Origin of the sequence: Burkholderia sp. BCC0097, from assembly GCF_902832985.1 — a bacterium.
Lineage (GTDB): Bacteria > Pseudomonadota > Gammaproteobacteria > Burkholderiales > Burkholderiaceae > Burkholderia > Burkholderia orbicola.
Map to the genome: position 1 here is coordinate 114,256 of NZ_CADFDM010000010.1, position 56,789 is coordinate 171,044.

The window sequence follows — 56,789 nt, forward strand, 5'->3', positions numbered from 1 at the left end:
GTCGTTCGGGCCGTAGACGAGGTCGCGGGCCGCTTCTGCGGCGTCGGCGCCATGGGAGGCGGAGGGGGCGGAGGAGGCGGGTTGCATGGCGAGCGGGCCGGACAAGGTGGAAAGTGCGGCATTTTAGCCGAAGGGGCTGCCGGCGCGGCCCGGCTGGGCCGCGATAGAGGGATTCGGCGGCGCGCGGAAAAGGCGTCCGATCGGCGCCCGGCGATCAGCGGGTCGACCGGGTGGCGATCGCGGTCCTGTCGGGCAACCGCTTCACGAATGGCGAAATGCTGCCTATCGACGGCGGCGGCCGGCTGGTTTGAGCCGCGCGACGTCAACCAGCAGTCCGTCGGCGGCGCGTGTTTACTTGCCGCGCGCCGCTGTGCGTGGCGGCCGGGAATCCGGATACGCGCGCTGGCACACGGCGATGACCGTATCGCGCAGGCGGCGATGCACGGGGTCGCCGTGCATGCGCGGATGCCACAGCGCGGACACGAGAATCGCCGGCAGGTGGACCGGGATCTCGAAACTGCGCAGCCCGAGGGCGTCGGTGAGCCCCGGCGAGTACGCGTTGCCGAGGCTCGAGCGCGGCACCAGCGCGATCAGGTCGGTGCTGGCCGCGACACGCATCGCGTCGGGGTAGCCCGGCACGACGACGTGCACGGCGGGGCCGTCGCCCGCGTTGACGGTCGAATCGTCGGCCAGCCCGCCGAAATCGCCGAGCTGAACCGCCATGACGTGGCGGCAGGCTGCATAGCGCGCGGGCGTGATCCGCGCCGATGCGAACAGCGGATGCCCGGCGCGCGCCACCGCGACGTGCCAGTCGTGAAAGAGCATGCGCGTGTGCAGCTCGGGCGCGTCGTCGCCGCGCTTGCCGATTTCGAGGTCGACCGTGCCGTCGCGCAACGCTTGCGGGTCGCGGTCGAGTTTCGGGACGAAGCGGACGCGCACGTGCGGCGCGGCGTCGGCCAGAGCGGCGACGACCGGGCCCGCCAGCATTTCCATGAACGACGCGGCCGCCCGGATCGTGAACGTGGCCGTGAGCGTCGCGAGGTCGACGTCGGCCGTCGCCGGCCGGAGCACGGCGCGGGCGTCGCTCGCGACGGCATGCACGCGGTCACGCAGCGCGGCGGCATGCGGCGTCGGCACGAGCTTGCGCCCCGCGCGCACCAGCAGTTGATCGCCGGTGGCGACGCGCAGCCGCGTGAGCGTGCGGCTCATCGCGGACGTGCTCAGGCCCAGCCGGCGCGCGGCGCCGGTCACGCTGGCTTCCGACAGCAGCACGTCGAGCGCGGTGACGAGGTTCAGGTCGATGTCTTCCATGCGGACAGGATACGCTTTTGTGTGAATGACATGGCGTCGAATGCAACTATCGATTGCATATGATGCGTCTGGCGCCTGCCATGGCGCCCGCCTATAGTGGTCGCATGACGAAACACGGCAAAGGCGAGAAACCATGCAATCGACTGAATCGAATCGACGAAACGCCCCCTCCATCCTCCTCGTCGCGGCGTCGCGCGGCCTCGGGCTGGCGATGGCGGAGGCATTCCTGAACAAGGGCTGGCTCGTGACGGGCACGGTGCGCGAAGGGTCGGGACGCACGAAGCTGCACGACCTGGCCGACCGGTTCGACGGCCGGCTCGAAATCGGCACGCTGGACATCTGCGAGCCCGCGCAACTGGCCGCGCTGCGCGAGCGCCTGTCGGGCCGTCGCTTCGACATGCTGTTCGTGAATGCGGGCACGACCAACGATCCGAACGAAACGATCGGCGAAGTGACGAACGATGAATTCGTGCGCGTGATGATCACGAATGCGCTGGCGCCGATGCGCGCGATCGAGACGCTGCAGGATCTCGTGCCCGACGACGGGCTGATCGGCGCAATGTCGTCGGGGCAGGGCAGCGTCGCGAACAACGTGACCGGAATGCGCGAGGTGTATCGCGGCAGCAAGGCCGCGCTGAACCAGTTCATGCGCAGCTTCGCGGCACGTCAGGCCGATACGCGCCGCGCGCTGGCGCTGATGGCGCCCGGCTGGGTCCGCACGGAACTCGGCGGGCCCGATGCGCGCCTGACCATCGACGAGAGCGTGCCGAGCCTCGTCGACGTGCTGCTGGCGAAGCGCGCGCGGCCCGGCCTCGAATACCTCGACTATCTGGGGCGCACGGTGCCCTGGTAAGCAGGGTGATGGCGCAAGTGTGCGGCGGCCGGCCGGACTCCGGCTCGCCGTGAGCGTGCTGTGGGATTCGGCCTGCCGTTCGCGGCGCTGCGAAGGCCGTACCGATTCAATACAATGCGACGACGCGTCAGCGATACGGCGCCGCCTCATCGCGTTTGAAACCATCCGATTCATCGCGGATGGGGGGCGCTCCCGTCGCGACGGGCTTGTGTCGAACCTGGAGCGCCGCATGAACGAACCCTATCTGCAAGTCATCGCGCATTACTTCGCGAAGCCCGGCAACGGCGACCGCGTGGTCGAACTGCTGGCCGAACTCGCGCCGGCCACGCGCACCGAACCAAAAAACCTCGACTACGCGTACTTCCGGTCGCCGGAGAATCCCGACCACATCGTGATCCTCGAACGTTACAGCGATGCCGACGGTCTCGACGCGCATCGGGAAACGCCGCATTTCCAGCGGATTGGTGTCGGCGCGATCATGCCGTTGCTCGATCGTCGCGACGTGATCCGCTACATGGTGCAGCCGGACACCGGCACGGCGACGCCACCGGGAGGCACCCGATGAACCCGTTTCAATTCCGCACCGTTCCGACGCAGATCGTCGAATTCGGCGCCGCGCGCCGGCTCGGCGCGCTGTTGCGCGAACGCTTTCCGGCGCTCGTGCGGCTGTGCGTCGTCACCGATGCGTTCCTGCATCGCAGCGGCGTGCTCGCGCCCGCGCTGGCGAGCCTCGCCGCGCACGGCTGGCAGGTCACCGTGATCGACGACGTGATCGCCGATCCGCCCGAGCACGTGGTGCTGGACGCGACCGAGCGGGCCGTCGCGGCCGATGCCGAGATCGTGCTCGGCCTCGGCGGCGGCTCGTCGATGGACGTCGCGAAGCTGATCGCGGTGCTCGCGCCGGGGCAACAGGCGCTGGCCGACATGTACGGCGTCGACAAGGTCGCGAGCGCGCGGCTGCCGCTCGTGCAGATGCCGACCACGGCCGGCACGGGCTCCGAGGTCACGGCCGTGTCGATCGTCACGGTCGGCGAGGCGCGCAAGATGGGCGTCGTGTCGCCGCACCTGTTCGCGGACGTCGCGATCCTCGACGCGGAACTCACGCTCGGCCTGCCGCGCGCGGCGACGGCCGCCACCGGCATCGACGCGATGGTGCATGCGATCGAGGCGTACACGTCCGCGCGGCTGAAGAATCCGGTCTCCGACATGCTGGCCACGCACGCGCTGACGCTGCTGTCGCGCAACCTGCTGGCCGCCTGCGACGACGGCCGGAACCGGCACGCGCGCGAAGCGATGCTGGTCGGCGCGATGTTCGCGGGGCAGGCGTTCGCGAATGCGCCGGTCGCGGCCGTGCACGCGCTGGCCTATCCGGTCGGCGGGATCTTTCATGTACCGCACGGGTTGTCGAATGCACTCGTGCTGCCACACGTGCTGCGCTTCAACGCGGCGGCCGCCGCGCCGCTGTATGCGGAACTGGCGGCCATCGTCGCGCCGTCCGCCACGGGCAGCGACGAAGCGAAAACGCATGCGCTGATTGCCGAAATCGACCGGCTGATCGTCGCGACGGGCATTCCGCGCACGCTGCGCGAGGTGGATATCGGCGAGGCCGACCTGCCGAGGATGGCGTCGGACGCGATGCTGCAAACGCGCCTGCTCGTGAACAATCCGCGCGAGGTGACCGAGGCCGACGCGCTGGAGATCTACCGGCAGGCGTGGTGACGCGGCGGGCGCGATGCCGCCCGCCGGCCGGGTTCCGTCATTTCAGGTCGCGATCCTTGCAGGTCGGCTCGAGTTCGCCGTCGAAGTACTGATACAGGTGCACGAGCAACTTGTTGGCGCCGACCTTGCGGCCGAGGTAATGCGTGCCTTCCGCCGACGTGCAGGTCGAGAATGCGAGTGGCAAGCCGCCGTCGAGCACGGCTTCCGGGTGTGCGCCCTGACGCACGAAATGCGCGGTGCCGACGACGCCGAAGCCGCGCGTGTCCGCCGGTATCGACTTCGGCAGCGACAGTGCGTACGCGGCGATCGTGCGGTCGTCGTGCAGGCTGTCGAGAATCTGGTTGCCGGGCTTGCCGGCGGGGCCGGTGACTGTCGCGCAGCAGCGCGCGACGCCTTTGTCGTCGTCGGGCAGCACTTGCAGCGACGTGCCTGCCGCGAGATGCGTATTCGGCGTGTAGTAGACGCCGTCGGCGACCACGCCGACCTGCTGCGCATGCGCGGCGACGGAGACGGCGAGCGCCGGGGCGATCAGGAGCGGACGAGGCGGTCGGATGAGCATGATGGCGGCGATGATACACGTGGCGCGCAAGCGCGGCGCGGGCCGGGCACGGATCGCGATCAGACCCGCGATGCGTCCGCGCCGGCCGCGACCACATAGGCCGACGCCTGCTTCGTGCCGTCCGGCTTCGTTTGCAGGTACACGCCCTGGATTTCCGGCTCGAAGCCCGGCAGCGCGTTGATCCCCGCTTCGAGCGCGCGGAAGTAGTCGAGCGCCGGGCCGCCCCACGCTTCGCCGGGCACCACGCAGAAGATGCCGGGCGGATAGGGCAGCGCGCCTTCGGTCGCGATCCGGCCTTCGATGTGCTCGAGCGCGACGAGCTCGACGTTGTTGCGGATCAGCTCGGCATTCGCGGCCTGCGGCAGCATCGCCTGCTTCGGGAACTGCGCACGCCGGAACATCTGTTTCTGCAGGTGCTTCATGTCGTGGCTGCGGTAGAAGTCGTGCATGCGCTGGCACAGCTGCCGCAGGCGCATCGTGCCGTACAGCTCCGGATACGCTTCGCACAGCGACGGAATCGCTTCGCGCAGCGGCGTGTCCTGGTCGAGATGGCGCTCGAACTGCGCGAGGTGCGCGACCAGATGCTGCAGCTTGCCGAAGCTTTCCGACGGCGTGAGCAGGAACAGGATCGTATACAGGTCGGCCTTCTCCGGCACGACGCCGTGCTCGCGCAGGTAGCGCGCGAGGATCGGCGCTGGCGCGCCGAACGGCGCGTATTCGTGCGTGTCGCGATCGATGCCGGGCGTGGTCAGCAGCAGCTTGCACGGATCGACGAAATACTGGTCGTCCGCATAGCCTTCGAAGCCGTGCCACGTGTCGGCGGGATGGAAGCGGAAGAAGCGCAGGTCGTCGACGATCTGCTCGGTCGGATAGTCGGCCCACGGGCGGCCGTCGATCTCTTGCGGGACGAACGGACGGATCTGCCGGCAGGTTTTCAGCAGCAGCTTGCGCGCATCGACGCCGTGTGCCACGCAGTCGCGCCACAGGCGCCGGCCGGCCGGGCCGGCATGCATCTGCGCGTTGACGTCGAGCGCCGCGAACATCGGGTAGAACGGGCTCGTCGACGCGTGGATCATGTACGCGTTGTTGAAGCGCCGGTGATCGCAGAAGCGCTTCTGTCCTTCGATATGGCTGTCCTTCTTGTGGATCTGCGACGTCTGCGAGAAGCCGGCCTGCTGCTTGTGCACCGACTGCGTGACGAAGATGCCGGGATCGTCGGGGCCGAGCGTGAGCATCAGCGGCGAGCAATCCTGCATCATCGGGATGAACTGCTCGTAGCCGACCCACGCCGAATCGAACAGGATGTAGTCGCACAGATGCCCGATCCGGTCGACGATTTCGCGTGCGTTGTAGATCGTGCCGTCGTAGGTGCCGAGCTGGATCACCGCGAGCCGGAACGGGCGCGGCAGGTCGGCGCGCTCGGGCGCGACGTCGCGGATCGCGTCGCGAATGCGCGCTTCGCCGAGCGCCGCGCTGTCGACGCCGCCGATGAGGCCCCACGCGTTGCGCGCGGTCTCGAGGTAGACCGGCCGCGCGCCGGACAGCACGAGCGCGCCGAGGTGCACCGACTTGTGGTTGTTGCGGTCGAACAGCACGAGATCGTCGGGCGCGAGCAGCGCGCTCGTGACGACCTTGTTCGACGTCGACGTGCCGTTCAGCACGAACCAGGTTTTATCCGCGTTGTAGATCCTTGCGGCGTTGCGCTGCGCTTCCAGCGCGGGCCCTTCGTGGATCAGCAGGTCGCCGAGCCGGACGTCCGCGTTGCAGAGGTCCGCGCGAAACAGCGTTTCGCCGAAGAAGTCGAAGAACATCCGGCCGAGCGGATGGTTCGAGAAGAACTGGCCGCCCTGGTGGCCCGGGCAGTCGAATTCGACGTAGCCGCGCTGCACGTAGTCGCGCATGACCTTGAAGAACGGCGGCAGCAGGTTCTCGCTGTAGATGTCGGCGGCGGCGGAAATCTGCCGGCCGTAGTAATGGCGGCCGCCGTGCCGGAGCTGGATCACGCCGCTCGCGCGCGGCAGGACCGACGGCGGCACTTCCTGGTCGGGCTCGACCGCGACGAAGAACGGAATCGCGAAACCGGTTCGCTCGACGGTTTTCAGTACCTTTTCCGCGGAATCGATGCCGACGACGATTGCCGCGATATTCGTGAAATCGGTCTGAAATACGTCGACCTGTTCGTGCGTGGTGAGAAAGGCGCCGATCAGCGCCGGCTCGACTGCGATTTTCAACAGGCTCACGCGAACTCTCCGGTAAATGACCTGAAACGGGAGCCGCATTCGTGCCGGGACGCAATCGTGAACCGATACGCGCTACAGCCGATTGAAAACGGTCCCGCCAATGCTGAATGCCGATTGCGCGTTGCACCAGAAAGCCTTGCGCGGCGCGGCACGACCGCGATCGGGCAATGCCCGGCGGAGCCGATCGTAGCAACAAAAGCACGCGGATTCAATCGATCGGAATCGGCAATGCCATTGCGGCATGAGCATGATCAAGTCATCGGGAATTGGCCTGCTGCGGCGCACATAAAAATGATCCAATGATGAAAATCCGATTCGAAAGGGCCGATTGTTTCACCGAATCGTCGGCTTCTCATCGAAAGGCATCCATGGCATAGTCGGCTCCGAACTGGATGGCGAATCAAGCCGGAATTGCACGCGTCTCATGCCGCTGCCCGTGACTGCTTCCCGCGTGCTCGTGAGACGAACGATACCAATCGAAGAGCAACGCAACAGCGAGGGCAATATCATGAATACTTCTGTCGGCGGCATTCGTCGTCTCGGCATGCGTGCGCTACTGGTCGACGACGAGATCGCGCAGGAAACCGCGACCGGGCGCGCGGTCCGCACGCTGAGCGCGGAGCTTGCGCAACGCGGGGTCGACGTGCTGACGGCCACGTCCGCGGACGATGCCATCGTGCTGATCCGCTCCGATCCGTCGATCCAGTGCGTGCTGCTCGACTGGGATCTCGGCGTGGACGGCCACGGGCCGTCCGAGGCCGTGGTCGACGCGATCCGGCATCGCAATGCCAACGTGCCGATCTTCCTGCTGGCCGACCGCAGCGTCGCGTCGACGGTGCCGGCCGCGGTGATGGGCAAGGTCGACGATTTCGTGTGGCTGCTCGAGGATACGGCCGACTTCATCGGCGGGCGCATCCACGCGGCGATCGAGCGCTATCGCTCGACCGTTCTGCCGCCGATGTTCGGCGCGCTCGCGAAGTTCTCGCGCGTCTACGAATACTCGTGGCATACGCCCGGCCACACGGGCGGCACCGGCTTCCTGAAATCGCCGGTCGGCCGCGCGTTCTTCGAATACTTCGGCGAATCGCTGTTCCGCTCGGACCTGTCGATCTCGGTGGGCGAACTCGGCTCGCTGCTCGACCACTCGGGCCCGATCGGCGAAAGCGAGCGCTACGCGGCGCGCGTGTTCGGTGCGCATCGCACGTATCACGTGACGAACGGCTCGTCGACGTCGAACCGCATCATCCTGATGGCGAGCGTGAGCCGCGACCAGATCGCACTGTGCGACCGCAACTGCCACAAGTCGGCCGAGCACGCGATGACGATGTCGGGCGCGATCCCGACTTACCTCGTGCCGACGCGCAACCGCTACGGGATCATCGGGCCGATCGCATCGGAGCGCCTCACGCAGGCAGCGATCCGCGAGGCGATCGCGTCGAACCCGCTCGCGGCCGGGCTGGCCGATCGCCAGCCGAAACACGCGATCGTCACGAACTCGACGTACGACGGCCTTTGCTACAACGTGACGCGCGTCGAGGAACTGCTCGGCGCGAGCGTCGACCGGCTGCACTTCGACGAAGCGTGGTACGGCTACGCGCGTTTCAATCCGATCTACCGCGACCGCCATGCGATGCACGGCGACCCGCGCGACCACCACAAGGATCGGCCGACGGTGTTCGCGACGCAGTCGACGCACAAGCTGCTGACCGCGCTGTCGCAGGCGTCGTACATCCACGTGCGCGACGGCCGCAGCCCGATTCCGCACGGCCAGTTCAACGAAACGTTCATGATGCACGCGTCGACCTCGCCGAACTACGCGATCATCGCGTCGAACGACGTCGCGGCCGCGATGATGGACGGCCCCGGCGGCGCCGCGCTGACGCGCGAGTCGATCGAGGAAGCCGTCGCGTTCCGGCAGATGATCGCGCGGATGAACGGCGAATTCGGCGCGAAGGGCGACTGGTTCTTCGAATGCTGGCAGCCCGACACCGTGCTCGAGACGCGCACGGGCCGCACGCTGGCGTTCCACGAAGCGCCGCCCGAACTGCTCGCGAGCGATCCGGCGTGCTGGGTGCTGCGCCCCGGCGCGCAATGGCACGGCTTCGGCAATATCGAGGACGGCTATTGCATGCTCGACCCGATCAAGGTGTCGATCGTCACGCCGGGCGTGGCGCCGGCCGGGGGCCTGATGCCGGTCGGCATCCCGGCGAGCGTCGTCACCGCGTATCTCGATGCGCGCGGGATCGTCGTCGAGAAGACGACCGATTTCACGATCCTGTTCCTGTTCTCGATCGGTATCACGAAGGGCAAGTGGGGCTCGCTCGTCAGCGCGCTGTGCGATTTCAAGCGCGACTACGACGCGAACCTGCCGCTCGACATGGCGATTCCGTCGCTCGCGAAGGAGCATGGCGCGCGCTATGCCGGCATGGGGCTGAAGGATCTGGCCGACACGATGTTCGCGGCGATGGAGCAGCTCGGCACGACGCGCCTGATGTCGGAGGCGTTCTCGATCCTGCCGAAGCCGGAGATGAGCCCGGTGCGCGCGTACGAGCACCTCGTGCAGGGCCGCGTCGAGCAGGTCGCGCTCGACGAGCTGGCCGGGCGCACGGTGGCCACCGGCGTCGTGCCGTATCCGCCGGGTATTCCGCTGTTGATGCCGGGCGAGAACGCTGGGCCGGCCGGCGGCCCGGTGCTCGGCTACCTGAAGGCGCTCGAAGCGTACGACCGGCGTTTTCCGGGCTTCGCGCACGACACGCACGGCGTGGAGGTCGAGGACGGCACGTACCGCGTGTACTGCCTGACGGCCTGACGCCCGACCGGGCGAACGAACGAGCGACCGGCCGCGCGGCGGCCTCACATCGAAGGATCGAACACCATGGACAACGCAGCGCACCTGGCCGACGCGGCCCCGGCGACCGCACAGAAGCACCGGATGAACGTCTGGCAGCTCACCGTTCTCACCGCGGTCAACATGATGGGCTCCGGCATCATCCTGCTGCCGTCGAAGCTCGCGCAGGTCGGCACGATCTCGCTGCTGTCGTGGATCGTCACGGCCGGCGGCTCGCTCGCACTGGCCTATGCGTTCGCGCGCTGCGGGATGCTGAGCCGCAAGCCGGGCGGGATGGGCGGCTATGCGGAATACGCGTTCGGCAAGGCCGGCAACTACATGGCGAACTACACGTACGGGCTGTCGCTCGTGATCGCCAACGTCGCGATCGGCGTCACGGCGGTCGGCTACGGCACCGTGCTGTTCGACGCGACGCTGTCGCCGCTGCAGACGGGCCTGTGGACGATCTTCCTGCTCGTGCTGACGACGGTCGCGAACTTCGGCGGCTCGCGCATTACCGGCCGGATCGGCGCGGTGACGGTGTGGGGCGTGATCATCCCGGTCGTCGTCGTGTCGCTGATCGGCTGGTTCTGGTTCAGCGGTGCAACCTGGGGCGCCGCGTGGAATTCGAACCACATGCCTTTCGGGCCCGCCGTCGGCAGCTCGATCGCGGTGACGCTGTGGGCGTTCCTCGGGCTCGAATCGGCGTGCGCGAACTCGGACGCCGTGGAGAATCCGGAGCGCAACGTGCCGATCGCCGTACTCGGCGGCACGATCGCGTCGGCGATCTTCTACATCGTGTCGACCAACGTGATCGCGGGGATCGTGCCCAATGCGATTCTCGCGAAGTCCAACGCGCCGTTCGGCATCGCGTTCGCGACGATGTTCACGCCGACCGTCGGCACGATCGTCACCGCGCTGATGGTGATCGCATGCATCGGCTCGCTGCTCGGCTGGCAGTTCACGGTCGCGCAGGTGTTCAAGAGTTCGGCGGACGTCGGCTACTTCCTGCCGGTGTTCGCACGCGCGACGCGCACCGGCACGCCGATCGTCGGCATGGTGATCCTGCTGGTCGCGCAGGTCGCGCTGGCGCTGATGACGATCAGCCCCGAGCTGAGCAGCCAGTTCCAGAAGATCGTCGATCTCGCGGTCGTCACGAACCTGGTGCCTTACGTGATGTCGATGGCCGCGCTGATCACGATCCAGAAGGTCGCGAAGGTGCCGCCGGGCAAGGCGCTCGTGACGAACGTGATCGCGATGGTCGCGACCGCATACAGCTTCTACGCGCTGTTCAGCTCGGGCGAGCAGGCGCTGATGCTCGGCGGCCTGTGCGTGTTCCTCGGCTGGACGCTGTTCGGCTTCGTCAGCGCGCGCTTCTACCAGATGGAAGTCGACGCGCACGTGAAGGAGCCGGGGAAGTCGCTTCAGGCGTGATGCCTAGCGCTGACCTTGCGTCAGCAGCGGCGGGAGTTCGCTTTTCAGCAGATCGACGACGGCCCGCACGCGCGGCGGCAGCGGCCGCTGCGCGTGCACCAGCACGTTGAGCGCGAAGTCGGGGACGTCGTAGTGCGGCAGCAGGCGCACGAGCCGGCCGTGCGCGAGCGCGTCGGCGCAAGCCGGGTGCTGGACCACGCCGACGCCGCCGCCCGCCGCGATCGTGTCGAACATCGGGCGCCAGTGGCTCGCGGTCATGACCGTGCGGATGCGCGCGTATTCGACTGCACCATCGTCGCGCCGCAGCGGCACCTGTTCGTTCGCGAACACGCCTTTCACGCGGATGAACGGATGGTTCGCGAGATCGGCCTTCGTATCGATCGGGCCGTGCCGCTCGAGATACGACGGCGCGGCGACGAGCACGCGGCCGACCGCGCCGAGCGCGTACGCGACGAAGCCGCCGTCGCCGAGCTGGCCGACCCGGATCGAAATGTCGACGCCCTCGGTGACCGGATCGACGATCTCGTCATTCAGCACCAGGTCGATGTGCAGCTTCGGATACGCGGTGCGGATCCGCATCAGCACTGCCGGCAGCACGACCTCGCCGAAACACTGCGGCGCCGCGAGCCGGATCGTGCCGTCGAGCGCATTTTCCGCCTTCGACACCGATGCCACGGCCAGTTCCGCCGCTTCGAGCAGCGCCTTGCTGCGTTCGTAGAAGATGCGGCCTTCCTCCGTACATGCGAGGGTGCGCGCACTGCGCATCAGCAGCCGCGTGCCGAGATGCTTTTCGAGCTTCTCGATGCGCTCGCTGACGGCCGGTTGGCCCATGTCGAGATCCCGCGCCGCGCCGGACATCGTGCCGCGCTCCACGACCCTCACGTAGATGCGCATCGTCGCCAACAAATCCATGAAGTCGCGCCTCGTGTCTTCCGGTTCGATTTTTACCGATCGACGGATGGTACCAAAGCGGCGGAGGGGCGATGGTGCGTGTCGGACCGATACTGACTATCGGCCGGTGCGCGCATGGTGCCGCCGAAGCCGCGTGCGTTCGTCCGAGCGGTGAGCGAAAATCGGCCTTCTTCCGCGCGACCGACAGGAGACCCGACATGACGCAACGCAATGAAACCCGACGCACGCCCTGCGTCGCATGGCAGATCGTGCAGACGTGGCAGGCGGCCGAATGGTGCCGGCTCGACGAGTCGCAAACGGGCGTCGCGCTGTCGGGGGTGGTAGCGGGCGCGATCGACGGCACGCCGTTTCGCATCGACTACGCGATCGCATGCGGGGCCGACTGGCTCACGCGCTCGGCGCGCGTGACGCAGTGGACCGGCACGGCGCCGCCACGGCAATGGGACATCGCGTGCACTGCAGGGCAGTGGACGATCGACGGCGCCGATGCGCCGATGCTCGCGGGTGCGACCGACATCGATCTCGGCTTCAGTCCGTCGACCAATACGCTGCCGATCCGGCGGCTGGCGCTCGCCGTCGGCGATTCGGCCGCGATCCGCACCGCGTGGGTGCGTTTTCCCGACTTCGGCATCGTGCGCGGCGAGCAGCGCTATACGCGCACGGCGCCGCACGTGTATCGCTACGAGAGCGGCACGTATGCGGCCGACATCGGAATCGACGAGGCGGGCCTCGTCACCGACTACGACGAATGGCGGCGCATCGGCGCATCGGTTGCGTCGTGACGTGTGGCGTATCAGCGTGCGCTGGCGACCGACAGCTTGCCCGGAATCAGCTTCAGCGTGCTGAACGCGTCGGCGATGCTCTGCTGGTACGTGAGCGTCGCGTCGGTGATCGGCTGCGCGCCGTAGCCGGCGCGCTTGAGCGCGACTTCGAGCGTCGGCGCGTCGAGGCCGACGAGCGGCGACAGTTGCGCGGCCACCTCGGGCACGTGATCGCGCGCCCAGCGATCGACCGCGTCGACTTCGTCGAGCAGCGCGCGCAGCACCTGCGGGTGGGCGGCCGCGTACTTGCGGGCGGCGAGGTAGTACTGCGTGTTGCGCACGAGCCCTTCGCCATTCGCGACCACGCGCGCGCCGAGCTGCCGTTCGGCGGCGGCCAGATACGGATCCCAGATCACCCACGCGTCGACGCTGCGCTGCACGAACGCGGCGCGCGCGTCGGCCGGCGTCAGGGAGATCGGCTGGATGTCGGCATACGTGAGGCCCGCATGCTCGAGCGCCTTCACCAGCAGGTAGTGGACGTTCGAGCCCTTGTTGAACGCGACCTTCTTGCCGCGCAGTTGCGCGACGGTGCGGATCGGCGAATCGGGCAACACGACGATCGCCTCGCCCTGCGGCGCGGGCGGCTCGTTGCCGATGTAGACGAAATCGACGCCGGCGGCCTGCGCGAAGATCGGCGGGGTTTCGCCGACCGTGCCGACGTCGATCGCGCCGGCGTTCAGTCCTTCGAGCAGTTGCGGGCCGGCCGGGAATTCGAGCCATTGCACGGTGACGCCCTGGCTCGCCAGACGCTTCTCGAGCGTGCCGCGCGCCTTGAGCACGACGAAGTTGCCGTATTTCTGGAAGCCGATGCGCAGCCGCGTGCCGCCGTCGTCGGCTGCCCGGGCGGGTACGGCCGCGAGCGGTCCGAGCGCGAGCCCGGCCAGCCCGGCGGCCGCGCCGTGCAGCCACCGGCGGCGGCGCGGGTTCGCCGGGGTCGTTTCAAGGTCTGCGTGCGGTGTGTCGTTCATAAGGGCGTGTTCACGCTAATAACGGGTTTGCGCTGGCCCCCAGAAGGGCCGATCGCGAGGATTGCGACGAAGCGAATACTCGACGTATTCGCGAGGAGCATGACGCGGCGATCGGCCCTTCTGGGGGCCAGCCCCGCGAATGAATTTTTCCAAACAGGGGAACGTGCCTTTCCGCCCACATTGCGGCGTCGTGCGTCGCTTGTTTGGCACGGCCAAACGGCGCTCCTTACTCCTTGCACTGCGGGCGGAAAGGCACGTTCGCAAACCCGTTATTAGCGTGAACACGCCCTAAGGCGTCCTGCTGGCGGGTTCACGGGTCGCGCGCGAAGGCGGCGCGGGCGCAGGGCCGGGCCGGATGCGGGCGACGCACGCAACGGGCCGGCCCGCGCAGGAGTCGAGACGATACGGGCCGGCGGGACGACAGCCAACCAATGAATCCGCATATGCAAATCAGCGGCCGGACGATACGTGAACGGTGACGCGGCAGGGCGCCGCCGCGCTCACGCGGTGACGAGCAGGCTTTCCTCGATCGAATCGACGCGGTCCGGATAGAACGCGAGGTGCCCGCGAATCGATTCGACGGCCGGATTCGGATGCTCGTACGTCCACACCGCGTTGGTCGAGCGTTCGCCGCCGGCCGGAATCGAGTAGTACGCGCAATCGCCCTTGTACGGGCAGTAGGTCGCGTGATCGGTGCGCTCGAGCAGCGACATGTCGGCGTCCTCGCGCGGAATGTACAGCACGGCCGGGTAGCTCGCCTCGCGCAGCACCAGCGCGTGGCGCGTATCGGCGACGACCTTGCCGGCGACCTTCACGACCACCCGCGACGAATGCGGTTCGATCAGGATCGGATGATCGGGGCCCGGCGACTTGACGGGACGAGAGGGCGTATCGGGGTTGATCGACATCGGGTTCCTCCGGAAAGGGCGGCGCGCACGGACGCGCCGTGCCGGCATGCGCACGCCGAGCGGATGCCCGCGCGCCGATGCCGGCGTCAGCCAACCGATACGATGCACCCATTCCGGAGAACCTGCAGAGGGCCGGAAGACCGTACGGCGCGCGCATGGTTTCGATGCACGCGTTTGGGGCGTACCGCGGCAGCAGTGTTTGGCCTGTCCGCGCCGCTCACACGGACATTCTCATGCAGCGGCAGCGGGATGCATCGGCGACGATAAGCAACGCGGAATTAATTGGTAAGCGATCGGCGGGCGGCGCGCGAAGATCGACGGTCGTGATTCGCATGACACCTCTTTCTTGCCTCCGTCACCATGAAAAACCCTTTCGTTTCGTCAGCCGCGCGCCGGATGCGCGGCGTACCGCGTGCGCGCGCCGCGCTCCGCTGCATCGCCGCGTCGTTGCTGCTGGCCGGCGCCGCGACGCACGCGTTTGCGGCGCCCACGGGCAAGACGCTCGTGTACTGCACCGAAGGCAGCCCGGCCGGCTTCGATCCCGGCCAGCACACGACGAGCACCGATTTCGATGCGAGCACGTACCCGGTCTACAACGGGCTCGTGCAGTTCAAGCGCGGCACGCTCGATCTCGAACCGGCGCTCGCGACGAGCTGGGACGTCTCGCCCGACCAGCGCGCGATCACATTCCACCTGCGGCGCGGCGTGAAATTCCAGACGACCGCATGGTTCAAGCCGACGCGGCCGTTCCAGGCCGACGACGTCGTGTTCACGTTCCGCCGGATGCTCGACCCGGACGATCCGTTTCGCAAGGCTTACCCGGTCAGCTTCCCGTATTTCAGCGATCTCGGCTTCGACCACAACATCGAACGCATCGAGAAGGTCGACGATTACACGGTGCGCTTCGTGCTGAAGTCGCCCGACGTCGTGTTCGTGCGCAATCTCGCGATGGCGTTCGCGTCGGTGCTGTCGGCCGAATATGCGGGGCAGCTCGCCGCGCGTCATCGCGAGTCGGACATCAACCAGTTCCCGGTCGGCACGGGGCCGTTCGTGCTGCGTACGTACCAGAAGGACGCGCTGATCCGCTACGACGCGAATCCCGACTACTGGAAGCCGGACGACGTGAAGCTCTCGCGCCTCGTGTTCGCGATCACGCCCGATCCGGCCGCACGATTGCAGAAGCTCGTAGCCGGCGAGTGCCAGGTGTCGGCGTTTCCGCGGCCGGCGGATCTCGAGACGGTGCGGCGCGACCCGAAGCTGACGCTGTTTTCGGGGACGGGCTTCAACGTCGGCTTCGTCGCGTACAACACGCAGCATCCGCCGCTGGATCGCGTCGACGTGCGGCGCGCGCTCGACATCGCGATCGACAAGGCGGCGATCATCAAGACCGTGTTCAACGGCGACGCGACGATCGCGACGAACCCGATGCCGCCCGCGCAATGGTCGTACAACCCGCGCCTGAAGGACGCGCCGCGCGATCCGGCCGCCGCGAAGGCGCTGCTCGCGCAAGCCGGCTTCCCCAACGGCTTCGACCTGACGCTGTGGGCGATGCCCGTGCAGCGCCCGTACAACCCGAACGCGCAACTGATGGCGCAACTGATCCAGCAGGACTGGGCGAAGATCGGCGTGCGCGCGAAGATCGTCAGCTACGAATGGGGCGAGTACAACCGCCGCGCGAAGCATGACGGCCAGCACGACGCGATCCTGTACGGCTGGTCGGGCGACAACGGCGACCCGGACAACTGGCTCGGCACGCTGCTCGGCTGCGAGGCGGTGCACGGCAGCAACCTCGCGAAGTGGTGCAACAAGGATTTCGAGCAACTCGTGACCGCCGCGCGTTCGAACGGGGACGTCGCGAAGCGCACGGCGCTGTACGAGCAGGCGCAGGCGGTGTTCAAGGATCAGGTGCCGTTCACGCCGATCGCGACGTCGATCGTGTCGCTGCCGATCTCCAGGCGCGTCCACGGGCTGACGTTCTCGCCGCTCGGCGGGCACCGGTTCGACGGCGTGTGGCTCGATTGAAGGAGAAAAAGCCGGCGCGTGTTCGTACGCGCCGGCGGTCGCCGCGTCAGTCAGTTGAGCGCGACGGCGGCCGCGGCTTCGACCGGCGTGCCTTCGAGCGCGACCGAAGCGCGGCCGTCGGGGCCGACCGGCACGTCGCCGATGAGCGTCGTGCGATACAGCTGGCGATCGAAGTCGAGATCGAAGATGTCGACGGGCGCGAGATGCGCGGTCGCGCGGTTGTCCCAGAACGCGATGCTGCGCGGTTCCCACTTGAAGCGGATCGTGAATTCCGGCCGCGTCACATGCTCCCACAGCAGTTCGAGCAATGCCTGGCTCTCGCGCGGCGTCAGCCCGACGATCGATTTCAGGAAGCTCGGGCTCACGTACAGCGCGCGTTCGCCGGTCTCCGGATGCACGCGTACGAGCGGATGCTCGGTCACGAGCGGGCGGCGCTCGACCGCGTCGTCGAATGCGCCGGTCGCGCGCGCGCCGGGCGGCGGCGTGAAGCGATGGATGCCGCGCAGGGTATCGACGAAGCCGCGCAGCGGCGCGGACAGCGTTTCGTACGCGCGCACGAGGTTGGTCCAGTGCGTGTCGCCGCCGTACGGCGGGATCGTCACGCCACGCAGGATCGAGGCCCACGGCGGATTCACTGCGGCCGTCACGTCGGTGTGCCAGCCGGTCCACGGCCGGCGCACCGGTTCGCCTTCGAAGCGCGTCGCCTTGCGATGCTTCGCGATCGAATAGACGGCCGGATGGCCATCGACGTGCCCGAACACCGGGTGGCCGACCGTCGGCTCGCCGAACTGCGCGGAGAACGCGACATGCTGCTCGTGCGTGAGGAATTGTTCGCGGAAGAAGACGACGCGCCATTTCAGCAGCGCGGCGCGGATCGCGGCGATCTGCGGCGTGGTCAACGGTTGCGTGAGATCGACGCCACGGATTTCCGCACCGATATGGGCGGACAGCGGGATCACGTCGACCGGCTGGGCGGCGGGTTCGAGTAGGGCGCTCATACGACGCTCCTGGCGGAAGTGAACGAGGGAGACGGACGACATCGTGGCGCGTGCAGGTGTCGATCCGGTGGTGCGAGGTTCATGGCGGGGCGCCTCCAGTGCGGCGCGCGGCAGCGTGCGGAAAGGAGCGCCGCCGCGTGACGTGGATACGTGGACGTTATTGCAGCGTGGCGCCCGGCCCCTTGAGCAGGACGCTCTGGCGGCCGTCGATGCCGACCGGTACGTCGCCGTGAACGGTCGCGCGGCGCACGACGCGGCGCGCATCGCCGTAGTCGTTGATCGCGTAGTGCTGGGTCGCGCGGTTGTCCCAGATCGCGACGTCGCCTTCCTGCCAGTTCCAGCGCACGGTGTTCTCGAGGCGCGTCACGTGCTCGTGGAACACCTGCAGCAGATGCGCGGAATCCTGCGACGACAGCCCCTTGAGCTTCTGCACGAAGTGCCCGAGCACGAGCGTGCGCTCGCCGGTTTCCGGATGCACGCGCACGACCGGGTGCTCGGTTTCGTAGACGGTCGACGTGAACACTTCGCGGTAGCGCTTCAGTTGCGTATCGTCGGCATGCACGTGCGTCGACGCATAGTCGTAGGCGTTCGTATGCAGCGCCCACAGCGTGTCGGCGAGCGCGCGCAGCGGGTCGGGCAGATTCGCGTACGCGGCGGCCGTGTTGGCCCACACGGTATCGCCGCCGAACGGCGGGATCACGACCGCGCGCAGGATCGAGATCTTCGGGTACGCGTCGACGAAGGTCACGTCGGTGTGCCACGAATTGGCGCGTGCGCCGTGCGCGGAATCGAGTTCGAGCAGGGCGGCGCTGCCGTCGACGGACGGCACGGTCGGGTGCGCGACCGTGTCGCCGAAGCGGCGCGCGAAGGCTTCCTGCGCGGTGTCGTCGAGATGGTGCTGGCCGCGGAAGAACAACACCTTGTGGCGCAGCAGCGCGGCGTGGACCGCGTCGAACGTCGCGTCGTCGAGCGTGGCCGACAGCCGCACGCCGGAAATTTCGGCGCCGATCCGGCCGGCGACCTGGCGAAGCTGAAGCGGGACGGCGGCCGTGCGCGGCGCGGCGTGCGAAGCAGGCGAAGGCGAGTGAGCGGCGTGCTGGACTTCGGACATCGGGAGTCTCCTGGGAGTCGGGTCGGTCGAGTCTCCATTCAAGCAGGCGCCGCGCGGAAGCGGAACCGATGAATCGTCACAACCTTAGCGTGCGCGCTGCGATGATCGATATGTGTCGTGATGCTGAGCGATCCGGCGCGTCATGCGCTCACCACGCGAGCCGCCATTCGCCGATCCGGTGCGGGCGCGCCGCGTCGATGCGCTTGCCGCCCGCATCGTCGTCGCGCGGCGGCTCGTCGTCGTCGAAATCGGCGAGCACGGTGTCGCGCAAGCGTGCGAATGCCGCCGAATCGCGCCGGCGCGGGCGTGGCAGCGCGACGTCGACGATGCGCGCGATGCGGCCCGGACGCGGCGCCATCGTGACGACGCGGTCGCCGAGATAGACGGCTTCGTCGACGTCGTGCGTGACCAGGATCATCGTGATGCGCTCCTGTTCCCAGATGCGCAGCAGTTCGTTCTGCATCTTCGCGCGGGTTTGCGCGTCGAGCGCGCCGAACGGTTCGTCGAGCAGCAGCACGCGCGGCCGGTTCACGAGGCCGCGCGCGATCGCGACGCGCTGCGCCATCCCGCCCGACAACTGGTTCGGAAACGCGTGCTCGAAACCGTTCAGCCCGACGAGCGCGATGTGCTCCGCGATCGCGCGCCGTTTCGCGGCGGCGTCCAGCGGCGCGTTGCGCAGCGCGGCGCCGATGTTTTGCTCGACGGTCAGCCACGGGAACAGCCGGTGATCCTGGAACACGATGCCGCGCTGCAGCGACGTGTCGCGCACGCGCTCGCCGCCGGCGTGGATTTCGCCGGTGTAATCGGTGTCGAGCCCGGCGACGAGCCGCAGCAGCGTCGACTTGCCGCAGCCGCTGGCGCCGACGATCGTGACGAATTCGCCGGCGCGCACGTGCAGCGACACGTCGTCGAGCACGGCGAGCGCCGCGCCGCGTTGCGCGTAGTGCTTGCTGACGTGGAGGATGTCGAGCGAATCGGAGGCGAGAGTCGTCATGGCGGTCAGGAGAAGGGGGCGAGACAGAAGGAAAGGGGAAGGAACGGACGCTCAGCGCGTCAGGTCGCCGCGCCGGGCCAGCACCTTGCGCTCGATCGCCCGCGCGGTCGCGTTCAGTGCCCAGCCTGTCACGCCGACGACGATGATCCCGAACAGCACGAGATCCATCCGGAACTGCTCGCTGCCGTCGATCAGCGTGTTGCCGATCCCGCTGCCGGCGACGAGCAGGTATTCTGCGCCGAGCGTCGCGAGCCACGAATAGATCAGGCCGAGATACAGGCCGGTGAAGATCGACGGCAGCGCGGCCGGCAGGATCACGTAGCGGATGAGCTGGAGCCGCGAGTAGCGCAGCGCGCGGGCGACGTCGACATACGTGCGCGGCACCGCGTGAATGCCGTCGCAGGTATGGGCGGCGACCGGCAGCAGCGCGGCGAGCGACAGGAACACGACCTTCGCGACGTCGCCGAGGCCGAACCACACGGAAATCAGCGGAATCCACGCGAACAGCGAGATCTGCTTGAACGTGTCGAAGCTCGGGCCGACCATCCGCGCGGCGACGCGCGACAGCCCGAGCACGGCGCCGAGCAGCAGCCCGCCCGTCGCGCCGATCGCGAACCCGCACGCTTCGCGTGCCAGCGATGCCGACAATGCCCGGCCGAGCGCGCCGCTCGTGACCTGCGCCCACGCGGTGTGCAGCACGTCGGCGGGGCTGACGAACAGCCCGCTTTTCACGAGGTGCGCGGAAGCGAGGGCCCACCAGCACGCAAGCGCGGCGAGCGGCAACACGAAGCCGCGCCAGTTCGGTGCATGCAGGCGGCGGTCGGCGGTGGCGGGCGGTGTGGCTGACGATATGGCGGCGTGCGACACGGGCGACTCTCCTTCGATGGGACGGGCAGGCCGGTTCAGCCGCGAAACGCGGACGGCACGCCGCGGCGCAGGCGCGCTTCGAGTGCGTCGAGCGCCCGGTTGATCAGCAGGCCGACCGCGCCGACCACGACCACGGCCGCCATCACGAGATCGAGCTGGAACAGTTGCCGCCCGTACACGATCAGGTAGCCGAGCCCTTCGGACGACGCGACGAGTTCGACCACGACGAGCGCGAGCCACGACTTCGTGAACGCGAGCCGCACACCGGTCGCGAGCGTCGGGATCGCGGCCGGCAGCACGACGTGGACGATGCGTTGCCGGCGCGTGTAGCCGAATCCGCGCGCGACCTCGTCGAGGGCGGGCGGCGTCTGGCGGAACCCCTGCAACGTGCTCAGCGTGACCGGGACGAGCGCCGCATGCGCGATCAGCAGGTACTTGAGCGGCTCGCCGACCCCGACGAGCAGCAGCAGGAGCGGCAGCCAGCCGAGCACCGGAATCTGCACGAGCGCGTTGAAGCTCGGCAGCACATAAGCTTCCAGCGTGCGCGACAGCCCGAGCGCGACGCCGATCGACACACCGAGCAGCGTGCCGGCCGCGAAGCCGACGAGCACGCGCTGCAGGCTGATCAGCGTGTGACGCACCAGATCGCCGCTCGACGCGAGCTCGGCCAGCGTGTCGACCACGCGTTCCGGCGGCGGCAGGATCTGTGGCGCGATCCAGCCGCGCGCGCTACCGACGCTCCACAGCGCGAACAGCAGCGCGGGCAGCACCCACGGCGCGAGCTGCCACGCGAGCCGTTTCAGCACGGCCGCGCGGCGCGGCGGCACAGCGAGCGTGTGCGATTCGGACGACGGGACGGAAAACGCGGTGTCGCTCATCGGGGCGGGTCCGGTCAGGTGTCAGGTGAGGGGCTTGCCGGCGGCGTCATGACGCGGCCAGTAGTTTTCGAGCTTCAACGTGCGCAATGCGTTGTCGAGATACTTCGGCTCGAACCAGCCGTCCACGTCGACCGGCTGGCGGATCAGCTTGAGGTTCAGCGCATCTTGGGCGACGGCCTTGTAGCGCGCGACGACGAACGGGTCGATCAGCGGGGACAGGCGCTCCTTCAGGCGCTGGTTCGCATAGTCGGCCTGCCACGACGAATACGGCACGCCGCTCTTCGCCCACAGCTTGAACAGCGCATCGCGGTTCGCCTCGTCGGACGACCATTGCGCGCCCTTCACGAACGCGGTGACGACGCGCTGCACGATGTCCGGGTGCGCGCGGTCGAAATCGTCGAGCACGAGCAGGTGGGTCTGGCGCGTCAGTTGCGGGCCGTCGTTCTGCGATTCGTAAATGATCTTCGCGAGGCCCGCGTCGCGCAGCTTGTACAGCGCGTAATCGCCCACCGACGCGTCGATGCCTTTCGATGCGAGCGCGGCGAGCGAACTGGCGGCGTCGAGGTTGATCACGCGCAGGTCGCGTTCGCCGAGGCCGTTCTTCGCGAGCGCGTTGTCGGCGACGAGCTGCAGGTTGGTGCCGCGGAAGATCGACACGCGGCGGTCCTTCAGGTCCTTGATCGAGCGGATCGTCGAGTCGGGCGGCACCGCGATCTTGATGCCCGAGCGCACGCTCGCGGCGAGCAGCAGGCGGGTCTTGATCCCGTTCGAGCGCGCGAGCACGGCGGGCAGGTCGCCCTGGTACGCGAAGTCGAGTGCCTTGTTGGCGATCGCCTCGTTGACGGCCGGGCCCGCACCCTTGAAGAACAGCCATTCCACCTTGATGCCGTCGGCGGCGAATTCCTTTTCGACGAGCTGCTGCAACTGCACGGTGGCGGCGCTCGATCCGCCGAACGTCGGAGGATCGCCGGCGCCTTGCTGGGCGACGCCGATGCGGATGGTGGCGGGCTTGTCGGCGTGCGCGGCGGCGGCCGGCAGAGCAAAAAGGGACGCGATCAGCAGCGATCGCAGCAGGCGCAATGGGAGCATGAATCGATGGATCCGGAACGTTGGAGAACGAGGCCGGGCCGCAGCCCGTCGGGTCATTCTCGATGACGCCCCGGGGCCGGACAAGCAACGATTTGAACTATGCTTATCGCCGCGCGGGGGATCGCGGGAGGGCGCGGGCGCGCCGCAGGAGCACGAGCAGCGCGGTCGCCGTGACGGCAGGCCCGATCTGCGGCAGCATCAGCCACGGATTCAGGAACTCGTACAGCGGCAGCGCCCACATGACGGCGACGATGCACTGCTCGCCGCGTCGCCAGCCGTACTGCGCGCCGATGGCGATCATGCATGCGATCGGGATGCACAGCCACGACAGTTCGTAGTGCCAGACATATGGATTGGCGGCCAGCGTCGCGACGACCAGTACCGCACCGCGCAACCGCGCGTCCCGGCTGCGACGCCAGACGAAGCACGCCGCCGCGAGCGCGATCGCCGCGATGACGGCCTGGCCGGCGTACGCGAGGGCGGGCGCCAGGCCGGCAAGCCGAAACGCCGCGAACGGTGTCGGCGACGCGAACCAGAACGGCACGCCATGCTCGATGATCAGCGAACGCAGCGCGCCGGTATTTTGCAGGAACAGGCGCAGCGGTTCCATGCCGCCCGCCGCGACCCCGAGTGCGGTGATCGCGGTTGCCCATGCCGCGGCCCACGCGAACGCGCGCCACGCGCGCGCGGCGATCAGCACGAACGGGAACAGCATGGCCAATTGCGGCTTGACCGACAGGAGTCCGATACAGAGGCCGGCCAGTAGCGGCCGCCGGTCGACGAAGTACACCGCGAGCGCCGCGCACGCCGCGGTCAGCATCGCGTTCTGTCCGTACATCGCGGTGACGAGCACGCCCGGGCAGGCGAGCAGCGCGAGCCAGCCGATGCGCGTCGCGCCGGGCACCGCACCGAAGCCCGACACGCGCCACACCGCGAGGCCGAGCAGCACGATGCCGAGCACGACGAACAGCGGATAGCTGATCGCGTAGGGCAGCAGCGCGAGCGGTGTCACCGCGAGCAGATACGACGGCGGGTACAGCCACGGCAGGAACGCATGGCGGCCAGCCAGCGGGAACAGCGTGGCGAGCTCGCGCGAGAACGCGGGGATGTCGTAGGCCAGCCACGGCGAGCCGTGGAGCATCAGATGGGACGCGGACCAGAACACCATGTACCCCGAGCCGGGGCGAAACGTGCCGGGGGCGGTCGAGTGAAAGCCGACCCAGAGCAGGATCGCGCCCAGCAGCACACCGATCACCAGCATGACCGCGCTGTAAAGCGCGATGCGTCCGGGGGTGAGCCAGGGGGTGACGGGGCGTTCGTCACGCCGTATCGACGAGCCGGAAATATCCATGCGGCGCTACTTGACCGACAGATTGCGCGACGCCTGCGCGCCTGCCACGATCGTCTGCCGTCGTCGGGCCATCGCGATGCGCCGGACCGGAAACTGCAGCAGTTTCGAGCCGTCCGCAGGCGCGGCGTGCCGCGCGGGCTGCTGGCCGGCCTGCGTATCGGCCCGGTAGCGGCGCCGCACGAGGTAGACCGGGCGCTGCTTCGATTCGTGATAGATGCGGCCGAGGTATTCGCCGATCACGCCGATGCCGATCAACTGGATGCCGCCGACGAACAGCATGACGGAGATCAGCGACGCGTAGCCGTGCACCGGGTTGCCGAACAGCAGCGTGCGCATCACGATGTACGCGCCGTAGACGAACGACAGCGCGGCGAACGCGAGGCCGATGTAGGTCCACACGCGCAACGGCACCGTGCTGAAGCTCGTGATGCCCTCGAGCGCGAAGTTCCAGCGCCGCCATCCGGAGAATTTCGAGCGGCCGCCGCTGCGCGCCGCGCGCGTGTATTCGATGATCTCGGTACGGTAGCCGACCCACGCGAACAGGCCTTTCATGAAGCGGCGCCGTTCGGGCAGTGCCCGCAAGGCATCGACGACCTGGCGATCCATCAGCCGGAAATCGCCGACGTTCTCCGGCATCTCGACCTCGGAGAGCTGGTTGTGCACGCGGTAGTAGAGCGCGGCGGCCACGCGCTGCATCATCGGATCGCACCGGCGGTCGGTACGCTTCGCGGCGACCACCTCGGCGCCCGCGTGCCAGCGTTCGAGCATCGCGGGGATCAGGGCGGGCGGGTCCTGCAGGTCGGCGTCGATCAGGATCACGGCCGCGCCGGCCGCTTCGTCGATGCCGGCCGTGAGCGCGGCTTCCTTGCCGAAGCGCCGCGTGAGATCGACGATGCGCACCCGTGTATCGGCGACCGCGACGTCGATCAGCTTGTCGAGCGTGCCGTCGCGGCTGCCGTCGTTCACGCAAACGATTTCGAAGCGCGCGGTGCCGATCGCTTCCAGTATCGGAACGGTGGTCGCGAAGAACGCGTCGATCGCTTCTGCCTCGTCGTGAAACGGCACGACGAGCGATACCAACGGCTTCAGGGTGTGCCTGGACATACGTCCCCCCGTGAGATCCGGTCTGCGCCGCATTGTCTGGTCCTGTCGTCGCCGGGTGTTCGGAAACGGGTCCGGATCGGCGTGTGTATTGTGTTTGTGATGGCCTCGGCGGCGTGCCGCGAACCGCGGCGGCGCGCCTTCAGATCATTCTACGCATGAATGACGCGCGGGTGACAGCGTGCGCGGGTTTGTTCGGGGGGCGGGTTTCCGCGATGCGGCGGCTTGCTGGGGCGCTGCGGCGCCGGTTACATGTGCATCCGGGGCCGACGCTGCTGGTCGCCGCGATGTGCCCGCTCGTCGCGTCGACCTTTGGCGACGACGTGCCGGATCTCGATATGACGCGGCCGCGCTGAACGTGCTCCGCGGCCCGCGTGGCCTCGCTCAGGCCGACACGTCCCGGATGGCGATCGACGCGACGTCGACGCGGCGCGGCAGGATCGCATCCGCGGCCGCGCGATCGGCGACACGCTGCAGCACGTCGATGTCGGCGCCGCTGAGGCTGCGCTGCGCGAGCGCGGCCCGGCGCGCGATGTCGGTGGCCGCGTCGGGCGGCAGGCGCGTGAGCGACGCATAGATGCTCGCGTAGTCGGCCGGGTGCGCGAGCGCCCATTGACCGGCGCGGGCGAGCCGCGCGAGCACGTCCGCGAGCGCCGCGCGCTTGCCGCGATCGTCGAGCGTTTCGACCGGCGACGTCAGGAACGCAAGCCCCGAATTGATGCCGCTGCCATCGCGGACGATGCGCGCGCCGCGTCGCACCGCATGCCCGTAGTACGGATCGAACGTGGCCCAGGTGCCGATCCGCTTCGCCTCGAATGCGGCGAACGCGTCGACCGGCAGCACGAAGCGCACGTCGACATCGCGCGGTGCGAGCCCGTGTTCGCGCAGCGCGCCGTACAACTGATACTGCGAGATGCTGCCGCGCGCCGACGACACGACGACGGTTTGCCCTTTCAGGTCGGCCACCGTGCGGACCGGCGAGTCCGGCTGCACGACGATGCCGAGCGACGCCGGCGAGCCGACGCGCGTCGCGACGATCCGCAACGACGGATCGCCGAGTGCGGCCGTCAGCACGGGCAGGTCGCCGGCCGGTGCGAGATCGATCGCGCCCGCGCGCTGCGCTTCGAACAGCGGCGCGGCGCCCTGGAAGTTGGCCCAGCGGAACCGGTACGGCGCGCCGTCGAGCACGCGCGCCGCTTCGGCCAGCGCCCGCAGGCCGCCGGCCTGGTCGCCGAGGACGAGCGTCACGCCCGACAGGTCGGTACCGGCCGCGCGGGCGGGCAATGCGAGGCCGCCGGCGAGCGGCGCGGCGGCGAGCGCGGCAAGGCGCTGCAGCGCGCGGCGGCGCGCGGGGGCGGAAGAGTGGGTCATCGGCGGCGTGTCCTCGGTGATCCGCGCGGGTCGCGCGGCTGCCGGGCAGATTACGGAATCGGTTTCCGGCCGACAAACATCGAATCGTGAAATGCATATTCGTGCGCCGGCCGCCGGCCGCCGGAGTGGCCGGTGTCGGCCCGACGCCCGGGTCTGGCGTGTCGCTGCCGGTGCTGCTCGTCGTCAAGCGGCACGCGTGACACGGCTCGTCGCATCAACCCTTGTTCAATCCGTCAGCCTTTCAGCGCATCGCGATCGATTTGCGCGTCGTGCAGGTCGCGCGTGGCGTCGCGCAGTTTCGCCTGCTTGTCGGCGAGCTTGCGTTGCGCGTTGTTCAGCTTCCTTGCATCGCCGAGCGTTTCGGCTTCGTGGACGCGCGCCTGTGCGCGGCGGACTTCGTCTTCCGCGTGGCGCAGGTCGCGCGCCTTGTCGGTCAGCCTGCGTTCGGCGCGCGCGAGCTGGCCGGCATCCGTGCAGTTCGCCTGGATTCGCTCGAGCGCGGCCTCCTGGCGCATCGCCTGTTGCGTGTTGCCGAACCGTTTCGCATTGTCGATCTGCGTGTGCAGCGCGCGGATGCGCGTTGCGCAGTCCTGAGTGTCGGCGAATGCGCCGGTACTCGCGAAAAGCGCGACCGGGATGGCCAGCGCGATGAATGTGTGCTTCATGGGATTTCCTCGATTCGATCAAGCAGTCACGGGCGTTCGCGATACGACGTCCGGCGGCACGGGTTCGAGGCGTCATTCTGACGAGTCGGTGCGACGCGGGTAAATAGGACCGGTCTGACATGCAGCGGACGAGAGGACCATTCCGGCCCGGGTGCGGCGCCGGTCAGTGCGACTTGGCCGCGCCGCGATGGATGCGTGCCGCCTGCGCGACGCGCGCCGGATGCGAAGCATGACGATGCGAGGCCGGTCCGCGGCGCGTGCGCCGGGTGGACTCGGGCGACTCGGTGCCTGCCGGCGCGGTGTCCGTTGCGTCCGCATCGACCCCGGAAGCGGCAACGGCAGCGACCGCCGCGACCGCCGGCAGCATCGCCTCGGCGTCGAGCCATGCGCGCGTCGCCTCGGCGATCAGCCCGCGCAACCACCGACCGCCTTCCGCGCACGATCCCGATTCGTTCCACGTCATCCGGTACGCGATGCCCGGCGGCTCGACCGGCAGCGCGACTGCGGCGAGCGGCAGCAGCTTCGCATAGTGCCGCGCGAGCTGGTACGTGGTGGTGAGGATCAGGTCGGTGCGCACCAGCGCATGCGCGGCGAGTTCGAAGTGCGGCAGCGTGACGACGATGCGCCGTTGCAGGCCCACGCGTTCGAGTTGCCGGTCGATCGCGCCGGACGCTTCGAGCCACGACGGCGTCGGGCACAGCTGCGGCGCCGCCGCGAACCCGGCGGCCGTCATCGCGCCGCGCCGCGCGAGCGGGTGCGTCGCGCGCATCAGGCATACGACGCGATCGTCGAACAGGTCGTCCTGCCGGAAGCGCGACCGGCGCACGGGCCGGTTGTCGATCACGACATCGAGCTCGCCGTCGGCCAGCGCGCGCTCGTCGTCGAACCCGTCGCCGAGCGGATGGAACACCAGTTGCGCGTGCGGCGCACGCTCGCGAAACAGCGCGACGAGCTTCGGCACGAACAGGACATTCAGATAGTCGGGGCAGCCGATCCGGTAGGTGCGCACCGACGTGCGCGCGTCGAACGTCGGCTGCTGGATGCGGATGAAGTCGATCACGCGCAGCGCGTTGCGCAGCGGCTCGATCAGCCGCGCGCCGAACTCGGTCGGCACCATCCCGTAGCGGCTGCGCACCAGCAGCGGATCGCCGAGCAGCGTGCGCAGGCGCTTGAGCGCGGCGCTCGTCGCCGGCTGCGACATGTTCAGGCGCACGGCCGCACGCGACACGGTACGCTCGGTCAGCAGCACGAGCAGGATGCGCATCAGCCGTGCATCGAGCACGTCGAGCGCGCCCGTGGCGTCGGATGCGTCGCGGGGCAGGGCGGTCGGATCTAGCGGGGCCCGCATGGCGATACGCGTCCCGACGATACGAGGCGGCCACGCGATGCGGCAGCCGGCCGGCGGCCCGTCATTTTGCGAACGGCCAGCCGACGATCCGCTTCGGGCGCGGCGGCGCGTACGTGCGGACCTTCGACGTCTTCAGCTTCAGGCGCACCAGCGATTCGGCGAGCGCGACCGCGGCCGATACGCCGTCGACCACCGGCACGCCCGTGCATTCCTCGATCTGCCGGTCGAGGCCGGCCATCCCGCCGCAGCCGAGGCAGATCACTTCCGCGTGATCGTCCTTCACCGCGCGCTGCGCCTGGCCGACGATCGATTCGATCGCGCGGGCCGGATTCTCCTCGAGTTCCAGCACCGCGAGGCCGCTCGCGCGCACCGACGCGCAGCGCGCATCGAGCCCGGCGAGCTTCAGGCGATCCTCGATCAGCGGCACCGTGCGGTCGAGCGTCGTGACGACCGAGTAGCGATGGCCGAGCAGCATCGCGACGCTCGCGGCCGCTTCGGTGATGTCGACGACGGGCGCCGTCAGCAGTTCCTGCAGCCCTTCGCGGCCATGCTCGCCATAGCCGGCCTGGATCACCGCATCGTACGGTTCGTCGTAGCTCAACACGCGATCCATCACGGCGATCGCGGCGAGGTAGCTCTCGAAGTTGCCCTCGACCGACTCCGCGCCGAAGCGCGGCGTGAGCCCGACGATCTCCGTGCCCGGCGATGCGGCTGCCTGCGCCTGCGCGGCGATCGCGTCGGTGATCGACGCGGTCGTGTTGACGTTGACTACCAGGATCCTCATCGGTGACTCCGTGTGCGTGTGTGTCAGTGTCGCGCGCAGGCGACCGCGATGTGCTCGCCCGAGCGCGCTTCGTAGATCCGTTTGCGATCGGCCAGCAGCCAGTACACGCTGCCCGCGATCGCCGCGCCGAGCAGCCACGAGAACGGCGTCATCGCGCTGAACGCCGGCACGACGGCGAGCGTGATCGAGATCAGCGCGGATGGCACGAGTGCCGCGAGCGCCTTGCGGTTCACGCCGCGCGTGTAGAAGTAGGCGCCGCTCGGCGCTTCGGTGTAGAGATCGGGCACGTTCACGCGCTGCTTGCGCACGAGCCAGTAGTCGACCGTGATGATCCCGTACAGCGGGCCGAGCAGCGCACCGAGGCCGGACAGGAAATAGACGATCACGATCGGGCTGTTGTACAGGTTCCACGGCAGGATCAGCACGGCGATCGTCGCGCTGATCAGGCCCGCGCGGCGGAACGACAGGCGATGCGGCGCGAGGCTCGTCAGCACGAAGGCCGGCGCGACGAAGTTCGCCATGATGTTCACGGCCACCGTCACGATCAGGAAGGCGAGGCAGCCGAGCACGAGGAACAGCTTGTTCGGCACCGTCGCGATGATTTCCGTCGGGCTGTGGATGATGTGGCCGTTCAGCTTGAACTGCGCGCCGGCCAGCACGAAGCTGATCGTCGCGAACACGAGGATGTTGACCGGCAGGCCCCAGAAGTTGCCGACGCGCACGGTTTTCGCGCTCGGCGACGAACGGGCGAAATCGCAGAAGTTGAGCACCAGCGTGCCGTAGATCGCGAGCCACAGCGCGCCGCCCGCGAAGATTTCCGTCCACATCTTCAGGCCGGTCATCGGCTTGCCGATCGACATCGCGAGGTGGCCGCCGGTGCGGCTGAACATCCATGCGGCGAGCGACAGCGTCGTGACGAGGATCACCGGGCCGGCGAGCCCCTCGTACTTGCGGACCATTTCCATCCCGTACGTGAGGATGCCGATCTGCACCAGCCAGATCGCGACGAACGTGATCCAGCCGAGCGTCGACAGCCCGAAGATCGCATTCTGGTCGAACGCGGCGAGGCCCGGCCAGATCGCGGTGAGCAGCACGCGCAGCACGACGGATGCGAGATAGGTCTGGATGCCGAACCATGCGATCGCGATCACCGCGCGGATCATCGCGGGCAGCATCGCGCCGTAGATGCCGAAGCTCATCCGGCTGATCACCGGGAACGGCACGCCGGTTTTCTGGCCCATGTAGCCGGTGAGGTTCATGAAGCCGTACACGAGCACCGCGCCGATCGCGAGCGACGCGAGCATCTGCCAGCCCGACAGGCCGAGCGCGAACAGCCCGATCGCGAACGAGTAGTTCGCGATGTTGTGCACGTCGTTGGTCCATAGCGCAAAGATGCTGTAGCGGCCCCAGGTCCGGCCTTCGGCCTGGGTCGGCGCGAGATCGGGGTTGTGCAGCCGCGGGCTCAGCGCGGGATCGTGCGCGGCCGGGTCGGTTCGATGCGATGCGTCGTCCGCGCCGAGCCCGAGGCCCGCGCGGTGAATGGCTTCCAGTTGCACGCCGTTGTCTCCTTCCATGTGCGGGGCGCGAAACCGGCCGCGTGTCGTACGCGGCGCGGGCCGGGCCCCGGTGGACGTTATGTCTCGGATTTGTTCGCGAGTATGGGCGGCGGCTACCACGATGGGAAATTAAATATTCGGCTGGGCGTCATTTGAAAAATGAATGAATCGCGTCGGGCCGCGGCGGCGGGAGAACGGCATGCAAATTGCGAGTCGACGGGTTCCATCCACATCGACATCAGCGGAGGTGTCATGCAGCGATATTCCATTCGTCACGTATCGCGAGCCGTCTTCGCCGGCATCCTGATCGCGGGCCTGGCGGCAGGCGCGGGTTGCCAGAAGAAGGGCGACAACGGCGCGGCCAGTTCAGATTCGAGCGCAGCGAGCGGCATGTCGGCCGCGCCTTCGACCGCGCCGTCGGGCACGCCGAGCAGTGGGGCGGACGCCGGCGCGAGCCTGCCGGGCGCGGCCTCCGCGCCGAGCGGCGCGAGTGGCGGCTGACCGACGGCGGATAGCCGGGGCGGACGGTGCGTCAGCGCGCCGTTCGCCGCTGAGGTGCGGTGCCCACGCGCGCCGGACGGCGTGCGCGCGTGGGCGTGCGCATGAAAGATTTGCAAGGACCGTTGTAGCGATTTCCGGCCGGCGGCGACGGCGTGACGCCGGCGTCCGCCGGCCGGGCAAGGAGGTGCGATGCAGAACGCGGAATCGAACCCTACCCCGGAAAAGCAGCGGGAACAGATCGAGAAGAGCCCGGTGAAGACGCCGGCGGCTGGCGACATGCCCGACGCGGCGACCCAGGCCGCGCAAGTGGCGCGGCGTCCGCTGACGCCGGAGGCGGTCGCGGGGAAAATGCCGACCGGCCTGCCGGAGATCGACGTCGACGCGCATGCGGTCGACAGCGGCGATCCGGTACGCCGGGCCGCCGGCCGGATCGTCACGCTCGACAACGCGAACATGGCGATGACCGACAACACGGTCGACGTCGACGGCAAGGGCATGGAGGCGCGCACCGGCGCGTCGGAGCTGCAGGACAACGTGATCTATTCGAACGCGTCGCTCGACGAAGCGGTCGATACGCCCGACGAAGGGCTCGGCGGGATCGAGAGCCGGCCGTCCGGCAACATGCCGCAGATCGCGACGCGGCCGGGCTGGCGGGTGCGTCATGTCGGTGACGTCGATGTCGAGCACGGTGACAGCGCCCGTGCCGAGCACGTGATCTGCCTCGAACGGTCCGACGACTGATAGCGGCCACTGATACCGGCATTCGAGGTATTCGACACGCGGCGGCCGGCGCACATCGCACCGGCCGCCGCGATCGTTTCGGGCCCTTGCCGCGTTACTGCGGCCCCAGCTCCTGCGCGGACGTATCGGCGTCGTTGCCCTGCGCGACCAGCACGTGGATGTCGTTCGGCGTCACGTCGCCGACGCCGCCCGACGGAATCGTCAGGAGCAGCCAGTCCGCGTTGTTGCCGATGCTGACCGGCGCGGTCTTGAGAATCGGCGACTTGCTGCCGGCCGTCGTGACGACCACCTGGTACGTGCCGCCGTTCAGGTAGACCGAATCCTGCGTCGTCGCCGGTACGGCGTTCTGGTACGCGGCGCCCGCCATCGTCGGGCTGACCGTCGTGATGTCGGTGCCCGGCGGCACGACGTACACGTCGACGTTCTGCGCATTCGGCGATGCGTTGAAGCTGCGCACGCGCGCCTTGTCCGACAGCAGGCCCTTGTCGTACGGATCGTCGATGACGGAGATCAGCGACGTCGTGCTCGGCAGCGCGATCGTCGTGTAGTGGTGACCGTTCGAGGCGCTGAACGCCTGGGACGCGATGGTCGCGGTCGTGCCCGACACGTCGTAGCTCGCGGTCTGCGTGCCCGAATCGACATCGTGATAGCGCGTCACGCCCTTGTAGGCGACGCCCGACTGGTCGACCTTCCCGTTCAGGTAGTAGTCGAGGTTCGGGCCGGCCGGCACCGCGTTGATGAAGCGTGCCTGCGGCTTCGAGATGCCGAGTACGGTGCCGGCGTCGTCGCCGCCGCCGCACGCCGCGAGTACGGAAATGACCGAGCACAGGGCCACTATCGTTCGTATTGATTTCATGTTGTCCTCTCGTTCAGGGAACCTGCTTGCGATGCAGAACCGCCGCGTGACGGATCGCGCGGGGCGCAGCGCCGGTTGGAAGGCAGATGGCTGTCCGCCGGATGGCGGGCGCGAGGATGTCGCAAGCGGTGTGCCTGTGCGAGGAAAAAACGGCGAACGGCGGCGGGGAAGCGCGCACGCGCCGGCGTGGCGGCGTGCGCGGGGTGATGCGAGGAGCCGGGGAACAGACCGCGCGCTCGGCGCGGTTGTAAAAAAGCAGCGTCGCGCGCGCGGCGCGATACGTCAGCGGTTCACGAGCCGGGCCGGATACGCGAGCGCGAGTGCGCAGCCGACCAGCATGCACGCGGCGAAACCATACAGACCCGCGCTTTGCGAATGGAACGTATCGCGCAGCCAGCCGATGAAATAGGTGCTGCCGAACCCGCCGAGGTTCGCGATCGAGCATGCGAACGCGATGCCGCCGGCGGCGGCCGAGCCCTTCAGGAACGTGGACGGCAGCGCCCACACGACCGGCATCGCGGCGGCCGCGCCGGCGTTGATCAGCGAGAACAGCAGCAACGTGCCGAGCGTGCCGTGCGACGACGAAGCCGCGATCGCCAGCGCGACGGCCGACACCATGAACGGCACGACGATATGCCAGCGGCGTTCGCGTGCGCGGTCGGAGCTGGCGCCGCAGTACAGCGTCGCGAGCACGGCGGCGGCGTTCGGGATCACCATCAGCCAGCCGATCTGATATGCGTCCTTCACGCCGGTGTCGCGCAGGATCGTCGGCAGCCAGAAGCTCACCGCATACAGGCCGAGCAGCACGCACAGGTCGATCAGGCCGAGCGCCCACACCTTCGGATCGGAGAACGCCTTGCCGAGCGCGTGGCTCTTGTTGCCGGACGGATCGGCGTCGAGATTCGCGCGCAGCACCCGCTTCTCGTCGGCGTTCAGCCAGCGCGTGGATTCGATGCCGTTCGGCAGCCAGCGCAGCACCGCGAAGCCGAGCAGCACCGACGGCAGCGCTTCGAGCAGGAACAGCCACTGCCAGCCGCCGAGCCCGTGCGCGCCGTCGAACGCACGCATGATCCAGCCGGAAATCGGGCTGCCGATCATGCTCGACAGCGGCAGGCCCACCATGAACAGCGCGACGATCCGCGCGCGACGTGCATCGGGATACCACTGCGTCAGGTACAGCAGCACGCCCGGCAGGAAACCGGCTTCGGCGGCGCCGAGCAGAAAGCGCACGACGTAGAACTGCATCGGCGTGTGCACGAACATCGTCGCGCCCGACAGCAGGCCCCACGTGATCATGATCCGCGCGATCCACAGCTTCGCGCCGACGCGTTGCAGCACCAGATTGCTTGGGACTTCGAACAGGATGTAGCCGGCGAAGAACAGCCCGGCGCCGAGGCCGTACACGGTGTCGCTGAACTTCAGCGCATCGAGCATCTGGAGCTTCGCGAGACCGATGTTGATGCGATCTAGATAGGCCGCGAAGTAACACAGGCAGAAGAGGGTGATGAGGCGCAGCGTGACCTTGCGATAGAGAGGGCCGTGGGGCGCGTCGTCGGGGGAAACGGCGGCGCTCGGGTGTGCGGTAGACATGGGACTGCCCCTGTTCGAGTGTGACGGATGAATGGGTGGCTCGATCGTCGCGAGCGGGACGTTCCGCTGCGCACTGGAGTCTGTATATCACGTCAAATACGTAGCGTACACACTAGAAAATACCGAAGCGCACAGGCACGTATACGGCCATCTTAAGGCAAGCGTTTGCATGACAAATGTCCGTGTCATCAAAGGGGTTTTGGATGATATGGAGTGTGCGCTGAAAAGATGGAAACATATGCGGCGGCATGCACGAATTTCGTGCGTATGCACTCAAAATTGGAGTGTGTGCGCGAAAGCTGGCGGCGCACACATACACATGCGGTAGCCGCCGCGACGGTGCGCGGCTGGCCGGCACGCCGCCGTGACGGGCAGGCGATCCGCTATGGCTCGGGCGAGCCCCACGCGCCGCTTGCATGCGATTCCGCGAACCCTGATGCACCGCAATGACGCGACGGCCGGCCGCCGGCCACGCCGATTTGAGGGTGTACACTGCTTGTCTTTCATTTGCATGCAGGCAAGGGTCTGCACTCTCATGGCGTCTTCCAAGGATTCGTACGATTTTCACGACCAGGTCGGGCATCTGCTGCGCCGCGCGTATCAGCGGCACGTTTCGATTTTCCAGGAGGCGATTCCCGATTCGGATCTCACGGCCGCGCAGTTCGTGACGCTGTGCGCGGTCAAGGAGCGGCAGGCGTGTTCGCTCAACGACATCGTCAAGGCGACCGCGATCGATCAGGCGACGATTCGCGGCGTCGTCGAGCGGCTGAAGACGCGCGCGCTGATCGAGGTGTTGCCCGACCCGAACGACGGTCGCAAGCTGATCGTGCGCGCGACCGCGGCCGGCCTCGCGCTGATCGACCGCACGGTGCCGTTCGCACGGCAGGTGACGGAGCGCACGTACGGCGCGCTCAATCCCGGCGAGCGTGTCGCGCTGCAGTTCCTGCTGCGCAAGATGATGGAAGAAGACGGCGACGCCTGATGTGTGGCGCGCGGCCCAGACCCATCTACGTCGTGACAGGCGCTGCCGCGTCGGCGCTCATCAGTCGGCCGGCCTCGTGTAGCCCGGCACGCACGGTTTCCGGCGTAAACGGCGGCGCATAGAACCGCACGCCGGTCGCATCGAACAGCGCATTCGCGACCGCTGCCGGCCCCGGCACCGATGCCGATTCGCCCGCACCGAGCGGCGGTTCGCCTTGCCTCGGCATCAATACGACATCGACGTCCGGCACTTCCGCGAACGTCAGGATCGGGTAACTCGCCCATTCGCGCGACGCGACCTTGCCGTCCGCGAACCGCACGCGCTCCTTCAGCGTGCGGCTCAATACCTGGATCACGTTGCCGTGGATCTGGTGGCGCACGCCATCCGGATTGATCATCGTGCCCGTGTCCTGTCCGACCGTCACACGCTCGATGCGGATCTCGCCCGACACGCGATCGACGCTCAGGTCGACAACCCAAGCCGACCACGCCGCGCCGAAGCCGGGGAAGCGGCTATGCACGTAGCGCGCATACGCGATCCCGCGGCCGCGCACGAGCCGCGCTTCGTCGCGTTCGTCGTGTTTGTCGAGCGGGCGCGGCACGCGTGGCGTCCACCCCGCGCGCTCGGCCACCGCCTGCAGCAATTCGATCGCACGCGTGTCCTGCAGATGGCGCAGCCGGAACGCGAGCGGATCGACGCCGGTCAGCGCCGCGCATTCGTCGACGAACGCATCGTGCGCGAACGAGTTCGGCAACGCCGACACGCCGCGCAGCCACGACGCCCGCACGAGCGGCGCGAGATCCTCGCAGACGAAGCGACGATGCGGGCTCGCATAAGGCGACACGGCCGTGCGGTCGCCCATCTCGAACACGCGCGGCTCGGGCGCGATCGCGCCGGTCAGCAGCGCTGCCAGCAGCGGCGCGTCGTTCGACGGGTAGCGCGTCGTGAAGTCGTAGCCGAGCAGGCGGCCGTCGCGCGTGACGGTGCCCGTCACCTGCATCGACTGGCCCGCGCCTTTCGGTTCCCACAGATGTTCGTCCGCGCGCGACAACTGCACGCGCACCGGGCGGCCGACCGCGCGCGACAGCAGCAGCGCGTCGCCGCACACGTCGTCCGCGCCGTTGCGGCCGTAGCAGCCGGCCGCTTCCATCCGCACGACGTCGATATCGGCCTCATCGCGCGCGACGAGCGTCGCGAGGTCGTAGCGCAGCGACACGGGGTTCTGCGTGCCGGACCACACGGTGATGCGCCCGTCGCCCGGCGCGCGATAGTCGGCGAGCGCGCACGACGGGCCGATCGAGCCGTGCATCTGGAACGGCCACGCGTAGGTGCGCGACAGCGTGAGCGTGTCCGGTTCCGTTCGCACGGCGTCGACATCGCCTTCGTCGAGCAGCACGCGGCGGGTGGCCGGCGCGGCGGCGATCGCGGCGGCCGGCGCGTCGAGCGGCGGCAGCGCGGGAAGCGGCCGCCACGTCACGCGCAACTGGCGTGCGGCGCGGATCGCGTGCTCCTCGCGCTCGGCGACCACCCCGACGAAATCGCCGAGCGCGACGACGGCCACGAGCCCCGGTACGTCGGCCACCGATGCGCGATCGACGTCCACCAGCGACGTGCCGACGAACGGGCCGCTGTCGTGGCCCGCATACGGCGGCCGGACGACGCGGCCATGCAGCATGCCCGGCACGCGCATGTCGTGCACGAACGTGAGCTGGCCGGTCGCCTTCGCGGGCAGGTCGACGCGCGGCGACGCGCGGCCGACGATCCGGTAGTGCGCGGGGTCCTTCGTGCGGGTGTTCAGGTCGAGCGTCAGCGCGATCCGTTGCGCGGCGACGAGCGCGGCGAACGTAACTACCTGTCCGTCGGCTGAAATCGTTCCATCGTCGATGCCCAGCCGCTCCACATCGACGCCGAACCGCTCGGCGGCGAGCGCCAGCAGCGCGTGACGGGCCTGCGCGGCCGCGCAGCGCAGCGGCGTCGCGGAAATCTGGATCGTCGCGCTCGCGATGGTCGGCCCCTGGTTTGGCGTTGCGGCCGTGTCGCCGAGCACCATCGTCACGCGCGCGGCCGGCACGTCGAGTTCCTCGGCGACGATCTGCGCGAGCGACGTGCGGATGCCGGTGCCGAGATCGACGTGTCCGTTGAACGCGAGGATGCGGCCGTCGTCGAGAATCGCGACGAACACTTCCGGCAGCGCCGGCACGTAGGACGACAGGCTGCCCGGCTGGCCGGGCGCCGGCTTCACGGGCGGCGCGGGCGGCCGGATCACGGTCAGGCAGCCGGTGCGCGCGAGCAGTTCGGAGCGGTTCACGGGGGAGAGATCCTGTCGAGGAAGGCGCGGCCGGCGCCCGGCCGCGACGAATGCGGCGTGCATGCAGCGCGCGGCGCACGCGAGACGGCGGGTGGCCGCGGCGCGGCTGCGCATGCGGTCAATCTAGGCCGCCAAAACCGCAGCGTCAATTGCGCGCGGGTGCGGGCGCAGTCAGCGCTGACGCCGCCCGAACCGCCCGAGCCGCCCGAGCCGCCCGAATGGCCGGAGCCACCCGTGCGACGCAGCAGTTCAGCGTGCCTGCACGGCATCGATCGCCGCGATCGCATCGTCGAGCGGCATCACGGCCGCATATTTCTGCTGCATGTCGAACAGGTTCGCGTCGTGCGGCGCGATCGCGCGATCGCCGACGCAATCGGCGAGCACGAGCGGGCGGAACCCGTGCGACATCGCGTCGACGACGCTCGCGCGCACGCAGCCGCTCGTCACGGCGCCCGCGACGAGCAGCGTCTGCACTGCGCGCTGCGCGAGCCACGGCGCGAGTTGCGTGCCGAAGAACGCCGACGGCACGGTCTTGCGCACGACGAGTTCACCCGGCGCGGGCGTGAGTTCGGGCACGATCGCGCTGTTCGGATGATGCTCGGTCAGCGTCGCCATGCCGGGCACCTTCAGCGAGAACACGTTGTCGTCGCTGCCGTCGTCCGCATACACGATGCGGCTGTGCGCGACCGGCCAGCCGCGTCCGCGCGCGAGCGCGAGCGCACGCGTGGTGCACGCGATCGCCGGCGCGATGTTGCCGCCGCCGAACGTCGCGGGATCGGCGAAGCCGACCACGAAATCGACGATCAGCAGTCCAATGTTGCCGTGCGGCGGCAGCGGCGTGCCGAAACCCTGCTGGCGATACACGTTCGCTTCGGCGTGACGGGAAAGATCGTTCATGGTGTCGGGGGCTCGTCGGTCAGGCGGGTTGATCGGTCACTCGGCCGTCGCGCACGACGGTCTCGCCGTCGAGCTCGACCGTGCAGCGGCGCAGCGGGATGTCGATGTGGCAAGTGGTCGTGCGATTGCCGCCGCCTTCGTTGTTCGGGCCCAGCGAGAACAGGAAGTTGCCCTCGAACGCGCGCGCGTCCATCCCGATCGTCGCCTCGCGGTCGTACAGCCCGAGCGTCGACCAGCGCGCGCGCGGTTGCAGCCCCCAGCCGATATGCGAGATCGCATAGCCTTCGGGGTCGGCGAACGTTTCCATGTAGTCGCGCAGCAGGTCGGCGTCGACGCCGCCTTCGATGAGCGTCGCATACCCGCCTTCGACGGTCAGCGCGATCGGCTCGCGCACGTAGTGCTTCTGCGGCAGCAGGATGTCGCCGCGGTCGATCACGATCGTGCCGCGCGCGGTGCGGTCGTTCGGGTAGGTCAGCGCGAAGCCGCTCGGCCAGTGGTCCCAGCGGCCCGGCGCGTCCACGAAGCCGTATTCGGCTGTCGGCGGAAACTCGCCGAGCGGGCACACGAGCGCGGTGCCGGCCGCCGAGCTCACGCGCATCTCGCGGGCCGCGGCGATTTTCTTCGACGCGGCAAGCACGCGCGTGCGGTCGGCCAGGGTCGGCACCATTCGCACCAGCACTTCGGGCGGCTCGACCGCGAGCAGGATCTTCGTGCCGGACTTCAGGATGTCGTGCTGTTCGGGCGAGAACAGCAGCGTCATCAGGTCGAGCACGAGGTCGCTCTCGCGCAGCGCGGCGATCGCGGCCTTGTTGCCGGTCAGCGGCGTCGTGCCGAGGTAGGCGAGCGGGTCGCGGCTGAACGCCTTGTCGCCGTTGACGGGCGGCAGGTCGAGCCGGTTGACGATCGCACCCAGCGATTGCGTCGCGATCAGCGCGCACGACAGCGTCTGCGGATGGGTGGCCGCGCTCGTCAGGATCGTGATGGTCTGGCCTGGCTCGAGGCGCGACAGCGTGAGGACCTGCTTCCACGCGTCGATCAGTTGGGTATCGCTGACTGGCATCGTCGGCTCCGGTAAAGGCGTGAAGGAAAGGGGCGGGCGCCGCGCTCAGGCCGCGAGCGGCGCGCCGAGGAAGTCGCCGAACGCCGCGTAGAAGCCCGCCGCGTTGTCCCACGGGATCATGTGGCCGGCATCGGGCACGCGCACGTGCCGCATCGTCGGCGTCGCGCGCTGCAGCTCGGCGACGTCGTCGTCGCGCACCACGTCGCCGCGCTCGGCGGTGATCAGCAGCGACGGCACCGCCAGTTGCGCGGCATCCGCGTGGAAATCGTCGGTATGGAAGCCTTCGTACGATGCGCGCACCGCGCGTTCGTCGCAGGTATGCAGCCATTCGGCGCGCAGCCGCAGTTCGGCCTCGGTCCAGGTCGGGCAGAACGCGCGCATGCCTTCGGCGTCGGTGCCGGCGCGCGCGAGCGCCATCGAGTCGATGTACCACGGCAGCTTGCCCGGGTAGTCGCGGTGGTTCGGGCCCGACACGGGCGGGTCGACCAGCACGACCGATGCGAGCCCGCGGATGCCGCGCCGGGCCGCGCGCGCGGCGATGCGCGCACCCATCGAATGGCCGACGAGGCTCGTGCGCGGCAGATCGAGCGCGGCGACGAGTGCCGCGACGTCGTCCGCCTGCGCATCGAGGCTGTAGTCGAGCGACGGCGACGCGTCCGACAGCCCGCGGCCGCGCACGTCGAGCACGTAGGTATCGAACGCCGCGCCGAACACTTCGCCGACGAAGCCCCACGTGATCGCGGGGCTAGTGATGCCGGGAATCAGCACGATCGCCGGGCGCGACGCGCGTGCGCCGGTCGCGCCGCCGTAGCGCAGATAGTGCTGGCGGATGCCGTTGGCGCGGACGTTCGCGCCGTACAGGAAAGTCGAGGACATGGGATGGCTCCGAAGTAGCGGCGGCGCTCAGTACGCGCCGGACAGCAGCGCGCCGGCGCCCGGCACGACCGGTTCGAGATCGAGCTCGCGCAGCATCGCGTAGGTGGTGGCGATCGCCGCGGTGATCACCGGCTTGCCCGTCATCGCCTCGACCTTCGCGACGGCCGGCAGCGACGGCATCTGCACGCATGCGGACAGCACGATCGCATCGGCGTCCTGGTACGGCAGCGTCTTCACGATGTCGGGCAGGCGCGCCGGATCGTGGCGGCCCACGTCGAGGTTGTCGGGAATTTCCAGCGCGCGGTAGGCGAGCACGTCGAAGCCTTCGTTGCGGATGTAGTCGACCACCAGCTCGGTGAGCGGCAGCATGTACGGCGCGACGACGACGATGCGCTTCGCGCCGATCACCTTCAGCGCGTCGACGAGCGCGCCCGCGCTCGTCAGCACCGGCGCCTGCGCACCGTTGTCGGCCGTGTGCTTCGTGAGGCGCGCCTGCGACACGCGGTGATAACCGTGACCCATCGCCATGATCGCGACGAGGCACGCATAGCCGAGCACGTCGACGCGTGCATCGCTCAGTTCCACCGCGCAGCGGTCGGATTCGGCGTCCATCGCCGCGAGTTCTTCCTTGACGACCTTCTTCATCCGCATCCGGCTCGAGTGATACGTGAAGCGCTCGGGCCGGATCGCTTCGCGCAGCCGCAGCATCGCCGGGATCTCGGTCTCCATCGTCGTGTTGGAACTCGGCACGATCTGGCCGATGCGGTAGGTCTTGCTCATGACGGGAGGCTCCGTGTCGGTAAGGAGGGGGGCGGCACGCTGGCGCGGGATCGCCGGATGTTGGGCAAAGTCTAGTGTGTACATTTGAAAATGGCAATGGATCAAAATAGCGTCTGCCATGGATTTATTGTTGGCGTGTATGGATTTCAGGAGATTTATTGGTGCTTTCCCGGAGGCGTCGGCGTCGATCGATAATCTGCTTGTCCAGAATAAATTGAGTGTGTACGCTAAATAAACGCCACTCAATCCGCTCGCCCTGGCGCCGCGTTCGGCAATGGGCCCACGATCAGGAGATCCGCATGAGCAAACCCCGTATCGCAATCATCGGCGCCGGTCTCGGCGGCACGGCCGCTGCCGCGCTGCTGCAGCGCGGCGGTTACGACGTCGCGCTGTACGAGCAGGCGCCCGCGTTCTCGCGTCTCGGCGCGGGCATCCATCTCGGCCCGAACGTGATGAAGATCATGCGGCGCATCGGCTGCGAGGACGCGCTGGAAACGATGGGTTCGCATCCGGATTGCTGGTACAGCCGCGACTGGCGCACGGCCGACGTGCTGTCGCGGATTCCGCTCGGCGACTACGCGCGCAAGGCCTACGGCGCGAGCTACCTGACCGTGCATCGCGGCGATTTCCATGCGCTGATGACGCAGGCGGTGACGCCCGGCACGATCCGCTTCGGCAAGAAGCTCGCGGCGGTGGAGGACACGGGCAGCGACGTGCGCCTCTCATTTACCGACGGCAGCATCGAGACGGCCGACATCGCGATCGGCGCGGACGGCGTGAATTCGCGGCTGCGCGAGCATCTGCTCGGTGCGGAACCGCCGCGCTACACAGGCTATGTCGCGCACCGCGCGGTGTTCCCGGCCGCGCTGCTCGGCAACAAGCCGTACGACATGTGCGTGAAGTGGTGGTCGGAGGATCGCCACATGATGGTCTACTACGTGACCGAGAAGCGCGACGAGTACTACTACGTGACGGGCGTGCCGCAGGCCGAATGGCCCGAGGGCGTGTCGATGGTCGACAGCAGCCGCGACGAGATGCGCGAGGCGTTCGCCGGTTTCCACGCCGACATCCAGCATCTGATCGACGTGTCGCCGTCGATCACCAAATGGCCGCTGCTCGAACGCGATCCGCTGCCGTTGTGGAGCCGCGGCCGGCTCGTGCTGCTCGGCGACGCGTGCCATCCGATGAAGCCGCACATGGCGCAGGGCGCGGCGATGGCGATCGAGGATGCGGCGATGCTCGCGCGCTGTCTCGACGAAGTCGGCGTCGGCGATTACGCGGGCGCGTTCGCGCTGTACGAGGCGAATCGCGCGGTACGCGCGTCGAAGGTGCAGCTCGTGTCGCACAACAATACGTGGCTGCGCACCAACGAGGACCCCTCGTGGGTATTCGGTTACGACGTGTTCGATGTGCCGCTCGACGCGCCGTCGCGCAGCAGCGTGGCGGCCGTGGCCTGACGCGCGGCGCCCGCGCCGGCCGGCGCTTTGCCTCCGCTTTGCAGCCGCTGCGCCGGCGCGGGAATCGATGCGCGGCAACGCGCGCATTTCGGCGTGTTATATGTCAGGCGCGCCGGCAGGCGCCAGCCGGCGGCCCGTGCCCGCCGTCGGCCGACGCCGGCCCGCACGCCGCATTCCGGATCCATTCATGTCCCATCCCGCTTCTCCGTCGCGGCCGCTGGCGTTTCGCGTGAACGGCACGCCGCACACCTTCGCCGCCGCCGCGCCCGACGCGCCGCTGCTGCTGGTCCTGCGCAACGACTGCGCGCTCAATGGCCCGAAGTACGGCTGCGGGCTCGGGCAGTGCGGGGCGTGCACGGTGCTCGTCGACGGACAGGCCACGCGTTCGTGCGTCGTGCCGGCCGCCGCCGCGCACGGGCGCGACGTCACGACGCTGGAAGGGCTTGGGTCGTGCGACGCGCCGCATGCGATCCAGCGCGCGTTCATCGACGAGCAGGCCGCGCAATGCGGTTACTGCCTGAACGGCATGATCATGAGCACGAAGGCGCTGCTCGACCGCCACCCCGCGCCCGACGATGCGGCGGTCCGGGACGCGTTGCGCTTCAACCTGTGCCGTTGCGGCACGCATCTGGAGATCATCCGCGCGGTGCATCGCGCCGCACGCTATCTGCGAGGCGGCGATGAAGCCTGACGCAGGTCCGCCGATGGCGCCGGCGTGCGTGGCGGAACCAGCGCCGCACGATGACGCGGCCGCCGCCGCCGCGCCGCCGCACCGCGCGCGCTACGCCTGGCCGATCGGCGATGCGCGCACGCCTGCATCTTTCGATATCGAAACGCGGACCGCGCCCGACGGCAGCATGACCACGTGGCGCTATCGCGCGCAGGCGGCCGGCCCGACTACCAACGACGCTCGCGGAGCCGCGGAACGCGCCGATCCCGGCGCCGCATCGCCGTTCGTCTACCGGCACGCGCAGACGTCGATCGAGCTGGCCGATGCCGATGGCGCGATTCCCGGTCACGCACACGTCTTTGCCCGCGAATCCTTCGTCGACGAACTCGCGGGCGCGTTGCGGCGCGACCCGGTCGCGTTGCGGCTGCAGCATCTCGACGCCGCGCGGGACGCGGGGCCGCGTGAAACGATCCGGATGGTCTGCGAACGCGCCGCCTGGGGCGTCCCGGTTACGAACCGGACGAACGCCGCGTCGCGTGTCAGCGGTCGCGGCTTCGCCTTCGATGGCGAGCGGGTCGATGCGCGCACAGTCGCATCCGCATCCGGCGACGATGCCGATCGTCACGGCGATCCGCACTGGTCCGCGTGGGTCGTGGATCTCGAGGTCGACCGTGCGACCGGCGACGTCTCGGTGCGGCGCGTCGTGGCCGGGCAAGGCAGCGGCGAGCCGGGCGACGCGGCGCTGGCCGGCCTGCCCGCATGGCAGATCGAGGCCGCGATTTCCCGCGTGATGGGCGCACGGTTGTCGGCGCGGCCCGCGCACGACGAGACCGATGCCGATGCGCGGCCCGACGCGATTGCGCACGAGCTGGTTGCCTTCGACGCCGCCGCGTATCGCGAGCATGGCGACCTGTCCAGGCAGGATGCGCGGCGAGTCGAGCAGGCAGTCGCGCCGGCCGCGGCTGCCATCGCCAACGCGCTGTACGACGCGACAGGCGTGCGTTTTCGCGCGCCGCCGTTCGATGCGGCGCACATTCGCGCCGCGCTTGCGCAACCGGTGCCGGCCGATACCGCCGACGGGCCGCACGCGGCCCCGCGCCGCGCATCGCGCTGGCGCCACTGGCTGGCCGGCGGCGGCGCGGGCGGCGTGGTCGGCGGATTGATCGGGCTGGCGTGCGCGATCCTGCCGGGCCCCGCGCCGATCGCACCGCTTGCGCCTGTTGCGCCCGGCGGCGCGGACGGCGCGATGTGGAGCGCGGCGACGCTCGAACGCGGCCGCCTGGTCGCGCTCGCCGGCGATTGCGCGGTGTGCCACACGGCGCCCGGCGGCGCGACCAATGCGGGCGGGCTCGCGCTCGATACGCCGTTCGGCACGATCTACACGACGAACCTCACGCCCGATCCGGAAACCGGCATCGGCAACTGGTCGTATCCGGCGTTCGCCCGCGCGATGCGCGAAGGCATCTCGCGCGACGGCTCGCACCTGTACCCGGCGTTCCCGTACACCGCATTCGCGAAGCTGAGCGAGCCCGATCTGCTCGCGCTCTATGCGTACCTGATGTCGCAGCCGCCGGTGAAGCACGTGCCGCCGAAGACGAAGCTGCCGTTTCCGCTCGATCAGCGGCGGCTCGTGGCCGGCTGGAACTGGCTGTTTCATGACGCGCGGCCGTTTGCGCCGGACCCGGCGCGCTCGGCGATGTGGAATCGCGGCAAGTATCTGGTCGACGGCGCCGGGCACTGCGGCGCCTGCCACACGCCGCGCAACGCGCTCGGTGCGGAGAAGGGTGGTCTCGCCTATCTGTCGGGCGGCGAAGCGGAAGGCTGGGTCGCGCCGTCGCTCGTCGCATCGGCGGCTTCACCCGTGCCGTGGACCGAAGGCGCGCTGTTCGACTATCTGCGCACCGGGTTCTCGGCACAGCACGGCGTCGCGGCCGGGCCGATGGCGCCGGTCGTCGCGGGGCTCGCGGCGCTGCCCGAATCCGACGTGCGGGCGATCGCGCATTATGTGGCGTCGTTGTCGCCGCCCGTCGATGCGGCAATCGCCGCGGCCGCGGCCGACCGCCAGGCGCGCGGCGCGGAAACGATCGCGACGCTCGGCCTCGAGAACGGCCGCCGCGCGTTCGACGCGGCGTGCGCGGTGTGTCATGCGGAATCGGGCGGCGTCGGACATTTCGGCGTGCGGCCGCTGATGGGGCTCAACACGAGCGTCAGCCAGTCGACGCCGGACAATCTGCTGCGCGTGCTGCACCACGGGATCGACCAGCCGGCCACCGACCGGCTCGGCTACATGCCGGGCTTCGGCGATGCCTTCGACGATCGGCAGATGGCCGAGCTTGCCGCCTACATCCGCGCACGCTACGCACCGGGGCAGCCGGCGTGGCGCAACCTCGCGGAAGCATCCGCGCGAATCCGTCAGGCGGGTGCACATTGACCGTCGCGCCGGCGTGAGCGGCCGGCCCGGCAGGCGCACCGGGCGAAATGACCTGACGAACGAAAAACGATGGTCGGCGACGGCTGTAATTCTTGCCGGATTCGGCCATCGTTTAACCATTCGAAACAATGTGTTCACCGAAAGGGGCATGATCTTCGGCGATCGAGCAGGCATACTGTCGCCTATGTTGCTCAATGCACGTCGACCGGCGTGCGCCTGCCCTCCATGTCCATTCCAGTCTCTTTTCGAACTCTGCGATGGTTGACCATTGCGGCTGCTGCATGCTTGCTCGCCGCGTGTTCGACTGCTTCCGACGTGACCGCGACGTCGAACCCGAACGTGTACACCGTGACGACGCGCACGGTCGGCGTGTCCACGACGTGGGCCGACGCCCACGAGAAGGCCGTCAACGAAGCCACCAACTACTGCACGCAGCGCGGGATGCGCGCCAGCGTGAAGCAGGAATCGCTGACCGGCGGCCGCCGCGTCGACGCACGCTCCGAACTCGCGTTCGAGTGCCATCCGACCTTCGAGACGGCGTCGAACCCGCGCGGTTGACCGACCGGCGGCATGACTGCGCCGCCCGCGTTTTTCTTCCCCCGCCTGCAAACCGACCCGCGATGCCGTTCCGGCCCTTCGCGGGTCGACGTACGTCCGGCGTCGGCCGGGCGCATCAGGCCGGCTGCGCCTCGTACAGCTTTACGCACGCGGAGAAGTCGAGCGTGCCGAGCCCCTGCTGGCTCATCGACTGATACAGCTGCTGCGCGAGCGCGCCCATCCAGACCGGCTGATGCGCGCTGCGCGCGGCTTCGGTCGCGAGCCCGAGATCCTTCAGCATCAGGTTCGCCGCGAAGCCGCCCGCATAGCCGCGCGCGGCCGGCGCGGTGTCGCTCACGCCGGGATACGGGTTGTACGCATCCGAACTCCAGCAGCGGCCGGTCGACGTGTTGATGATGCCGGCCAGCACGGTTGGGTCGATGCCGAGCGCGGCGCCGAGCGCCATCGCTTCCGATACGCCCATCATCGAGATGCCGAGCAGCAGGTTGTTGCAGATCTTCGCGATCTGCCCGGTGCCGGTGCCGCCGCAATGCACGACGTTCTTGCCCATGTCGAGCAGCACCGGGCGGATGCGCTCGAACAGCGCGGCTTGCGCGCCGACCATGAAGGTCAGCGTGCCGGCCTGCGCCCCGCCGGTGCCGCCCGACACGGGCGCGTCGGCGAGCGGGAAGTCGCGCTGCGCGGCCGCGTCGGCCACCGCGCGCACAGTGCCGGGATCGATCGTGCTGCAGTCGATCAGCGTTGCGCCGGCGCGCGCGCCGGCCAGCACGCCGTCGTCGCCGAGGTAGACGGCGCGCACGTGCTGCGCGGCCGGCAGCATCGTGATGATCAACGAGCCGCGCGCGGCGGCTTCACGCGGCGACGTTGCCGCCGTCGCCCCGGCGCGCACCGCGGTGTCCACCGCGTGCGCATCGAGGTCGAACACCGTCAGCGCGTGGCCGGCCTTGAGCAGGTTGGCGGCCATCGGGCCGCCCATGTTGCCGAGTCCAATGAAGGCGATTTCCATGTGCGGGCCCTCGCTCAGCGCAGCGCGATCGTCGTGTTCACGCCGCCGGCCGTCGCGTCGTCGTCGAACCAGCGCGCGGTGACCGTCTTGGTCTGCGTGTAGAACTGCACGACCTGCTTGCCGTACGGGCCCAGATCGCCGAGCTTCGAGCCGCGCGAACCGGTGAAGCTGAAGTAGGGCACCGGCACCGGGATCGGGATGTTGATGCCGACCTGGCCGACGTCGATCTCGCTCTGGAACTTGCGCGCCGCCGCGCCGCTCTGCGTGAACAGGCCCACGCCGTTGCCCATCGGGTTGCGGTTGACGAGCGCGATCGCGTCGTCGAGCGTGTCGGCTTCCATCACGACCACCACCGGCCCGAAGATTTCCTCCTTGTAGATCGACATGTCGGTCGTCACGCCCGAGAAGATCGTCGGGCCGACGAAGTTGCCGTGCTCGTAGCCGGGCACCTTCACGTCGCGGCCGTCGAGCAGCAGCGTCGCGCCTTCCTTCACGCCGGCGTCGATCAGCGACAGGATGCGCGCCTTCGCCGCCTTCGACACCACCGGGCCGACATCGGTGCCGGCTTCGGCGCCCGCGTTGACCGTCAGCGCCTTCGCCTTTTCGACGAGATCGGGCAGCCAGTCGCGCGCCTTGCCGACCAGCACGACGACGGAAGTCGCCATGCAGCGCTGGCCGGCTGCGCCGAAGCCCGCGCCGACCAGCGCGTTGATCGACTGCTCGCGATGCGCGTCGGGCAGTACGACCGCGTGGTTCTTCGCGCCCATCATCGACTGCACGCGCTTGCCGTGCTGGCTGCCGAGGTTGTACACGTGCGTGCCGACGCGCGTCGAGCCGACGAACGAGATCGCCTTGATGTCCGGGTGCGTGCACAGGCGGTCGACCACCGTCTTGCCGCCGTGCACGACGTTCAGCACGCCTTGTGGCACGCCGGCCTCGATCGCGAGTTCGACGAGCTGCATCGTCGACAGCGGGTCCTGCTCCGAGGGCTTCAGCACGAACGTGTTGCCGCAGACGATCGCCATCGGGAACATCCACAGTGGAATCATTCCGGGGAAGTTGAACGGCGTGATGCCCGCGCACACGCCGATCGGCTGGCGCAGCGTGTACGTATCGACGCCGCCCGCGACGTTCTCCGCGAATTCGCCTTGCTGCAGCGTGCCGATCGAGCATGCATGCTCGACCACTTCGAGGCCGCGGAAGATGTCGCCCTGCGCGTCGGGCAGCGTCTTGCCTTGCTCGGCCGTCAGCGTGTGCGCGATCCGTTCGAGATTGCGGCGCACGAGATCCTGGAACTTCAGCATGATGCGCAGCCGCGCGCCGATCGGCGTCGTCTTCCAGGTCTGGAACGCGCGCTGCGCGGACGCGATCGCGGCATCGACCTCGTCGAGCGTCGCATACGGCACGCGGCCGATGACTTCCTGCGTCGCGGGGTTGACGATGTCGCCCCATTCGGTGCTGTGCGATTCGACGAACGCGCCGTCGATCAGCAGCTTGGCGGTGGGCAGGGCGAGGGTGGTCTGGGGAACTGCGGCGTTCATGGAACTCTCCGGGGAAACGATGTGCGATGACGAAAGGGGGCCTGCGTCCGCCACGCGCGCAGGCGCGGCGGGCGGCAGGACGAACTGAAGATCGAGTGCCGGCCGGCGTGCTCAGGCGCGCGCCGGGCGCATCAATGCGGTACACACGAGCGCGAACACGCCGAAGCCGACGAGGTACGCGATCACGTAGTGCGGCTGGCCGCCGCCTGCCTTGAGCAGTGACGTCGCGATCATCGGCGCGAAGCCGCCGCCGATCACGCCGGCCAGCTGCACCGACAGCGAGATGCCGCTGTAGCGGATTTCCGCGGGAAACTGCTGCGCGAACAGCAGCGATTCCGGCGCATAGAGGATCGGGAACACGACGCCGAGGCCGAGCACGATCGCCCACCATGCGGTCGACGTCTGCTGCGTGCCGAGCATCGTGAAGAACGGCGCGGCGAACGCGCACATCAGCACGAGGCCGATCGCGAACATCCGGCGCTGCCCGATGCGGTCGCTCAGATGCCCGCACAGCGGCATCGTCACGAGCGACAGCGCGGCGCCGGCCGTGATCGCGTGCAGCATCTCGGCCTTCGGCAGATGCAGCTGCTGCGTCGCGTAAGCGAGCGCGAACGTGACGACCATGTAGAACCAGGTGTTCTCGGCGGCGCGTGCGCCGACGATCGTCAGCACCTCGCGCGGATGGCGGCGCAGCGCGGCCGTGACCGGCGATTTCTCGGCCTTGCCCTGCTTGCGGACCTTCTCGAAGTCGGGCGATTCCGGCACCTTCGCGCGGATGAACCAGCCGAGGCCGACGAGCGCGATGCTCGCGAGGAACGGCACGCGCCAGCCCCACGACAGCATGTCGGCTTCCGGCAGCGCGGCCACCGCGGCCATCGCCACCGACGACAGGATCAGGCCGAGCCCGACACCCGTCTGCGGCAGGCTGCCGAACAGCCCCTTGCGGCCCTTCGGCGCGTGCTCGACGGCCATCAGCACCGCGCCGCCCCATTCGCCGCCCACCGCCATGCCCTGCAGGAAGCGCATCGCGATCAGGAGCGCGGCGGCCCAGTAGCCGATGCTGTCGTACGACGGGATCAGACCGATGATCATGCTCGGCACACCCATCAGCAGCAGCGTGATCATCAGCATCGACTTGCGGCCGATGCGGTCGCCGAAGTGGCCGAACACGATGCCGCCCATCGGCCGGCCGATGAAGCCGACCGCGAACGTGCCGAACGCCGCGAGCGTGCCGACGACCGGGTCCAGCGACGGGAAGAAGATGCGGTTGAACACGAGCGCGGCGGCCGTGCCGTAGAGGAAGAAGTCGTACCACTCGATCGTGGTGCCGGCCATGCTGGCCCAGCCGGCCAGCAGGTAGTGCTTCGCGGTGCGCTCGGGCGCCGGTGTCGCGATGGTCGCATGCTCATCGAGGGTGGATCGGGTCTGCATGGTGTCTCCGGTTTTATTGCCCGCGGCTCATGGTCCGCAGGTCACGGTCGAGTATAGTTATGCGCAGATTCATGATGTACCGATAAAGAAACCGGTTGGATGTGCATTTATGCATATCGACGGCCGGCCCGGAGACGCCCGCCTTTTTTCCCTTGCCGATGCGACATGCCACCGAGCCGGTTTCCGGCAACCTGAACTGGGACGACCTGCGCTTTTTCCTCGAGGTCGCGCGCACGCAGCGCGCGAGCGGCGCCGCGAAGCGGCTCGGGGTCGACTACACGACCGTCGCGCGGCGCATCCGCGCGCTCGAGGCCGCGATGGGCACGCTGCTGTTCGACAAGTCGCGCTCGGGCGGCTTCACGCTGACGGCCGAAGGGCAACGGCTCGTCGCGTATGCGGACGCGATGGAGACGACCGTGCAATCCGCGTGCGACCAGGTCGCGAACACCGGCGAGGCGCTGTCGGGCCACGTGCGGATCGGGTCGACCGAAGGGTTCGGCTGCTTTTTCCTCGCGCCGCAGCTCGCGCGGTTTCGCGCCGCGCATCCGCACGTGTCGGTCGACCTGCTGCCGGTGCCGCATTTCGTCAACCTGCCCAAGCGCGAGGCCGATCTCGCGATCACGCTCGAACGGCCCGAGCGCGGGCCTTACGTGGTCACGAAGCTGTGCGACTACCAGTTGCGGCTCTATGCGACGCACGACTACCTGGCGAACCACGCGCCGATCACGTGCACCGACGATCTCGCGCGGCACGCGTTCATCAGCTACGTCGACGATCTCGCATTCAGCAACGAACTGCTGTACCTGGACCGCGCGGTGCCCGGCGCGACGGCGGGCTTGCGCACGACCAGCGTGATCGCGCAGGTTTTCGCGGCGCTGCAGGGCGGCGGCCTGGCGATCCTGCCGTGCTTCATGGCGGCCACGCAGCCGGCGCTGGTGCCCGTGCTGCCGAACGACGTGGTCGTCACGCGGTGTTTCTGGCTGACGTGCCGCGAGGATCTGCGCAAGCTGCGGCGCGTGACCGCGCTGTGGGATTACCTGCGCGCGGCGGCGGATGCGAATCGCGCGCTGCTGTCGGGGGAATCGGGCACGCTGCGCTTCGTCGGCGAGCCGGCATAGCGGCCGACGGGCGGCGCGCGACGGCGACGCGATGATCGATCTGGAACACAACACGGCCGGCGGCGATTCGACCGGCTAGCGGGGAGAGGGCAGATGGCTTTGACGCATGCGGGCAAGGTTTTCGTGGTGTGCGTGGTGGTATTCGGCGTGGTCGCTTACTGGCTCGCGTCGCGCATGGTGCGTCGCCAGACGGGCGGCAAGCGTGGGGCCGGCGGCGCAATCGCGTTCTGGTGGCTCGTGTGTTTTTGCCTGGTGTCGCTGTCGTTCCCGTTCGCGTACTGGATCGGCGACGAGCTCTACGCGCTGGCGGTGTCGCCGACATACGAAGCGACCGTCGTGTCCTACCAGTCCGAGTGGGACACCTGCGAGCGCCGCGACAGCTCGGGACGAACCTCGTCGTACCGGTGCATCAAGTACACGTCGATCCTGGAAGCCGTGATGCCGGATGGCGGACGTATCACGCTACCGGGCAACATTCGCTCGGGCGCCGTGCCCGACATCGGCGAGAAGGTCGATGTCGTGTTGCCGCAGGGCGCTCATCAGTGGCACGAGCGCAGCGTGCGCAGTATCGGGCTGCTGGCCGGCGGCGCGGTGATGGTCGCGATCATCGGGTATTTCGTCTACCTGATCGCGGCGTACGGCGCCGGGAAGAAGATCGACGGCGCGGCCCGCTTCGGCATCGCGGCGGTGCTGAACGGGCTCGTGCCGCTCGGCGCGCTGCTGATGGAAATCGCATTCCTGAGCGTGCCGTATCGCTACTGGGCGCGCGGCAATCCGGAACAGTGGCCGGGTTGGGTGCTGGCGCTCTGCCTGCTGTTCGCGCTGGCGCTGCTGCCGTTGCTGCTCGTCTACGCGCGAGCCGCATGGCGGGCGGTCGTGAAGTAACGGCGGGCTGGCATGTCTGTACCACGCCTCGCGATCGCGGCGCGGGGGCCGGCCGCGCCGCCGGCCTTCAACGCGGGCAGCCGAGCCGATCCGCGAGTTCGTTCAGGTCCCTGACGTCGAAATCCCACGTCTCGTCGGCTTGCAGGTCGGTCGTCTGGCCGGGCCCGTGCTCGGTCGGGCGCAGCACGAACGCGGTCGACAGCCCGAGCCGGCGCGCGGCGCCCAGATCGCCGTTGTGCGCGGCCACCAGGCACAGCTCGGCCGGCGCGAGGCCGAGAATCTCGACCGCTTCGGTATAGACGGCCGGCGACGGCTTGTACGCGCGGGCGACCTCGGCGCCGAGAATCGCGTCCCACGGTAGCCCGCCGTGCTTCGCGACGTCGACCATCAGCCGGATATTGCCGTTCGACAGCGGCGCGATGATGTAGCGCTGCTTCAGCCGCTGCAGCCCGGCGACGGCATCCGGCCACGGATCGAGCCGGTGCCACGCGAGGTTGAGCGCGTCGATGTCGGCCTCGGGCACGTCGACGATCCCGAAACGGTCGAGCGTGCGCACGAGGTTCTCGCGATGCAGCACGTCGAGCCGCACGTAGCGGCGGCGTCCGCTGCGGATTTCTTCCATCGACGGCGAATATTCGGCGCGCCATGCATCGGCGAACGCGAACGGGTCGAGCGTCGGCGCGTGGCGGTCCAGGAATGCGGCGGCGCCGCGCGCGACACCGCTTCTCCAGTCGACGATCGTTCCGAAGACATCGAAAACGAGCGCCTTGATTTCGGCAGGGTTCGTCATGGTGATCCAGTGAAGGTCGTTCGATGAGGGTTCACATCGCCGTGCCGGCGGATGGCGCGGCGCCGGTTCGATCGACATTGAATCACGGATACGAAAACGCGGCCGGGGAGGCCGGCAGGCGCGGCTCGCGCCGATCGCGCCGGCGCCGACGAGCGGGGCGCGGCAGCCGGCCCGACAGCCCGGCCGCCGCGCGCCCGCTTTCCGTGCGCTGCAACAACCTGCCGGCGGATCGGCCGTGGCTGGCGGGCCGCGCGGCAACCGAGCGTATCCCCTGATGCAAGCAGGCGCGCCGGGTGTCACGGATTGGTGTTAAATACATTTCGGCGCGCCCTGGCTCGGCGCGCGAAAACGGGGCGCACCGGGTATCGGCGTAAACCCGGAGCGGACAGGGTACGAAAGGCACGAAATATCGATAACGAATCGGGCGCATCAGACCCGGTCGGACAGACGGCAGGATTCATATTGAATACCGAACCGCAAAGTTCTCGCTACAGCCTCGGGCTCGCCGCGGAAGTGCTCGCATCCGAGCAGAGCGTACTGAGGCTGATCACGCGCAACACGCCGCTGCCGGAACTGTTGGTCGAGGTTTGCCGGCGTGCCGAGGCTTTGCTCGGCGACGGCGCGTCCTGCACGATCCTGCTGCTCGATACGGACGGCGTGCACGTGCGCGTCGGCGCGGCGCCGTCGTTGCCCGCGCAGTACAGCGCGGCGATCGACGGCGCGACGATCGGGCCGGCGGCCGGCTCGTGCGGCACGGCGATGTACGAGCGCCGGATGATCGCCGTCGAAGACATCGAAACCGATCCACTGTGGGCCGACTATCGCGCCATCGCGTTGCCGCTGGGCTTGCGCGCGTGCTGGTCGGTGCCGTTCCTCGACGATGCGGGCGCCGTGCTCGGCGCGTTCGCCGTCTATCACCACCGGCCGTGCCGGCCGAGCGACGAGGAAACCGCCCTGTTGCGCGATATCGGCAACAGCGTCGGCCTCGCGGTGCACCAGGACCGGATCGCGCGACAACTCGCGCGCAGCGAGGAACATCACCGGCTCGTCGTCAACAGCCTGAGCGAGGGCATCCTCGTCATATCGCGCGAAGGCGTCGTGATCGCGAGCAATCCGAGCGCGAACCGGATGATGCGCGTGAAAGGCGAACTCGTCGGCCGCCGGCTGTCGACGGTGATCCTGCGCAAGCTGCGCGAGGACGGCACGCCGATCGACCCGCACGACTGGCCGAGCCGGCGCGCGCTCGAGACGGCCACGCCGATGCTCGACTATACGGTCGGCTTCGGTCTCGCGGACGGCGACATCATCTGGGTGCGCGGCAACGCGGTACCGATCGTGAGGCCGGGCGAGACGCAGGCCGACTCGGTGCTCGTGTCGTTCAACGACATCGGCCCCGTGCGCGAAGCGCAGCAGCAGTTGCGCTACATGGCGACCCGCGACGCGCTGACGGGCCTCTACAACCGCCGCTGGCTCGGTGACCGCATGCGCGAGCTGTTCTGCGCGCACGACGTGGCGGCCGGGCCGGCGCGCGTCGCGATCCTGTTCATCGATCTGGTGGGCTTCAAGAAGGTCAACGACACGGCCGGCCACGACGCCGGCGACGCGCTGCTGCGCAGCGTCGCGGCGCGGCTCGCGGCCTGCGGGGAGGGCCGCTACGCGCTCACGCGCGTCGGTGGCGACGAGTTCGTGATTCTCGTCGACGATTGCGACGATCCCGATCGTCTGTCGCTGCTCGCCCGCGAGGTGATCGAGGCGATCGCGAAGCCGTTCGCGATCGCGAACAACGAGTACTGGCTCGGCGTGTCGATCGGCATCAGCGTCGCGCCGCGGGACGGCGACGATGCCGTGACGCTGATGCGCAACGCCGATTCGGCGATGTACGACGCGAAGCAGCGCGGCCGCAACCACTTCACGTTCTTCACCGCGCAGCTCAACCTGCGGTTGCAGCGCCGCTTCGCGATCGAACAGTCGCTGCGGCGCGCGCTCGCGTCGGACCTGCTGCGGCTCGCGTATCAACCCGTCGTCGATGCGCGCAGCGGCCGCACGGTCGGCGCCGAGGCGCTGCTGCGCTGGACGAGCCCCGAGCTCGGGCCGATGTCGCCGACGGAATTCATTCCGGTCGCGGAAGATACCGGGCTGATCGTCGCGATCGGCCAGTGGGTGCTCGAAACCGCGTGCCGGCAGGTGGCCGAGTGGCGCCGCACGATCGCGCCGGACCTGATGCTGGCCGTCAACCTGTCGCCGCGGCAGTTTCACGAGGGGCTCGTCGAATCGGTCGGCCGCTGTCTCGCGCAAACGCGGCTCGACCCGTCGGCGCTCGAACTGGAGATCACCGAAGGCGTGCTGATGAACGACACGGACACCGTGCTGCCGATGCTCGAGGCGCTCACGGACATGAACGTGCGGATCTCGGTCGACGATTTCGGCACCGGCTATTCGTCGCTCGCGTACCTGAAGCGCTTTCCGCTGCACAACCTGAAGGTCGACCGCTCGTTCGTGTCGGGCGTGCCCGATCATCACGACTCCGTCGCGATCACGCAGGCGGTCGTCGCGATGGCGCATTCGCTCGGGATGAAAGTCACGGCCGAAGGCGTCGAGACGCAGGCGCAGTCGTGGTTTCTGCAGCAGATCGGCTGCGACATGCAGCAGGGCTATCTGTTCAGTCGCCCGCTGGAGGCGAGCGATTACGCGCGCCGGCTCGGCGCTGCATAAGCGCGCGCTCGGCCGGTGTTCCGCTAGGGCCCGTTATTGGCGTGAACAGGCCCTAGTGCGCGCCGAATCCTCCGGCGCCCGGCGGCGGCGTCGACGACGGATCGATCTCGACCCGGTTCTTGCCTTCGTGCTTCGCGCGATAGAGCGCGCGGTCGGCCGCCTCGATCAGGACGGTCGTCGGCAGGCCGGGCGCGGGCACGATGCTCGCGCCGCCGATGCTGATCGTCACGGTGTGGTTGCCCGTCGACGAATGCGCGTGCCGCAGTCGCAGCGCCTCGACCGCGAGGCGGATCTTCTCGCCGAGCAGCCGCGCGGCGCCCGGCGACGAGGCCGGCATCACGACCGCGAATTCCTCGCCGCCGAAGCGCGCGGCGAAATCGCCCGACTGCCCGAGGCAGCGCTCGATCGTCGAGGCGATCTGCTTGAGCACGCTGTCGCCCGACACGTGCCCGTACGTGTCGTTGTAGAGCTTGAAGTTGTCCACGTCGATCATCAGCAGCGACAGCTCGCTGCGCTCGCGCGCGCCGCGCCGCCACTCGGCGGCCAGGTATTCGTCGAGATAGCGCCGGTTCGACAGCCCGGTCAGGCCGTCGGAGTGCGTGAGGCGCCGCAACTCGAGATTGGCCTCGAGCAGTTGCTGCTGCGACTGCCGCAGCGCGCGATAGGCTTCGTCGCGCTGCAGCAGGTTCAGGTACGAGCGCGAGTGGTAGCGGATGCGCGCGACGAGTTCGATGCGATCGGGCAGCTTGACCAGGTAGTCGTTCGCGCCGGACGCGAACGCGGCGCTCTTGATCACCGGTTCTTCCTGCGTCGACAGCACGATGATCGGCACGTCGCGCGTCGCCGGGTTCGCGCGGTATGCCTTCACGAGGCTCAGCCCGTCGGTGCCCGGCATCACGAGGTCCTGCAGGA

50 protein-coding genes (2 of these 50 only partly in view) are annotated in these 56,789 nt (G+C 68.7%); 18 read left to right on the forward strand and 32 right to left on the reverse strand.

Features of this window, described 5'->3' with window-relative positions; all coding sequences use genetic code 11:
• A protein-coding gene (locus tag HWX07_RS29530; RefSeq protein WP_074803804.1) for a nucleobase:cation symporter-2 family protein crosses the window boundary here: on the reverse strand, positions 1–87 show its start. Its footprint begins 1,302 nt before the window's first position; only the first 87 of its 1,389 coding nucleotides appear in the window; it begins with the start codon at positions 85–87; its stop codon lies beyond the left edge, outside the window.
• Between the two features lie 264 nt (positions 88–351).
• Positions 352–1,311, reverse strand: coding sequence for a LysR family transcriptional regulator (locus HWX07_RS29535; RefSeq protein ID WP_175878674.1), 960 nt, complete (start codon positions 1,309–1,311; stop codon positions 352–354).
• A gap of 133 nt (positions 1,312–1,444) precedes the next feature.
• Here HWX07_RS29535 and HWX07_RS29540 point away from each other — a divergent pair, with 133 nt between their 5' ends.
• From HWX07_RS29540 to HWX07_RS29550, 3 genes are all read left to right on the forward strand, one after another.
• Complete coding sequence (locus tag HWX07_RS29540) at positions 1,445–2,164, forward strand: SDR family oxidoreductase (protein WP_175878675.1); 720 nt, start codon at positions 1,445–1,447, stop codon at positions 2,162–2,164.
• A gap of 229 nt (positions 2,165–2,393) precedes the next feature.
• Positions 2,394–2,729 (forward strand): putative quinol monooxygenase, encoded by a 336-nt coding sequence (locus tag HWX07_RS29545; protein WP_175878798.1) that lies wholly within the window; start codon positions 2,394–2,396, stop codon positions 2,727–2,729.
• Positions 2,726–3,883 carry an iron-containing alcohol dehydrogenase gene (locus HWX07_RS29550; protein WP_175878676.1) on the forward strand — a complete coding sequence of 386 codons (1,158 nt, stop codon included), beginning with the start codon at positions 2,726–2,728 and terminating at the stop codon, positions 3,881–3,883. The genes HWX07_RS29545 and HWX07_RS29550 overlap by 4 nt, the downstream gene beginning before the upstream one ends.
• A 37-nt stretch (positions 3,884–3,920) precedes the next feature.
• Here HWX07_RS29550 and HWX07_RS29555 read toward each other — a convergent pair whose 3' ends face one another.
• Positions 3,921–4,442: a hypothetical protein gene (locus HWX07_RS29555; protein WP_175878677.1), complete on the reverse strand. Its 522-nt coding sequence runs from the start codon at positions 4,440–4,442 to the stop codon at positions 3,921–3,923.
• 59 nt (positions 4,443–4,501) lie between these two features.
• On the reverse strand, positions 4,502–6,682 hold the full coding sequence (locus HWX07_RS29560) for an ornithine decarboxylase (protein WP_175878678.1): 2,181 nt from the start codon (positions 6,680–6,682) through the stop codon (positions 4,502–4,504).
• A 508-nt stretch (positions 6,683–7,190) separates the two neighbouring features.
• Here HWX07_RS29560 and HWX07_RS29565 point away from each other — a divergent pair.
• Both HWX07_RS29565 and potE read left to right on the forward strand, forming a co-directional pair.
• The gene (locus HWX07_RS29565) at positions 7,191–9,491 is read left to right on the forward strand and encodes an Orn/Lys/Arg decarboxylase N-terminal domain-containing protein (protein WP_175878679.1); all 2,301 of its coding nucleotides are present in this window, start codon (positions 7,191–7,193) and stop codon (positions 9,489–9,491) included.
• Between the two features lie 66 nt (positions 9,492–9,557).
• Positions 9,558–10,943: a putrescine-ornithine antiporter gene (gene potE, locus HWX07_RS29570; protein WP_175878680.1), complete on the forward strand. Its 1,386-nt coding sequence runs from the start codon at positions 9,558–9,560 to the stop codon at positions 10,941–10,943.
• Between the two features lie 3 nt (positions 10,944–10,946).
• Here the strand turns inward: potE and HWX07_RS29575 are convergent, their stop codons facing one another.
• Positions 10,947–11,855 carry a LysR family transcriptional regulator gene (locus HWX07_RS29575; RefSeq protein ID WP_175878681.1) on the reverse strand — a complete coding sequence of 303 codons (909 nt, stop codon included), beginning with the start codon at positions 11,853–11,855 and terminating at the stop codon, positions 10,947–10,949.
• Positions 11,856–12,052: 197 nt separating this feature from the next.
• Here HWX07_RS29575 and HWX07_RS29580 point away from each other — a divergent pair, with 197 nt between their 5' ends.
• The gene (locus HWX07_RS29580) at positions 12,053–12,637 is read left to right on the forward strand and encodes a putative glycolipid-binding domain-containing protein (RefSeq protein WP_175878682.1); all 585 of its coding nucleotides are present in this window, start codon (positions 12,053–12,055) and stop codon (positions 12,635–12,637) included.
• Between the two features lie 11 nt (positions 12,638–12,648).
• On the opposite strand, the gene HWX07_RS29585 is transcribed toward HWX07_RS29580, so the two are convergent.
• The gene (locus tag HWX07_RS29585) at positions 12,649–13,644 is read right to left on the reverse strand and encodes a sulfonate ABC transporter substrate-binding protein (RefSeq protein ID WP_175878683.1); all 996 of its coding nucleotides are present in this window, start codon (positions 13,642–13,644) and stop codon (positions 12,649–12,651) included.
• 500 nt (positions 13,645–14,144) lie between these two features.
• Complete coding sequence (locus tag HWX07_RS29590) at positions 14,145–14,552, reverse strand: DUF427 domain-containing protein (RefSeq protein ID WP_011548045.1); 408 nt, start codon at positions 14,550–14,552, stop codon at positions 14,145–14,147.
• Positions 14,553–14,912: 360 nt separating this feature from the next.
• Between HWX07_RS29590 and HWX07_RS29595 the strand changes: the two genes are divergently transcribed.
• The gene (locus tag HWX07_RS29595) at positions 14,913–16,574 is read left to right on the forward strand and encodes an ABC transporter substrate-binding protein (protein ID WP_175878684.1); all 1,662 of its coding nucleotides are present in this window, start codon (positions 14,913–14,915) and stop codon (positions 16,572–16,574) included.
• A gap of 50 nt (positions 16,575–16,624) precedes the next feature.
• On the opposite strand, the gene HWX07_RS29600 is transcribed toward HWX07_RS29595, so the two are convergent.
• From HWX07_RS29600 to HWX07_RS29635, 8 genes are all read right to left on the reverse strand, one after another.
• Entirely contained in the window at positions 16,625–17,572 is a 948-nt protein-coding gene (locus HWX07_RS29600; protein WP_124461474.1) for a TauD/TfdA family dioxygenase, read from the reverse strand.
• 157 nt (positions 17,573–17,729) lie between these two features.
• Positions 17,730–18,683 carry a TauD/TfdA family dioxygenase gene (locus HWX07_RS29605; protein WP_124461471.1) on the reverse strand — a complete coding sequence of 318 codons (954 nt, stop codon included), beginning with the start codon at positions 18,681–18,683 and terminating at the stop codon, positions 17,730–17,732.
• 148 nt (positions 18,684–18,831) lie between these two features.
• Positions 18,832–19,677: an ABC transporter ATP-binding protein gene (locus tag HWX07_RS29610; RefSeq protein ID WP_124461469.1), complete on the reverse strand. Its 846-nt coding sequence runs from the start codon at positions 19,675–19,677 to the stop codon at positions 18,832–18,834.
• A 51-nt stretch (positions 19,678–19,728) separates the two neighbouring features.
• Entirely contained in the window at positions 19,729–20,544 is an 816-nt protein-coding gene (locus HWX07_RS29615; RefSeq protein ID WP_175878685.1) for an ABC transporter permease, read from the reverse strand.
• 35 nt (positions 20,545–20,579) lie between these two features.
• Positions 20,580–21,422, reverse strand: a complete 843-nt coding sequence (locus HWX07_RS29620; protein ID WP_175878686.1) for an ABC transporter permease — start codon at positions 21,420–21,422, stop codon at positions 20,580–20,582.
• A gap of 21 nt (positions 21,423–21,443) precedes the next feature.
• The gene (locus HWX07_RS29625) at positions 21,444–22,511 is read right to left on the reverse strand and encodes an ABC transporter substrate-binding protein (RefSeq protein WP_041489405.1); all 1,068 of its coding nucleotides are present in this window, start codon (positions 22,509–22,511) and stop codon (positions 21,444–21,446) included.
• Between the two features lie 103 nt (positions 22,512–22,614).
• Positions 22,615–23,862: a glycosyltransferase family 87 protein gene (locus tag HWX07_RS29630; protein WP_175878687.1), complete on the reverse strand. Its 1,248-nt coding sequence runs from the start codon at positions 23,860–23,862 to the stop codon at positions 22,615–22,617.
• A 6-nt stretch (positions 23,863–23,868) separates the two neighbouring features.
• On the reverse strand, positions 23,869–24,966 hold the full coding sequence (locus HWX07_RS29635; protein WP_175878688.1) for a glycosyltransferase family 2 protein: 1,098 nt from the start codon (positions 24,964–24,966) through the stop codon (positions 23,869–23,871).
• A 155-nt stretch (positions 24,967–25,121) separates the two neighbouring features.
• Between HWX07_RS29635 and HWX07_RS29640 the strand changes: the two genes are divergently transcribed.
• Entirely contained in the window at positions 25,122–25,319 is a 198-nt protein-coding gene (locus HWX07_RS29640; protein ID WP_175878624.1) for a hypothetical protein, read from the forward strand.
• Between the two features lie 28 nt (positions 25,320–25,347).
• Here HWX07_RS29640 and HWX07_RS29645 read toward each other — a convergent pair whose 3' ends face one another.
• The 5 genes from HWX07_RS29645 to HWX07_RS29665 form a co-directional block, all read right to left on the reverse strand.
• Complete coding sequence (locus HWX07_RS29645; protein WP_175878689.1) at positions 25,348–26,334, reverse strand: ABC transporter substrate-binding protein; 987 nt, start codon at positions 26,332–26,334, stop codon at positions 25,348–25,350.
• Between the two features lie 233 nt (positions 26,335–26,567).
• Positions 26,568–26,999 carry a DUF1090 family protein gene (locus HWX07_RS29650; protein ID WP_175878690.1) on the reverse strand — a complete coding sequence of 144 codons (432 nt, stop codon included), beginning with the start codon at positions 26,997–26,999 and terminating at the stop codon, positions 26,568–26,570.
• A gap of 163 nt (positions 27,000–27,162) precedes the next feature.
• Positions 27,163–28,347: a LysR family transcriptional regulator gene (locus tag HWX07_RS29655; protein WP_175878691.1), complete on the reverse strand. Its 1,185-nt coding sequence runs from the start codon at positions 28,345–28,347 to the stop codon at positions 27,163–27,165.
• A 61-nt stretch (positions 28,348–28,408) separates the two neighbouring features.
• Positions 28,409–29,131: an aspartate/glutamate racemase family protein gene (locus HWX07_RS29660; RefSeq protein WP_175878692.1), complete on the reverse strand. Its 723-nt coding sequence runs from the start codon at positions 29,129–29,131 to the stop codon at positions 28,409–28,411.
• A gap of 23 nt (positions 29,132–29,154) precedes the next feature.
• On the reverse strand, positions 29,155–30,705 hold the full coding sequence (locus tag HWX07_RS29665) for an NCS1 family nucleobase:cation symporter-1 (protein ID WP_175878693.1): 1,551 nt from the start codon (positions 30,703–30,705) through the stop codon (positions 29,155–29,157).
• A 234-nt stretch (positions 30,706–30,939) separates the two neighbouring features.
• Here HWX07_RS29665 and HWX07_RS29670 point away from each other — a divergent pair, with 234 nt between their 5' ends.
• The gene (locus tag HWX07_RS29670) at positions 30,940–31,188 is read left to right on the forward strand and encodes a hypothetical protein (protein WP_155123310.1); all 249 of its coding nucleotides are present in this window, start codon (positions 30,940–30,942) and stop codon (positions 31,186–31,188) included.
• 189 nt (positions 31,189–31,377) lie between these two features.
• On the forward strand, positions 31,378–31,929 hold the full coding sequence (locus HWX07_RS29675; protein ID WP_124461444.1) for a DUF3005 domain-containing protein: 552 nt from the start codon (positions 31,378–31,380) through the stop codon (positions 31,927–31,929).
• Positions 31,930–32,023: 94 nt separating this feature from the next.
• On the opposite strand, the gene HWX07_RS29680 is transcribed toward HWX07_RS29675, so the two are convergent.
• Both HWX07_RS29680 and HWX07_RS29685 read right to left on the reverse strand, forming a co-directional pair.
• The gene (locus tag HWX07_RS29680) at positions 32,024–32,785 is read right to left on the reverse strand and encodes a DUF4397 domain-containing protein (protein WP_077219494.1); all 762 of its coding nucleotides are present in this window, start codon (positions 32,783–32,785) and stop codon (positions 32,024–32,026) included.
• A gap of 282 nt (positions 32,786–33,067) precedes the next feature.
• A complete protein-coding gene (locus HWX07_RS29685) occupies positions 33,068–34,375 on the reverse strand; it encodes an MFS transporter (RefSeq protein WP_175878694.1) in 1,308 nt (435 codons plus the stop codon).
• A gap of 535 nt (positions 34,376–34,910) precedes the next feature.
• On the opposite strand from HWX07_RS29685, the gene HWX07_RS29690 reads away from it, so the two are divergent.
• The gene (locus HWX07_RS29690; RefSeq protein ID WP_006491051.1) at positions 34,911–35,357 is read left to right on the forward strand and encodes a MarR family winged helix-turn-helix transcriptional regulator; all 447 of its coding nucleotides are present in this window, start codon (positions 34,911–34,913) and stop codon (positions 35,355–35,357) included.
• Positions 35,358–35,382: 25 nt separating this feature from the next.
• Here HWX07_RS29690 and HWX07_RS29695 read toward each other — a convergent pair whose 3' ends face one another.
• From HWX07_RS29695 to HWX07_RS29715, 5 genes are all read right to left on the reverse strand, one after another.
• Positions 35,383–37,665 (reverse strand): molybdopterin cofactor-binding domain-containing protein, encoded by a 2,283-nt coding sequence (locus tag HWX07_RS29695; RefSeq protein WP_175878695.1) that lies wholly within the window; start codon positions 37,663–37,665, stop codon positions 35,383–35,385.
• Positions 37,666–37,914: 249 nt separating this feature from the next.
• Positions 37,915–38,562: an isochorismatase family protein gene (locus tag HWX07_RS29700; protein WP_175878696.1), complete on the reverse strand. Its 648-nt coding sequence runs from the start codon at positions 38,560–38,562 to the stop codon at positions 37,915–37,917.
• Positions 38,563–38,581: 19 nt separating this feature from the next.
• Positions 38,582–39,622 carry a 2,5-dihydroxypyridine 5,6-dioxygenase gene (locus HWX07_RS29705; protein WP_175878697.1) on the reverse strand — a complete coding sequence of 347 codons (1,041 nt, stop codon included), beginning with the start codon at positions 39,620–39,622 and terminating at the stop codon, positions 38,582–38,584.
• A 45-nt stretch (positions 39,623–39,667) separates the two neighbouring features.
• The gene (locus HWX07_RS29710; protein WP_175878698.1) at positions 39,668–40,498 is read right to left on the reverse strand and encodes an alpha/beta hydrolase; all 831 of its coding nucleotides are present in this window, start codon (positions 40,496–40,498) and stop codon (positions 39,668–39,670) included.
• A 27-nt stretch (positions 40,499–40,525) separates the two neighbouring features.
• A complete protein-coding gene (locus tag HWX07_RS29715; RefSeq protein ID WP_006483547.1) occupies positions 40,526–41,278 on the reverse strand; it encodes an Asp/Glu racemase in 753 nt (250 codons plus the stop codon).
• A 299-nt stretch (positions 41,279–41,577) separates the two neighbouring features.
• On the opposite strand from HWX07_RS29715, the gene HWX07_RS29720 reads away from it, so the two are divergent.
• The 4 genes from HWX07_RS29720 (at position 41,578) to HWX07_RS29735 (ending at position 46,394) form a co-directional block, all read left to right on the forward strand.
• A complete protein-coding gene (locus HWX07_RS29720) occupies positions 41,578–42,735 on the forward strand; it encodes an FAD-dependent monooxygenase (protein ID WP_175878699.1) in 1,158 nt (385 codons plus the stop codon).
• A gap of 187 nt (positions 42,736–42,922) precedes the next feature.
• On the forward strand, positions 42,923–43,426 hold the full coding sequence (locus HWX07_RS29725) for a (2Fe-2S)-binding protein (RefSeq protein ID WP_175878700.1): 504 nt from the start codon (positions 42,923–42,925) through the stop codon (positions 43,424–43,426).
• Positions 43,416–45,836: a c-type cytochrome gene (locus HWX07_RS29730; RefSeq protein ID WP_175878701.1), complete on the forward strand. Its 2,421-nt coding sequence runs from the start codon at positions 43,416–43,418 to the stop codon at positions 45,834–45,836. Before HWX07_RS29725 ends, HWX07_RS29730 begins: the two co-directional genes overlap by 11 nt.
• Before the next feature lie 225 nt (positions 45,837–46,061).
• Positions 46,062–46,394 (forward strand): hypothetical protein, encoded by a 333-nt coding sequence (locus tag HWX07_RS29735; protein WP_011548018.1) that lies wholly within the window; start codon positions 46,062–46,064, stop codon positions 46,392–46,394.
• Positions 46,395–46,509: 115 nt separating this feature from the next.
• On the opposite strand, the gene mmsB is transcribed toward HWX07_RS29735, so the two are convergent.
• From mmsB to HWX07_RS29750, 3 genes are all read right to left on the reverse strand, one after another.
• Positions 46,510–47,400, reverse strand: coding sequence for a 3-hydroxyisobutyrate dehydrogenase (gene mmsB / locus HWX07_RS29740; protein ID WP_175878702.1), 891 nt, complete (start codon positions 47,398–47,400; stop codon positions 46,510–46,512).
• A 14-nt stretch (positions 47,401–47,414) separates the two neighbouring features.
• Positions 47,415–48,941, reverse strand: a complete 1,527-nt coding sequence (locus HWX07_RS29745; RefSeq protein WP_175878703.1) for a CoA-acylating methylmalonate-semialdehyde dehydrogenase — start codon at positions 48,939–48,941, stop codon at positions 47,415–47,417.
• Positions 48,942–49,052: 111 nt separating this feature from the next.
• Entirely contained in the window at positions 49,053–50,372 is a 1,320-nt protein-coding gene (locus tag HWX07_RS29750) for an MFS transporter (protein WP_175878704.1), read from the reverse strand.
• A 158-nt stretch (positions 50,373–50,530) separates the two neighbouring features.
• Here HWX07_RS29750 and HWX07_RS29755 point away from each other — a divergent pair, with 158 nt between their 5' ends.
• Together HWX07_RS29755 and HWX07_RS29760 are read left to right on the forward strand one after the other, a co-directional pair.
• Positions 50,531–51,490: a LysR family transcriptional regulator gene (locus tag HWX07_RS29755; RefSeq protein ID WP_175878705.1), complete on the forward strand. Its 960-nt coding sequence runs from the start codon at positions 50,531–50,533 to the stop codon at positions 51,488–51,490.
• A 93-nt stretch (positions 51,491–51,583) separates the two neighbouring features.
• Positions 51,584–52,375, forward strand: coding sequence for a uracil permease (locus HWX07_RS29760; RefSeq protein ID WP_175878706.1), 792 nt, complete (start codon positions 51,584–51,586; stop codon positions 52,373–52,375).
• 67 nt (positions 52,376–52,442) lie between these two features.
• On the opposite strand, the gene HWX07_RS29765 is transcribed toward HWX07_RS29760, so the two are convergent.
• Positions 52,443–53,165, reverse strand: a complete 723-nt coding sequence (locus tag HWX07_RS29765) for a haloacid dehalogenase type II (protein ID WP_175878707.1) — start codon at positions 53,163–53,165, stop codon at positions 52,443–52,445.
• Between the two features lie 462 nt (positions 53,166–53,627).
• Between HWX07_RS29765 and HWX07_RS29770 the strand changes: the two genes are divergently transcribed.
• On the forward strand, positions 53,628–55,877 hold the full coding sequence (locus HWX07_RS29770) for an EAL domain-containing protein (RefSeq protein ID WP_175878708.1): 2,250 nt from the start codon (positions 53,628–53,630) through the stop codon (positions 55,875–55,877).
• Positions 55,878–55,929: 52 nt separating this feature from the next.
• On the opposite strand, the gene HWX07_RS29775 is transcribed toward HWX07_RS29770, so the two are convergent.
• Positions 55,930–56,789 carry the 3' portion of a diguanylate cyclase gene (locus HWX07_RS29775; protein ID WP_027808944.1) on the reverse strand. Its footprint extends 205 nt past the window's final position, so 860 of the gene's 1,065 nt are visible here — the last part of the coding sequence; its start codon lies beyond the right edge, outside the window; it ends in the stop codon at positions 55,930–55,932.

What these genes read in the sequence shown, in the direction of transcription:
- HWX07_RS29535 (WP_175878674.1), bottom strand. Translation starts at nt 1,311, where the DNA reads ATGGAAGACATCGACCTGAACCTCGTCACCGCGCTCGACGTGCTGCTG.
- HWX07_RS29540 (WP_175878675.1), top strand. Translation starts at nt 1,445, where the DNA reads ATGCAATCGACTGAATCGAATCGACGAAACGCCCCCTCCATCCTCCTC.
- HWX07_RS29545 (WP_175878798.1), top strand. Translation starts at nt 2,394, where the DNA reads ATGAACGAACCCTATCTGCAAGTCATCGCGCATTACTTCGCGAAGCCC.
- HWX07_RS29550 (WP_175878676.1), top strand. Translation starts at nt 2,726, where the DNA reads ATGAACCCGTTTCAATTCCGCACCGTTCCGACGCAGATCGTCGAATTC.
- HWX07_RS29555 (WP_175878677.1), bottom strand. Translation starts at nt 4,442, where the DNA reads ATGCTCATCCGACCGCCTCGTCCGCTCCTGATCGCCCCGGCGCTCGCC.
- HWX07_RS29565 (WP_175878679.1), top strand. Translation starts at nt 7,191, where the DNA reads ATGAATACTTCTGTCGGCGGCATTCGTCGTCTCGGCATGCGTGCGCTA.
- potE (WP_175878680.1), top strand. Translation starts at nt 9,558, where the DNA reads ATGGACAACGCAGCGCACCTGGCCGACGCGGCCCCGGCGACCGCACAG.
- HWX07_RS29575 (WP_175878681.1), bottom strand. Translation starts at nt 11,855, where the DNA reads ATGGATTTGTTGGCGACGATGCGCATCTACGTGAGGGTCGTGGAGCGC.
- HWX07_RS29580 (WP_175878682.1), top strand. Translation starts at nt 12,053, where the DNA reads ATGACGCAACGCAATGAAACCCGACGCACGCCCTGCGTCGCATGGCAG.
- HWX07_RS29585 (WP_175878683.1), bottom strand. Translation starts at nt 13,644, where the DNA reads ATGAACGACACACCGCACGCAGACCTTGAAACGACCCCGGCGAACCCG.
- HWX07_RS29590 (WP_011548045.1), bottom strand. Translation starts at nt 14,552, where the DNA reads ATGTCGATCAACCCCGATACGCCCTCTCGTCCCGTCAAGTCGCCGGGC.
- HWX07_RS29595 (WP_175878684.1), top strand. Translation starts at nt 14,913, where the DNA reads ATGAAAAACCCTTTCGTTTCGTCAGCCGCGCGCCGGATGCGCGGCGTA.
- HWX07_RS29600 (WP_124461474.1), bottom strand. Translation starts at nt 17,572, where the DNA reads ATGAGCGCCCTACTCGAACCCGCCGCCCAGCCGGTCGACGTGATCCCG.
- HWX07_RS29605 (WP_124461471.1), bottom strand. Translation starts at nt 18,683, where the DNA reads ATGTCCGAAGTCCAGCACGCCGCTCACTCGCCTTCGCCTGCTTCGCAC.
- HWX07_RS29610 (WP_124461469.1), bottom strand. Translation starts at nt 19,677, where the DNA reads ATGACGACTCTCGCCTCCGATTCGCTCGACATCCTCCACGTCAGCAAG.
- HWX07_RS29620 (WP_175878686.1), bottom strand. Translation starts at nt 21,422, where the DNA reads ATGAGCGACACCGCGTTTTCCGTCCCGTCGTCCGAATCGCACACGCTC.
- HWX07_RS29625 (WP_041489405.1), bottom strand. Translation starts at nt 22,511, where the DNA reads ATGCTCCCATTGCGCCTGCTGCGATCGCTGCTGATCGCGTCCCTTTTT.
- HWX07_RS29630 (WP_175878687.1), bottom strand. Translation starts at nt 23,862, where the DNA reads ATGGATATTTCCGGCTCGTCGATACGGCGTGACGAACGCCCCGTCACC.
- HWX07_RS29635 (WP_175878688.1), bottom strand. Translation starts at nt 24,966, where the DNA reads ATGTCCAGGCACACCCTGAAGCCGTTGGTATCGCTCGTCGTGCCGTTT.
- HWX07_RS29640 (WP_175878624.1), top strand. Translation starts at nt 25,122, where the DNA reads ATGAATGACGCGCGGGTGACAGCGTGCGCGGGTTTGTTCGGGGGGCGG.
- HWX07_RS29645 (WP_175878689.1), bottom strand. Translation starts at nt 26,334, where the DNA reads ATGACCCACTCTTCCGCCCCCGCGCGCCGCCGCGCGCTGCAGCGCCTT.
- HWX07_RS29650 (WP_175878690.1), bottom strand. Translation starts at nt 26,999, where the DNA reads ATGAAGCACACATTCATCGCGCTGGCCATCCCGGTCGCGCTTTTCGCG.
- HWX07_RS29655 (WP_175878691.1), bottom strand. Translation starts at nt 28,347, where the DNA reads ATGCGGGCCCCGCTAGATCCGACCGCCCTGCCCCGCGACGCATCCGAC.
- HWX07_RS29660 (WP_175878692.1), bottom strand. Translation starts at nt 29,131, where the DNA reads ATGAGGATCCTGGTAGTCAACGTCAACACGACCGCGTCGATCACCGAC.
- HWX07_RS29665 (WP_175878693.1), bottom strand. Translation starts at nt 30,705, where the DNA reads ATGGAAGGAGACAACGGCGTGCAACTGGAAGCCATTCACCGCGCGGGC.
- HWX07_RS29670 (WP_155123310.1), top strand. Translation starts at nt 30,940, where the DNA reads ATGCAGCGATATTCCATTCGTCACGTATCGCGAGCCGTCTTCGCCGGC.
- HWX07_RS29675 (WP_124461444.1), top strand. Translation starts at nt 31,378, where the DNA reads ATGCAGAACGCGGAATCGAACCCTACCCCGGAAAAGCAGCGGGAACAG.
- HWX07_RS29680 (WP_077219494.1), bottom strand. Translation starts at nt 32,785, where the DNA reads ATGAAATCAATACGAACGATAGTGGCCCTGTGCTCGGTCATTTCCGTA.
- HWX07_RS29685 (WP_175878694.1), bottom strand. Translation starts at nt 34,375, where the DNA reads ATGTCTACCGCACACCCGAGCGCCGCCGTTTCCCCCGACGACGCGCCC.
- HWX07_RS29690 (WP_006491051.1), top strand. Translation starts at nt 34,911, where the DNA reads ATGGCGTCTTCCAAGGATTCGTACGATTTTCACGACCAGGTCGGGCAT.
- HWX07_RS29700 (WP_175878696.1), bottom strand. Translation starts at nt 38,562, where the DNA reads ATGAACGATCTTTCCCGTCACGCCGAAGCGAACGTGTATCGCCAGCAG.
- HWX07_RS29705 (WP_175878697.1), bottom strand. Translation starts at nt 39,622, where the DNA reads ATGCCAGTCAGCGATACCCAACTGATCGACGCGTGGAAGCAGGTCCTC.
- HWX07_RS29710 (WP_175878698.1), bottom strand. Translation starts at nt 40,498, where the DNA reads ATGTCCTCGACTTTCCTGTACGGCGCGAACGTCCGCGCCAACGGCATC.
- HWX07_RS29715 (WP_006483547.1), bottom strand. Translation starts at nt 41,278, where the DNA reads ATGAGCAAGACCTACCGCATCGGCCAGATCGTGCCGAGTTCCAACACG.
- HWX07_RS29720 (WP_175878699.1), top strand. Translation starts at nt 41,578, where the DNA reads ATGAGCAAACCCCGTATCGCAATCATCGGCGCCGGTCTCGGCGGCACG.
- HWX07_RS29725 (WP_175878700.1), top strand. Translation starts at nt 42,923, where the DNA reads ATGTCCCATCCCGCTTCTCCGTCGCGGCCGCTGGCGTTTCGCGTGAAC.
- HWX07_RS29730 (WP_175878701.1), top strand. Translation starts at nt 43,416, where the DNA reads ATGAAGCCTGACGCAGGTCCGCCGATGGCGCCGGCGTGCGTGGCGGAA.
- HWX07_RS29735 (WP_011548018.1), top strand. Translation starts at nt 46,062, where the DNA reads ATGTCCATTCCAGTCTCTTTTCGAACTCTGCGATGGTTGACCATTGCG.
- mmsB (WP_175878702.1), bottom strand. Translation starts at nt 47,400, where the DNA reads ATGGAAATCGCCTTCATTGGACTCGGCAACATGGGCGGCCCGATGGCC.
- HWX07_RS29745 (WP_175878703.1), bottom strand. Translation starts at nt 48,941, where the DNA reads ATGAACGCCGCAGTTCCCCAGACCACCCTCGCCCTGCCCACCGCCAAG.
- HWX07_RS29750 (WP_175878704.1), bottom strand. Translation starts at nt 50,372, where the DNA reads ATGCAGACCCGATCCACCCTCGATGAGCATGCGACCATCGCGACACCG.
- HWX07_RS29755 (WP_175878705.1), top strand. Translation starts at nt 50,531, where the DNA reads ATGCGACATGCCACCGAGCCGGTTTCCGGCAACCTGAACTGGGACGAC.
- HWX07_RS29760 (WP_175878706.1), top strand. Translation starts at nt 51,584, where the DNA reads ATGGCTTTGACGCATGCGGGCAAGGTTTTCGTGGTGTGCGTGGTGGTA.
- HWX07_RS29765 (WP_175878707.1), bottom strand. Translation starts at nt 53,165, where the DNA reads ATGACGAACCCTGCCGAAATCAAGGCGCTCGTTTTCGATGTCTTCGGA.